Raw genomic sequence first — 44,978 nt, 5'->3', positions numbered from 1 at the left:
GGGAAGATGCGTGATCTGATCCTTCAACTCAGCAAAAGTTCGATTTATTCAACAAAGCCATGCACCTGAAGAAAGTGGGCTTTCAGATGGTATAGAGGTATCGCTTCCCTCATTTTCAATCTTCACACCAAAGCAGGCATGTTCCTTTTGTACAAGGAAGGTTTCTTTTACAGAAACAGAATCCTGCTTTGAATTATCTAATTGTAGAGGTGTTAAATACTCCTTAAACTTTTGATCTAAGACATTCTCTAGCAATACATTAATAGGAGGCTTAGGTTCAGTATCTATAGTATTTCCATCATTCAGAAACCTATTAAGATCTGCAAGTGTTAATCTTTCGTTTAAACCATTTATAAAATTTGCCAAGTCAGGAAATAAATTATTTAATACCAACCCGGTACTAATAGCCGACCTAATTAAATCCAGTTGGTCACCCCTATGACAAAGTTCTGTTTTTTTCAAGAAACTATAAACATAGGGTGCTTTTCTTTCGGATATCCAGAAAGACCGGATCTGAATCCGGTCGTTATCTGCCTTATTTGAGATAGGGTATTTAGCCATGTTCTAGCTCATTATTCTGAATAAATAGTATCAGCAATTGCCAAAGATAATGCGAACTGCGGATTGTCTACCATGATAACTTTAGCCGTTTCAAAATGTTTACGAATAGCTGTTTCGATGAGATATGAACCTCCCCCAACAAGGAAAACATTATGAGGCCTCTCTTCGACTTGTGTAACCGCTCTGATTACTTTACTTTGCAACTTCTGTACCGCAGAGTTTACCGCATCAAAAACACCGTCACGCTTGTCCTCTGCAACCTTCAAAGCTGATTTATCATGACGATTATCAACAAGATGATGAATGTAAGCATTACTCGTATTCAGTTTCTCAGATTCAAGATACCTGCTGATCTCATCGTAAACAATAGAACAACCAATACGGTCAAAACCTTTTACTTTCGAAATCTGTTCTAATTGCCCAGTAATACTTGCAACATCAAGAGTAGTACCACCAAGATCAATTACCAAACTTGATTCAAATGAAGCAATATCCTCAATTTCATCTGCCCGGGTCACAGCTGGTAAAGATTCAGGGAAAACAGTCACAGACAAAACGTTAAAAGAATAGCGTTTACCGTCAAGATAACGCTCTACTGGTTTCATCAGATTATCTTTTTTTCTCTGAATATTTTCAATATTCGTTTCCCCTAAAGCAGTATAGAACTGGCTAAGTGGTAAAGTAACAAAGAGGTGAACATCCTGAGGAACTAAACCAGAAGCATGAAGTGCATGGTGAACATTTAACCGGCTAATTTCATCGTATTGGTGAGATACATCAGTCGATTCCAGTGAGTTACTAGATTCGCTGTGATGCGAAAACCTTTCCAGCCCATCAATAAGATAGTTAAAAGGATTGAGACCCTCATGGCGAACACGGAAATCTGGAACAAAACTATTTTGTGTAAGCAAGGGAACTAATTCGTTTCTTTCATTAAGACAAACCAGTTTTGCAGCTTTACTTCCATCATCGACAACGATTTTTAAAGCTTCAGTGATATCCTGCACTGATGGTGAAACAGGACTTTCAGATTTTAATAGTTCAGCCATAAAAACTCTCTTTTATTAATAGGACCATATTAGATATTAACTTTATACATTAATGGTGACCTATTATCAACATTAACACTATTAAAAAAATACGTAAGTCTATGTTATTTCAGCATCCTTCCATTTTAAATACCTTACCGTTAAATTTCCTGTATTCATGTATTAACCATGTTTATAAAGGAGCCAATTATAATCAGAAAGTTACTTTGCATCCTAAGTATGAACTGTTTGAGAGCCAGGACTGGGGCCTTTACCTGTAAGTAACAAAGGTCCTTAGGCTTAGAATCCAAAATGACGCCTTTTTGTAAAAAAATCATAGTTCGAAATACCGTATCATCGATGTAAACATACGTAGAGGAATTTATGGCAGCTGAGCACGTCCAAACTATAGACCTTACAAACTTCTCCGGAAGGATTTTCTTTCTGGCAGATCCTCATGGACATTACTCTGCGCTGTGCAACTTGATCCAATCAGTTACAAAGCCAGAAGAAGAGATAGTAATTTTCTCTACTGGAAATTTGTTTGACTATGGGCCGGAACCCATAGAATTGATGAAGGCGATAAACAGTGGCTTTTTCGATGGACGTTTTGTGAGGCATTTCTCAGCTGCCGGAGCCGGAGAAGAAATGTTAAAAAAATTGTTACCATTAAACAAAGACCGGAGAACATTTTACCCCAGCACATACCTCAATGAGAGATGGTGTGTAATGGGCGGAAAGTGGCATAAAGCTGTGAATCGTTACTATTTAGAGGAAGAGGTAAAAAAACTTCTTAATACCCAGCTTGGTACGATGATGCAGATTTTACTAAAAGGCGATATAAAAATTGGGGTTTGCCCTTCTGATTACGCCCCTATCCGCACATCATTCACTGATACTTATAATGCGCTTCAAGCATTCAACTATGCCAATGTGAATATTTTTCAGAGCCAGTTTCTATTCGGTATGGACCATGCCGTAATACCAATGATGATAAATGACGTCAACCTTATGGTCCTAGGTAGGAATCCTGTAAACAGCATTCGAAAAGCCCATGGTCGTACTCAAAACAATCTTCCAGTACTGATCGGTAATTGTTTGCATATAAATACTGGATCACTCTATATGTCAAAATTAGAAGACCAGGTAATAGTTGCTCCGGGTATACCGCAAACTGACTCACCAGCACTTACATTAGTAGAAATAATCATGAAGAACAATCCAGTTTTATTGTGTCATCAGCTAATACAAACAACAAACAAGTTTTATTCACTTAAAACCTATCCTTTAGAACTCGATTCGATTGAAAACAACATTGAGGTAACAAGATGAAGATAAATTGGAAGATTATCTCAATTTCAACATTACTTTTGCATCTTCACGCAGCAGCTGCACCACATCAAGAGAAAGAGCATAGAAAAGATGCTTTTTCTTCTGCCGCACAGAAAAGTGATTCACTTATATCTGCTAAAGCGGAGCTTATAAACGGAAGGTGGTTTATAAATGGTAAATATAGGCCTGTTCTAAAGACCAGCATGACCAAAACCAATTTCTTAGAAATCATGAATGTTTCAAATAAAGAATCACTTTTTATTGTGATACCAAAACTTGAGTATAATATCATTGCCAAAAATAAAATCTTACTAAATGAAAAAATTGCATTAAGCGAAGGCACATCCGGAAAAAGCATTGTTTGGGTCGAGCCAAAATCAAGTCTAACTATATCGTTTATAAATGACCTTGCTAATACGCCCCTTCAGGCTATCGTTTCGATCACAAGAAACAACAAAGATATAATTGCCATCTTTGGACCGGATCAGGGTAAAGGGTTTACTCTTCCCGGAAATACGTCTAATGATCAAGTGTCCGTTCCTGACTATTCTGACCTAAATATAAAAAAACTTAACATACCTCAAAGTGTTGGTAATCCAGTAACCATCAATCCTAAAGAGAAGAATTACCTCTTAGTTGGACAAGGAAAATATGAAATCTTATCTCTTCCTAAATATCAACATTTAGTATTTTCTGAACCCGTTTATATTGAGAAAAGAAAAAATATCCTCGGTGGTTATGGTTATTGGACGAAAGAAACAATTCTCTACCCCGGTGAATCATTATCTTTTATAACGAGCGCCAAAAACAATCTAAGGAAGCGGGATGATTAAAGTTATCACACTTTTATTGTTTGCATTACTGACTGGTTGTCAGTCAGTAGAAAGTAAAATCGAAGAACTCCCGACAGTTGGTTTTGACCCTATTCTATACAATAAAAGTGAGGCCTTTACTGACGGAAAAGTTACTTTACGTGTCGAAAGTTCAGGAACTGATGTTTGGCTTGTCGCCAAGAATGGAACCAGAAGTTTTATTGAGCTTTCAGGCCTAACGCTAGGTGGTAGTCGTTGTGCTTACAATGCCCGTAGTAAGCAACTTTTGCCCCCAGGCAGCGTAAGCACATTCGTAGTTCCTACGGTTGGAATGCTTGGACTTTGCTTCAACAATGAAGATCAACTTATGTTTATTAACCGTGCTTTTAGCAGAATCTCTCCCAAAGCAAAAGGAAAAGATTCGCTTTCGCTTTTATTTTCTGTTAGTTACGATTTTCCCGGAAAAGCGGACCTAATTACTAACCACGATTTTCAAGAGTTATATCTTTTATTTTTGAATGAGGATAATCTATGAAACAAACATTAATTGTTATTTTAATATGTTTTTGTCACACGGCTTTAGCATATCCATACCGTATCTATACTGTCCCGGAAGGGGCATTAGTAAAAAACATACTAACTAATGAATATCTAGGAAAAACCCCTGTGGTTGTGGACGTGAGCAATACCGAAGCTGGTTCTACTTTTGGGATTTCATTATTTAGACATGAAAATGTTGCTATAAAGATTTTTACAGTAATGCCTTCAGCAGAAAATAATTTTGCTGTTTCTGGACCTGACGTTGCAACTATGTCATTGCCGGGAAAAGCACCTTTAAACGTAGTAAATGATGGGAATGGCGCTTCTGTTCATATAGAACTAAGACCTTATATGTCTGAACCTGCGCACACCCCATATTAATATAACAAGAAATTAAAAATATAAATCATATGAACTGCATCATAAAGATGCAGTTCAATATTTATTCTGATACTTTTAATTTTTCTTTTATGAACTCCTCTAGTTCCTTAATAAAACCCGCATTTATCCTATTGAATTCAAAGCGAATTTTTCTACCAGTATTGTTTTTACTGATTCTTGCATACTTATCTTTGTTATCAAAAGTAATAAGATCACTTGTTTCCCATTTTGTGGAATAAGTTTTTTCACAAACACTTTCCACAGATTGTGTGATTTTTTCCATTACAACTTTTTGAGCAACCTGGAGATCTCCAATGTCTAAATCTTTTGTTTCCTCTTTAACATTATCTATTACTTCATCTAAAGGAAATAGATTTTTTTGCACATATTTCTGTAAACGAGACAAGCGACTATAATAGGAGTTCGGGATTCCTTCATAATCCGGGAATAAAGAGATCAATGTTTCGTCAATACGGGCCGCCTGGATTCTTTTGGCTACCGATACATGACTAATCCCAAGATATGCTGCGAGTTCTTCATTAGTAGAAAATCCTTTTTCTTCCATTTTTTTGATAAATTGAAACCCAACTTCTCTATATGAAAATTTTCGAGATGTTTGTGCTGCGGATATAATTGAATTTATATCATCTTCGGTTAGTTCATCCGGAAGAACCCACAGGGGGAGATCCTTTTCTGCCTTTATACAGCAGAAACGTCTGCGACTTCCTTCTATTAATAAATAAACCCCATCTCTTTTTACAGCGATCCCTTCGGTATCGACCCCTCTTTCTTCAATCTGCTTAAGAATATCTCTAACAGAATAATCTGTAAGGGCTTCTTGATTTCGTGGGTTCGCTGGATGGACTAAGGTCTCCTTCTCCACTCTCTGGGCTGGAACAATCACATGTTCCGCTTCTAGTCTCCGGCCCTTATGAAGAGTGAATAACTTTTTTATGCGAGGTGCTGTTTTCAAACCCGCAAGACCTGAACGGTGACCGACTTCTGTCCGCTTTGGTGCGTTTAAATATCGAGATTTATCATTCCCGATATGTTGCTCATCGCTCATGCGTTAACTCCTTGCTTAGCTGAAAAACTTTTTATTTCATTTATAAATTGCTGATATACCTGTAATACAGATTCTTCTGCGACATCAAGCTGCTTTGCGGAACAAAGTTCCTCTGATTTTTTGATATCAAGCACTGTACGCCCTTTGGAAGCAGCTGCCTTAAATGCTTCAGAATTTTTTATGTTAGCGGACATCAAAAGGTCCTGAACAGTTCTGATTAATTTATCCAAAACTATTCTTTCATATGGACTTTTGTCATCTACATTGACAGCAAGAACTTTGAACCATTTTAAATTGTCGCCCTTACTTGGTGATTGTTTAAACCTTTCACTTATTGTAAGCATGAAGTCTGTAGTAGAGGCGTAATCATATTCACGTGGTGACACTGCGACAAGAATCCCATCGGCCGCTTCGTCAGCAGCCCAGATCAAAGGTGAATCTTCAGGTGGAGTGTCTATAATAATCAAATCATAGTTCTGCTTCAGTACCGGTAAGATAACTTCCTTGAAACGTAGTAACAAAGACGTACGTTCTTCTCTAGAACATTGCCAGTATTTATCTTTAAAACGAGCATCTGTCGGAAAAGCCGTTATTACGTCCAAGTTTGGCAGATGCGTTGAAAAAGGCATATTAGTGATGATTTCTTCTTCAGAGAATCCTGAATCTAAATATTTTTTATACTCAGAATTTTCTTCATAAATTCCAAGGATTGCATCAATTGCTGTAAGGAAGACATCATCTTCTGAGACACTTTGAATCATGCTGCTTCCAATCGAACCTTGTGGGTCCCATTCGATCATTAATACACGTGCATTGAGTTGTAGATCTAAAGCAGCTGCTACTGCTAAAGCTACAGATGTAGTGCTTTTCCCTGTACCGCCTTTATGATTCTGAGTAACAATAGCTCTGCTAAAGTAATGATCGCGGTACTTGGGATAACCCAGGGCATCCATTATTTTTTGAACATCCCAGCGGGTGTAAAGATGATTTTTGTTTTGATAAATAGGTGCACCAACAAGTTCTTTTTCTTCTAAGTCCGAAAGTATTTTATTGAACGTTACTCGTGACTTCCCAAAAAAATCAGAGAGATTTTTTTTATTCAAACAGTGGTTATAGATCAGTCTATCAACACCATCAACACTATCATCAGAAACAGATACTCTTGATGAAGCCATCAGAGATTCCTTTAGAGAAATCTGCTCGCTTTTCATGCGCTGACCAACGAGGGCGATCTTTTCAAGTAAATTCATGGTTATGACCTTTTTGCACTGAAAACCGACTTTTACGCATATATGTAAACTTTACGTATAATGCGTCCATTTCCTTGTTATGCGTACAATTCTATCCTTAGTTTCAATCTTAAGCTAATGTTTGTTTACTTTTTTATGATTTTTTGTGAGCTTAACTTGCAGATGTGAGCTCAGACTCTCTAGTCCATACCTAATGCACAACCTGTTTAAACCACGATTCTTGTCTCCTTCTCTACGCTTTGAAGTTAAGAGCTCCATTAATGAATCTTCACGCCTACCCTATTTCTTGCTTAGACCCTAAAATCTATCTCACCGGTGTGCTGATATACGTTTCCTAACTGTGAACCGTTGTCGTCAGTCCAGTCTAAAGATATGAGGTGTTAATCTCTTGAGGAGGCACACTACGAATTATGGGAGCAGAGTTAGCAACCTCACCCCGAAATGAAACCCAACTTAAGGAGGCAACCCCAGTGTGGAGATTAAGGGGGTTAAATCTGCCAGCGGCTGACAGTGTCCCAGCTGCTGCTCAGTCACACCACGCCCTGATTTAATCCCCTGCCCGGTATTGTAATGACCGAAAAAAACCCGTGCACTGGTGTCGGCAGACCGGCATGCATGAATATGACGTTAATCTGTATCAGCAGGCACTTTTCGCATAATGGGAGCAAGTGATAGCAACGCCGCCCAGAACGGAATGCCAACATCAGGACTGAACCCAAGTTTGGCGATTAAGGGGGTTAAATTTGCAAGCGGATGACAGTGCCCCCAGCTGCTGCTCAGTCACACCACGCTTGATTAAATCTCTCGCCAGGTCTTGTTTTGACCGAAAATAGCCCAAGCACTGATGTCGGCAGACCGGCATATAGGAATATGACGTTAATCTGTATCAGCAGGTACATTTCGCATTATGTGAGCAAGTGATAGCAACCCAGCCCGGAACTGAAGGCCAGCATGAGGACAGAACCCCAGTTTGGCGATTAAGGGGGTTAAATCTCACAGCGGCTGACAGTGCCTTCAGATGCTGCTCAGGCATACTACTCTCCCTGATATAATCTCCCATATGTTCTTGAGATCGTCGGAAATCGCCCATGCACCGGTGTCGGCAGACCGGTATGCAGTAATGTGAATTTAATCTGCATCATCAAGCACATTTCGTATTATGGAAGTAAGTGTTAGTAAACCAAAGCCCGCCCAGAACGGAAGGTCAACATCAGAACAGAATCCCAGTTTGGCGATTAAGGGTGTTAAATCTGCAAGCTGCTGACAGTGCCCCAGTTGCTGCTCAGTCACACCACGCCCTGATAGAATCTCCTGCCCGGAAATGTGATGACCGAAAAAAGCCCGTGCACTGGTGTCGGCAGACCGGCACGCAGGAATATGACGTTAATCTGTATCAGGAGGCACATTTCGCATTATGGGAGCAAGCGATAGCAACCCAAGCCCAGAACTGAAGGCCAGCATCAGGACAGAACCCCAGTATGGCGATTAAGGGGGTTAAATCCGCCAGTGGCAATAAGATCCCGAGCGGTGTTTAAGAAATATTTCCCGAAGGACAATCTTCCGCTCGTACGATGAATATAGTGTTCAACCCGGGAGAGGGATCACTTAACCTGCTTAGCCTAAATCTTACGTCATTCTCTAAACGGAGTTTAAGCTTAATGGTCCTGAGAAAGTTAAAAGGACTACCCATAATGACGGTTTGAGATGGCGAATAAGGGTTTTTCTGCCAGCGGCTGACATTGCCCCAGCTTCTGCTCAGTCACACCACGCCTGATTAAATCTTCCGCCAGGTCTTGTTATGACCGAAAATTGTCCGTGCACTAGAGTCGTAAGACCTGCATACAGGAATGAGGCGTAAATCTTTATCAGGTGGCAAGGTTCGCATCATGGGAGCAAGGGTCTTGAACTGGAGGTTAACATCATAAAATCCCAGATTGGCGATTAAGGGTGTTAAATCTGACAGCGACTGAAAGTGCCTTCAGATGCTGCTCAGGTATATTACACCCTGAAAAAATCAAGCATCTGTGCTTGCGAATATCGGAAAAGGCCATGCACCGGTGTCGGCAGACCGGCATGGGCAATGAGACGTTAATCTGTATCAGCTGGCGCATTTCGTATCATGGGAACAAGTGTTAGCAACCCTCTCCAGGACGGAAGGACACTATCAGGACTGATCCCAGTTTGGCGATTAAGGGGGTTAAATCTGCCAGCGGCTGACAGTGCCTTCTGATGCTGCTCAGACATACTATGCACAGATATAATCACCCGTCCGTCCTTGTGATTATCGGAAAAGGCCATGCACCGGAGTCGGCAAACCGGTATGCAGTGATGTGACTTTAATCTTTATCAGCAGGCGCATTTCGTATTAAGGGAGCCAGTGTTAGCAACCCTGCCCAGGACGGAAGGACACTATCAGGACTGAACGCCAGTTTGGCGATTAAGGGGGTTAAATCTGCCAGTGGCTGACAGTGCCTTCTGATGCTGCTCAGACATACTATGCACAGATATAATCACCCGTCCGTCCTTGTGATTATCGGAAAAGGCCATGCACCGGAGTCGGCAAACCGGTATGCAGTGATGTGACTTTAATCTTTATCAGCAGGCGCATTTCGTATTAAGGGAGCCAGTGTTAGCAACCCTGCCCAGGACGGAAGGACACTATCAGGACTGAACGCCAGTTTGGCGATTAAGGGGGTTAAATCTGCAAGCGGATGACAGTGCCCCAGCTGCTGCTCAGTCACACCACGTCCTGATAAAATCTCCTGCCCGGTAATGTGATGACCGAAAAAAGCCCGTGCACTGGTGTCGGCAGACCGGCACGCAGGAATATGACGTTAATCTGTATCAGCAGGTACATCTCGCATTAGGGAGCAAGTGATAGCAACCCCGCCCAGAACTGAAGGCCAGCATGAGGACAGAACCCCAGTTTGGCGATTAAGGGGGTTAAATCCGGCAGCGTGAGTAAGTGCCCGTGCTGTGTTAAAGAAATATTCCCTAAGGACAATCTTCCGCTCGGCCTTTTGTATAAAGTTGTCACCCCGGGAGCGGGGATCACTTTACCTGCTTAGCCTAAATCTTACGTCAATCGCTATCCGGAATTTTAGCTTAATGGTCCTGAGCAAGTTAAAAGGGCTACCCATAATGACGTCCCCAGATGGTGATAAAGGAGTTAATTCCGCCTTCGGCTTACAGTGCCGCAGCTGCTGCTCAGCAACACCACGCCCTGATTAAATCTCCCGCCTGTCCTTGTGATGACCAAAAATAGTCCGTGCACTGGCGTCGTAAGACCGGCATACAGGAATGAGGCGTTAATCTTTATTAGGTGGCAGGATTCGCATCATGGGAGCAAGGGCCCTAGAACTGTAGACTAACATTAGAAAATCACAGTTTGGCGATAAAGGGGGTTAAATAAGTTAAAAGTCTTCGGTGAGCAAATTGGATAAATTTTCAGAAACCAAACCGTTAATAATAAACTTTTAGAAGAATGATTAAAGGATATTAAGTTTTGTATGCAAAATGACACCAGTGATCTGTTTTCACTAATAATGCCGCGCTACTTTGATTACCTTTGGTAAACAAAAATGTAATTTACGTGATTTTCATCTTATAATGTCAGTATTGAAGTTATAAATTTTGTTTACTTAATGCGTACACAACCTAACTGCGATTTGTATTTATGTCACTGTTTTTACACCACATTAATTATAAAACCAAAATTTGCAGCACAGTGATGAACTCATTAAGTCACAACCTCATTTGTTTACTTAAGGCATACAATAAAAAACCAGATTCTTATGAGACATCTGGTTTAATTATTTTTGCTTGAAGATATTTACTCTACGCGGCCAAACCCGCTGCTACTTCTTGAGCATAGAGAATTTCTATTGCCTCGCCATAGCTACAATTCTCGCGGCTTTGAATTTCCCATAATTTACTCCTGTCAGCACTATCCGTAGTAAAACAAAGCTCCATTTTCCGGTCTACGTATAACCGACAGATCTCTTGGAAGTTTTCGAACCTGACTAACATCTCTGAAAACACCTTTTTGACTGTACGAATATTTTTCATACGTTCATATTCTGCATCTGAAGTAGAAAAATATTTATTAGCCTTCATTGCTTCAATGCTTTCTTTTTCTTGTTTCATGATTATCTTCCAAGGCGAGTTAGCAGTCAGGGCCCGGCCAACAGAAGAAGTAAAATAATCTTCAAACGACTGTGTGATACAGATGCCAGCGCAGTTTGTTTTCCTGAACCTACGCCATGCCGCTTCGAGGAAGGAAGAGAAGAATTGGTTTGATTGATTTCCGGCACCTGATGAATTATCAGGACGAATGTACTCCCATGCTTCATCAAGGATGAACAAGCGACGACGCCCATCTTTTTTGATGAACATTGCATGCTGAGCAGCCTGAATGATAGACATTAATACAACTGTCTGAAGGTGGGGGGTGCCTTTTAGCTCCTCCAGTTCCAAAACAATAAATCTGCTGTCGAAGTTGATTGGAGGCAACGTATCGGTAAACCGGTGCCCATAAATTCCACCTTCGCACCATGCTCCGAGTTGCTCCCCAATATCCTTTATACGTTTGTCTTCATGCTTCTTGCAACGCAGAGCAAAGCCGGTTATTGAACCGGTCCGACCTGATTTTCTGGATTCTTGGTACTCTTCTGCAATAAGCTGAAGCATCACTGATTGTTGATAATCATCGATAAGGCCTTTCTCTGAAGCCATAATTTTTAGCTGATTCAAAACCATTATGGTCTGAGCAACTTTGTCTTTTTCTGCATCGTTTGAAGTTGATTCACCGGTAAATTCAGGTGCTTCGTTAAATACATCGTCGTTAACAGTGATGTCAGTTAGGAAGGCAAAGGGATTTAGGGTGAAGTCAGGGGTTTTACCGAAATCAATAAATTGACTGTTTGTATATTGTTCCGCAATCCCCTGGTAAGAACGGCCCACGTCCACAACAAATACTTGAGCACCGTCAGGATCATCATCTGGGTATTCGTTTTCTAAAAAATGCTTAAATGTTGAGCGATAATGAACGAGGTTATTAGATCGCGGTCCAGCTCCAAGATAGTTATTGATTAGATATGCTGTCCAGAATGACTTCCCTGCACCTGACGTTGCACCAATAACCATGTTATAGCTTGCAGAAGTCTTGAAAATATCAAGTCCCATGAGTTGACCTTCACGAGAAACTAAACTCAGTACTGGTCTATCTGTATTACCTTTCCAGGGCCCAAAGATCGGTGTCATATGAGCCGCTCCGGTGTTGCTCACTACTTCGGAACGGTCAAGGTCGAAAATTGTCTTTGGGTCATTGCACATTGGCAGACATGACATAAATGACGGGAAAACGATAAAGGAATCATCTGCTACTTTGACCCGGCTTTCGAGGTAAAAGGATTTGAGATCGTTAGCTGCTGTCTGCACAGAATTGGCATTACTACCCATAACAGTGAAAGTAAGATACCCTCTTAAAAGCTTTGCGCCATCCTCAAGCTCGCGAGTTACGGCCATGTAGTCATTATCCATATCCCGCAGGCGAGGGCAGAATGTGACAACTGAAGGTATACTTGCCTGTTTATTAGTGATTGCTTTGTAGCGGACGTTTTCTTTTGACAACTTGAGCGGATCGGCAAACTGAACAGTCTGAGTGATCATAAATGGGCTGAAAATTGTCTTACGTCCATGCATCCAGTTAACTACTAACTCATACATACAACCGAAATTGACGTATTCAGGAAACTTTACAACGGAAAGTTGTTTGAAGTAACGATGCTCAGATTCGTCGTCACTTTGTGTGACTGATGAGAAATGATTTTCTGTGACTGTATACTTACGGCCGGGAACGTTAACTTGTTCATTAAGCCTTTTCATAGTGTTAACGTCTATGAAACCTTCAGCCCACCGGGAGTTCTTTCCGGGGTTTACGACCTTATCTATACAATAGAGCCAGTTTTCTGCATCGACCTTAAACGGATGCAATCCAATCGTAATTAACTTACTTACAAGTTCAGAGTAAAGTGAATCGATACGCGAATGTTCCAGCTCGGTAGGAAGGGCAGACTGTAAAGGAATCGATAGCGAGATCCATACCTGAAAATCCCTCAACATAAGGTTATCATGATCAGGTTTTAAAGGCTTATGCATACTTCTGTCGTAGTAGTCCAACTGATAACCATTAAGCAGATCTGCTTTAAGCTTATCGTTCCCAGTCATACGCCCACCTCGCACAGCTGACCAAGCACTAAGCTGTAAAGTCAGGTCTGGCAATGCAGTCAGAGATATTTGACAGACAGTATCTGTAGGGAAATCCATTTTGAACATTTCAGCAAGAACATCTTGCTGATTATCAAAAACTCCAGGGGATGGATTACAGATAAACATAAACCCTAATCTGTTGCCATCAATCAAAAAATAGTGAGTCCCTGCTAATTGATCGTAAACAGGGATAAACCCACCTAATTGATGGCGATTTAAACCGCTATTGTAATTATTGATAGCTTCCATATTTGACCTTACAGTTGTCTAACAATGCCGTTCGAAGAGACAGCTTTAGTTGCTTTTTGTTGCTGCTGCATATTTTCCCGGGCCGCATCCTGTACTTCTAAAGGAACTATGCGAGCTGGGTTTGAGGTCGAATTCTTGCCAGCAATCCATGTTTGCGGTTTTACGTTGACATAAACGTAGCCGGGAAGATTAAGCGCATCGTTATCATCGGTATAAGGTGCAAAAGTAATTCTCATTACTTTCCCCTGTTGCAGAACAGCAAGTGGTTCAGGAGCCACTACAGCTTGTTTATAACCTTGCGAACGGTATTGCTGGATCTGCCCAGGGTTGAGAGTCGGGTTAACGGGCTGGCCATTGTAAAGAGAGTACATATCCTTACCAGGGCTGATATCAGAATTAGGTGCAACGTAGCGTGGGGCATTTCCAGCAGAAACCGGATAGCTTGTTTGTTTAACGACTTCCGCAGCCGGATGAACGAAAGGGTTACCAGTTGAAGAGGCAGTGCTATAACTGCTAGTCATCCTTACGTTTGAATTAACCGGTACACCAGAAATAGGCCGTGGTCCAATGGATGAAGTAGGGGCACCCATTTTTAAAGTTTTATCGTACATGACAGGTAACTGACCAACTGGCTTAATTTCGGTTTTTGAATAAGCCACAGGCTGATTTTTAAGGGTAGTAGACTGTGGATATTTGACTTCCCCTGGAGGGCTAATTTCAGTTGGATAACGGCTGTCATTGACAGCCGATTTCTCCTTTCCCGATTCCGACTCTTCCCCCGCCAGTGCAGACAGATCATCTCGATTATTAGTTAACTCCATAACTTCGCGAGGACCTTTACAGATAACGCCCTTTTCAATGCCTGGACATTCGGATTCGGAACTACCGATGGAGCACCCCGTAAGATATGAGGATGTACCTACAACCAGAGCACTGAGTACCAATCTTTTGATGTTCATAAACTAGCCTTAATTTGTCTCAAATGGATTTTTTAAGAGAGGTTCAACGCTTTGGTTCAACCAGTAGTCGAAATCTTTTGGAATGCCATTACCAGCCAAACCATCCTGTCTGACAACTGAAGGTACACCCTGCAATTTATAAATTCCTGCGAGCATCAATGACGCTACCAAAGGTTCCGCCGGACATTCTTCTGCTTCTTTTTGAGAGAGCAATCTTTTTTCAATGTCGGATTTGCTTCCCATTAGCCAACGAAGAATATCGAGGTTGTTTATTTTTCCTTTTTCTTTACTACACCAGAGCCTTCTAAGCTCTTCTTTTGGCTCACCGGGTGAGGGAACTAAAACAATATCTATCCGATACTTGTCCCGATCTGCATAGAATTTCTTAACAAGTTCCATGCAACCGTCACAATCAAGTGTTATGAAAATGGCTGCTTGTCTTTTAAGCTTTGAATTTCCCAGAGGAATGGACGCTACAGTTTCCAGAGGGAAGGGGGCCTCATCAAGACTAATAAAATAGGAATTCCTGATTTCTTCTACAGTCAGAACAGGTTTACGTTTAATTACATCAACAAGGCTTCCCCCAGTAAGGGAGTATCGGCCATCGGTCGTTACTGCCATTAGCTGCGAACGTTCGTCCTGAAAGAGGTATAGCCCACCAGAAGGAATGTATATGGCATCCTTAGGTTTATATCCTTTCATTTTTGATAACACACCCGAGATCTGACTGGGTGAAACGCCACCTTCCTTTGCCTTTGCCATTAACGCAGCAGCATCACTATTAGTTAGGACCTGCTCTGAAGCATAAGTGACCGTATTCGCCATAATGGCGAAAGCCGCCATTAAAGGGAAAAGTAACTTTTTCACTATTGGGTGCCCTCTACTTCTTTGCATTATAAGAACTTGATTGTACCGCTTCAGAGCTATCTTCAAGTTCCATATAAGTGACGATTTCAACACTATCCGGTACAGTAACGGCAAGCGTTGCATCAATAATTAAATAGCCACGGTCACGGTAGATCTTCATTAATGTTCTGAAATATTCTTCGAATTGAGATCTATCATTGTCAGCAGTACGGCCTCCGTGATGCTTGAAAAATTCCTTACGTAATTCAGGCATGTCAAGCACTGCAATCTTGTACGAAGGCTGGGATTGTTTATTGAAGTAATCGTAAACATTCATAAAGCCTTTATAACCATAAATAATGACCAATACGGCAAAGGCGAAGAAAAATAAATACTTCAATATTTTTTCAATATCAATTTCGAAGGTAATTTTTTTTGTTGTCCTTTCTCGCACCATTTTTTTAGTGATTTCAGGTCCAGCTGATTCAGGCGATTCTTTTTTTTCTAAACTATCCATTTAAACCTCAGCGACTGGTCAGATTCGTTGGAATTGTAGTTCCGGTCTGAACGACAAATGTAATAGCTCGGCCAGGGCTAATTTCTACGATTGGCCACTGTTGTTCTGCAATTGCGGTGTAGTAATCGACGAGTCGATTAAGACCACCTTGAGCTGCACCAGCCCCGGCTAATGCCCCAAGTGCACCAAAATTAGGGGACTGATACTGAGCCTGTGAATTAGGGTCGATGTTAAGTGAAGATACCTTACTGGGACTTAAGCTACCGGCAAGTGAAGAAAGTCCACCGGCAAATGCAGCTCCTGCAATTGCGTTACCATTTCGGCTGATAAGCGTGCCTCGGATCCCATTTTTTCCGTCATTTTCACTTACAGCATATGCTTCCAGTTTTACGTCAAAAGCTTTCCCTTTTGAATTAACACAAGAGATAGAAGTGGCACGTATGTAAGCACGCTGTGACGCCAGATCACCAACAGCTGAACCCAGAAGGTTACAGTCACGCAAATCCATGGTGAAATTATTGGGCATGATGACATCTTTTTTAATACGCATCGTTACTGGCATTGGTTCTGATTTGGAAGAAAGGCTTGTAGGCGCTTCAAGCCCGGTAATCAGAACACCAGTGATAATAGATGTTGCCGGAAGAAACATTTCATCTTTTCGGGCAGCATGCCGCGCTTTGCTATCAACTGGCGCAGTACCATCACCTCGTACAGTCCGAGTTGGCGCTTTATCTCCTGCAATGACCTCTCTGCCTTCCTTGATTCTGTTTTCAGACACGGGCATAACCTGAATGACACCATCGGTACCATTAGTCTTAATGGAACTTTGTGTGATTGTTCTCATTGGGCTATTACGCGTAGGTGTGATAGAAGCGTAATTAGGGTTTACGCCATTAATCGGCGCATTAGCATTAAGCTGATAAGGAGCTGCCGGTGCCTGCTCATTAATCGTTTTACGCGAACTACCAGCATCCAAGTTACGATTGCCGTTTCGATTTGTCTGCATATCATTAATTTGCTGAGACAGCTGCTGAAGTTGAGAAGTTAAACTTGCAACTTGGGCTTTAGTTTCCTGTTGGGCTTTTTCTGCTTTTTCGCGGTCCTCTTTCGCCGCATTTTGGTCAAGTCGGTTTTGCTTAACCATTTCTTTATATACTTTCTGGCTTTCTTCATTACTCAATTTGTTCATTTGCGAATCATCTAACAACAAATTGGTCTGCATGTCTTTTTTCTGTGTTTTCTTTTCTTTCTTAACTGGTGTGGAAAAAATAGACTGGCTAATAATATAAACAATCACTACCAGCAGAGCGCCAATAACAGAAAGTCTGACGGTCTTATTTTCCCAGGCCTTTTTAATGTCCATGATTAGCTCCACTTGTAGGTTTCTGGAATCGTTTAATTTTTAGATTTCGTTCGCTGTCAGACATCTGAGGAACGATATAGGGTTCACCTGCTCTGGCCCAGTTTTCACGAACAGATGGATGATTCATTTCAGCTTTATCTATCTGGCTCGTTCTAGATATTTCATGTTTGTAATTAGGTTCCAAAACGTTACTTTTGTGATAGTCAAAAGCATTCTCCTCATTAATATTGCCCTCTCCTACAAATTTATCAATAAGAGTTGGATCGTTCATTATTACTGTCTGAACGGGAAAAGCGTTACTGCCATCTTCGATACTAATGGGTGCGTCCGGAACGATTAATACACTCCTTTTTGGTATATATTCTGACCTGTAGTAAAAGCTGGTTAAAGCAAATACGACAAAACCAATCACGGTGGCCCCAAGCAGAGCAGGCAAAGTAACTTTTCCCATATTATTTTCTGATTAGACTTGGTCTGGTTGTAACCCGGGCCTCGCGTTCCTTGAACAATTTATCCCGGACTATGTAAAGCTCTGTTTCTTCTCCCGGTTGCAGGTATGCTTTATCAAATAAAGCACTTGCAATAACGCCTTCTGCCATACACTGCTGATCAGCAACGATTTGACCGTATGGTTTATCGTTTTTCACAAGAATTACATCAATAAGTTCACGTGAGCCAACCAGTCTCTGACCGAGCTTTGCATACATATTAAAGTTACATGGTGACTGCTCTGGCGCAGGAATACGAGAAAGTCGGTCCTGTTGTAAACTGAATCCTGAAGGGACCTCACCAAGAGCCACAGGAGTCAATAAATCAATGATTCTTTGTTTATGATCGTCTTGTTTTGGATCCGTTGGAGCCAGTTCTTCTGACTGGGAGCGGGCCAACATTTCCTCATAGTTTTGCTTATCCAATGAGGTTTCACGTTTGGCTTGCATAGATGGGCTTAAAGATGTAGTAACTGAAATCATCGCACCGGGAACATCAAGCGGTACCAGGGTCAGGTTATAGGTCGATTCAGGTACCTGATCTTCAGACAACATAATCCCGATTGGTTTATCGGTATTAGTTGAAATAAAGACATCGCCACCATTAACAAATATGCTTGCCTCTTCAGCAGGGGTAGAAGTACTGACAGAAGCATTCTTGAAGCTGGTCGATATTCTGTTTTGAAGTCCTCGTGAAACTGGCAGTACCACATTCCCACCAGGCGGCACATTTACACGCTGAACTTCTTTATATCGGTTACGAGCTTCGACATAAAGTTCATCGGCTTTTGACGTGGCGGTCGCATTGGTTGCATTCTGCTGGGAAGAGGTACCTGTTGGTCTCCCATAGCTATCAATTGCACCAGATCGGGTCTGTGCGTCAAATCCGGGGAGACTAGGATTATTTGATAATGCTCCAGTAATAGCGCTTACCGCAGGCGAAGCATTGCTGGCTGGGGAAAGTTGCACGGTAGGGAGATCAGTTGTAGGTTTTTGTCCCTGCGCATTACCGGCTTCACTAAGGTTTGTTTGTGCACCTGACTGTTCAGAACCAGCTTGACCCGGAATAATGGCTTTTGCAGCTCCATTCTGAAATCCGTCAGCACCAACTGGCATTACAACCGGGTTATTAATTGTTGCTGGCAATTGGTATTCTTCAGCGATTACGCAGTTCGAAGTCGTGAGCATGATCAATGCTGTAATTGCGTTGAAGCCTAAGCCCTTTTTTTTAATCATCACTTGTTACCTGTAGACGGTGGCGGATTATCCAGCGTTGCCAGTTGCTCTTTGCCGTTTATCGTAATTTTTTTAATATTCGGTGTTCCGGAATATTGATTTACATATGCAATTCTTGGGCGACCATTTTTCATCCCGAGAACCCATTCATAAGTCCATTTCGATGATTCAGTTTTGTCCGGAACATTTACAAGTCGAGTCGTTTTGGTACCCCAGACATAGACCATGTCATTTTTTGGATCAAAGTAAATATCATTAGGCTTAAAGGTCTGCTCAACACCACGAGCCTGCATGATATTTATCTGCTCCTGTAAAGACTCACTCGTTTTAGCCTGTAGTTCAGGTGAAAGGGCATCGAGGACATAGGCCGTCACAAAGGAAATATTAGTTGGATTAATATTCCCTAAAAGGGTACTAAAAAAGAGAGCCCATTGTGTTTTATAAGATTCCGATGCTTTGTTACCAACAACCGTGATCTCTTCATTCATGTTTGGAGGGGTAACAATCGTCACTGGGTCAGTGAAAAAAAGAATATTTGCAACCAATAACCCAATGACGGCTATTGAAACAGTATTAATGCGGATAAGTTTTGTATCACGATTAATCAGGGCGCTGTATGTAATTCCAGCACCTGACGCTTCAGCTTGTGGGCTAAATCGTTTTTTAATGTCCAAAAAACGTCCCTTAGCACTTTCATCTTTCTTTACGTATGACTGTTCAAGATCACCGTTTTCATCCTTTTTAGATTTTTTGAAAAAAGGGATGTTAATGCCACTTAGCATTTTCATTCATAGCTCCATCAAGAATACAAATCTCTGATAAATGGATCGTTGAAATAACGGCTACTAAAAACTGCTTTACCTGGCAAAAAACCGAGCCACCAGAGTTTGTGTTTTAGCAATCCTCTTATTCCTGACTCAGCTGCTTTGTTATACGCAATCCAATACACAACCGCTGCTACAACAGAAAACCCGAAGCATTCGAAGATATTCCCAAATGCAACCAGAATGAATGCAAGCCCTAATTTTTTGGCATCCCAAAACAAAATCAGTAGAGGCATGTTGATCCTGAAAGGGAATCTATAGGTATGCTGAGGAACGTCGTTCTGCTTACTCATTAAAAATCCAGAGAGGGGGATGAACCCCCTCATGCATGATTAACAATAAATTACAGCGGTACGCCAGCATCCATAAAGGTGCTGATAATTTTCTCGCCGTTGGCCATTACCAGCATCATGAATAATGAAACCAGTGCCAGGCCCGGGTTAGGCTTAAGGACAGAGAAATATACGCTTGAGATCAACATCGCGGCTGCCAGAATTTTGCCCGGAGCTCCAGTCATACTTTCACTCATGTATGACCAAATATCTCCCAGTGCCCCATCATCTGAACCCGCATATGCCAGACCGCAAAAAAGCACGGTCAGCAGAACAAACAAAATCACTTTTGCGCTTTTTGTTTTAAAAAGTGCAGCCGTGTTAGATTTCTTTTCACTAAGGCCAATATTTAAAGAAAGTTCCATAATTACTCCGTGTAGATTTGAGTTCACGTAAACGCGAATGAATAATACTTTTTTATTCCGATCCTTCCGTTCGCATAAACCCCCTTTTTTTAACGTTTAGCGATTGGTGAATTTTTAAGCAAAGGGCCTAAAGCATAATCTTTGAAAGGTACCAGTGAACGCTTAGTAAAAGTTTGAAAGAGGGGAGGGGGTAAGATTACGTTAAGCTCAATCCTGAAGCTGATGAGACTCCTCAAGCATAAAAGTCACTTTTGATGGTTTGAAAAGCTCTAACTAGATATCGGGCAGGTAACTAAGCTTCATATCTAATCTTTTTTGTTCCCTTATTATCTATCTCTTGATTCTGAGAAGGCCGCATATCACTGTGCTCCCTGGTTCGGCAACTATCAGTTGGAGAAACTACATACAATCCTCGGGCCGGTGCGTCATTCATCTAAATGCCTTTTACACCTCTGGGCGTGAGTGGGACTTTGTCTTGTCCATACGAACATCATTCATTCGAATGCTTTTGGCCAATGCTATTTAAGCAAATGCTTTCTGGCTGAGTCCTTTTGCGAATGAGTCTTTGATATAACTGCATGAATTTTGGGTTGTTTGGTGTACTAACAAAACAAAGGCATTTCTTTGAATGCCATTGGAGTTGTGATGCTTCTGATATTTTTTTGATCTCATATCAAGCACATAGTCCTTCTGATGCCCAATGTCATAGATGTCTTGGACCATTCTCGCTCTTAACAAAGCTGAACTGTGTGTCATTCGACCTAATGCCATTCACCAAAATGCCTTTTTATACCACTGCATAGCTATGCTCGGGATACAGTGGCAAACAAAAGCATTTCAATGAATGAATTTTTGGGATACCGACATCAAAAGCATTTGTATGAATGTAAGAGGCGTAATCCACAAAAGGCATTCACGTGAATAGAGTGCGCACGAAACCATCTTGCTCAACGGCATTTAATGAATGGGCTAGCATGTACGCTTGAGTCAGAAAGGCATACAGATGAATAGTCAGGAGTTCGTTTGAAAAGTTACTTTTTTGCACATTAAGCCGAGATGTAAGACCAGTAGTAAAAGAAGCACTAAGCATAGCACTGATAAATAACTTATTTTTCAGCAGGTTATAACCAGTGCATACCAGATAGCTTTCAACCTTGTTTGGCAAGGGCCAGCTTAGGGCTTCTTTTGAAGATCTGAAATTGTATGTCGCGACCTTTCTTAACTTCTTGATAATCGAGATATCCGATAGATTCAAGTTCCCGCATTGCTTTACGAATTATCTGGTTTTGCGTACGAATAGGGGTTGTAAGAAGCAACCTTTCCCTCAACCGTTTCATATTAACGAACAACGTACCAGCTGGCATTGCTTCAAAATAAATATAGAGAGATTGCGCAGCTTCTTTTTTAGCCAAAATGTATAGAACCTGAAGGCTTAACAATGTCTTATGGTCGTAACGATACAGTTCCCACATAGAAGGATCCCCAACCAGCTCAACAGTATCGCTTTTTGGATCAATCATAGCCTTCTGCACCAGATGCGTTACTGTGAACCGACCACTACGAGAGTCTGAGAAGGCAAGCACTACCGATGCAAGGTTCATTAATGACTCTTTAAAGCGCGCACGAGTTCGTTTGTTGATGTTTGTTGAACTGATACCACACATCTTCGCAAACTCGTTAAAAGTCAGGCTAATCTTCTCGGAAGTAAAACCATATTTACTGAAAGCCATGATGATCCCGAGCCAGCACTTAAAGTCGGTAGACATAGATAGTTTGACACCAGTTATCTTGATGTCGTCATAACCCTCCGATCTTGCAATTTCCATACACGAAAGCTCATCAGAGGCATCAACTTCAAAGTTTCGGTCGCGGTTTTCTTTTGTGCCGACAGGGGTAAATACACTCAATCTCAGCAGGGCCACGGGCTGAACCGACTTGGACGAGTTAGGCGTCAGTTGATAAGTCTTACCTGATTCATTACTGGTTACGTCAAAAGGATGGATTAACTCGTTGTTTTTAATCATTAACTTAACTCGTCGGTGATAAGATTTTCATTTGGCAAACTGTTTATAACATATTCTTGCAAATGCTTTTTACGCATTTACCTAAATGCCATAAGCATTCCAGTAAATGCCTTCCTTATTCATTCAAATGCTTTTCGCATGCATCCGAATGCCGGATCCTTTCATAAAGTTACTATAATCAATGAGTTAAAGATGCCGTGATCTTTACTTGAACTCTATTGATCTTTAGTGATCTAAAGAATTGATCTAACCTGTTGAAAACAATGATAAGTCCATATAAAACAAGGAATAGCGCTCCTTTATCAATATCTACAGATCGCAAACGGAAATGAAAGTGGGTTTACTATCATTGTTTTATTCAAGACAGTTTTTATTTTAATTTTATTAAGCAAATTTTTTGAGTTTACCTTTTAGATGTATCAGCCCTATTTGGCAAATTTGAGGTTCATGTATCATGTAGTAAACAGGAGGAAGATATGAACAACAGCAAACATACAGTCATTGAAGTGGATACTAATCTAGTTGAAATTGAAAAGGGATTTAATCCCCGAGAGGCGGTAATCGGAGATTTGTGTTACGAACAAGAACCTGTCAAATCGATGATTGTGTCAATCAAACAAGCCTTTAAGGAAGGAAGGCAGGTTGATATGATCAAGGTCGTAAAAAGAAAAGGTAAATATTTAGTTCGTCAAGGTCATACTCGTTTTCATGGCTTAAAATTAGCAATTTCTGAAGGTGCTAATATTCCAAAATTATCTGTTATCTTAATCGATTATAAAAACGAAATTGAAGAATACCTTGAGAACCTCGATGGTAACAGAAGCAATGGGCTAAATCCGGTTGGGCAAGCTCATGCATTAGCTCATGCTGTTAGTCTCGGGTATTCGGTTGAAGAACTAGCAATGCGATATCAACGATCAACTACCGCAATTCGTAATATGCTAAAAATCCTTGATATGCCATTAGAGCTTCAACGTTTGATTAGCCTAAATCTAATCAAAAAAACGCTCGCCATTGAAATAATGTTAAAATATTCCAACGATCACAAAATGGTTTTAAAACATATAGAAGGTTTCTTACCTGGCGTTAAGAATATTGAGACTACAACGAGCAAAATTGTAGGCATACCTGAACACAATGCAGCTGGAGCAGGACCAGACACCTTAAATAAAGGCGGACCAGAAAAGAAAAATTCGGCAGTCACACGTAAGACTTTGGGTATTAAGCGCCTCTCGCATAAGAAAACAGAACGGCTAAAATCTGAATTTCTTGAGCTTGTGGAAAGTACACATACGGAATCTATAACGAATACTCAAACAGAACTAAAATTTGGTAGAGATAGTGCACACTTGTTCAAAAATGTTGATAGTAAAAATGTAATATTTTCTGATGATGGTGTTCAAATAATCTTGAATGATGAAAAGCTAAATATTTTATTGTCTTTACTTAACGACGAAAATACAGCAATCATTCTTTCTAAACCAAAATTAGAAGAGCTTCTGGAAATTCGAGATCTCCTTAAGGAATAAAAACCCGAGGATTAGTTGAGTGATTAAACCTATAAAGCTGACTCTTATCGATAATTATAATGATTTGCTTCTAACTCATGAAGTCCTTAAACGCAACATGGAAGAGTTAGAACACGGTAAACGTTTTGACCAATTTCCTGAAGGGCATGACCACTATGAAAAAACTGTGAAAGAAGCTGTAGCAATCGTAGAGGCACGTTTGGAGGTGTTTCGAAAATGAAATCTCTTTTCTTTACTCTTGATGGTCATATGGTACCAGCCTCAGTGAATGTATCCCTTAACGGAGATGGAAATTATTATGCACCTATCGAAAGAGAATGTAACGAATGTGCGGGCACAGGCCACAAAGGGGCTGATGTATGTGAAAAGTGTCATGGGGTGCAAACAGTTGGACCCATTATTGAAAAATTAGTGGTACTAGAGCCAATTACCTTTCTCGATAACATTCCGGAACTGCGTGTTAACCCAACACTCGAAGCATGGAAATCCAGAAACCACGTACTTATTGAGAAAGCAAAAAAGGCTAACACTAAGTTTTCTAATAGTATATTGGCGCAACTAGACAATAACCGTTTTTTGACAGAACGCCAGCTGGATTGTTTCTTTACAACCTTTGATGTGATGTTGTCTGAAACTCCGGAAAATGAACAAGAAATTTTAAAACATAGCTACAATATCGGCCAGGTCATAAGCATTGAACTAACATTTACTGAAGTCAGGGCCGCGTACGCAAAAAGTAAAGGGAGTTATTTTTTTACATTTACTGGTAAAGTTAGAAATGACGGGATCGCTTTAACGGCCGATAAACAGGATCACATTTTATTGGGTGAACGTTATCATTTGACTGGAAAAGTCAGAAAATTCTATGATTTTGATTCGAAAAATTATGCTGCAATAACAGTTTTTAAGTTAAGTAAACTCCAAGACAGTTAAATGTTTTACTGCTTAAATATAGAGCCAAGACTTAAACTGTCGTTAGGACTCACTCACGTAATATTGTTGCTTACGCAATGGGTTTTATCCCTCATAAAGATCTGCGAGTATAAATCTTTTACATTTAAATTCCCCTCTATCACAACCTTTTCAATAGTAAAAAAATGATAATCTTATTAATTATAATTTTTAATTTTTTGTATACCAATACCATACAGTTAAGGCTAAAAGGTGATGATGGAGATGGACTTTAAAATGCACAATGATCTGGGTCTCGGTTTCATTTGTAAAAATGCAAGAACATCGTCAAAGCCAACGTTAAGAAAAGTTACTTTTCCGGTAAGCGCATATGAAACGTCTAAGCTTTCTTTAACCGGTTTTCAATGCCCCACAGCCTGCCGATTTCCTTTTTTTGTGCTATGCATGATAATCCATAACCATCTTTCGTCTGCATGCCCTATCAACCAAAATGAATGTTCAAATCATATATCGCAATTTTCTATCGACATTAAAGTACAAGATTGGCTTAGCCGTTCAAGAGTAGCGTTTATTGATTTCCATAATCTAAGAAATACAGATAAAACCACATTAATAACAGTGGAACATCTTGAAGCTTTACTTACTGTTATGTCAACTACTCTTGTCGCTTACGCTCCATATTCAAAAAAGAGACTTAACTTTAGCTTTCTAAATTCATTTACTTTGTCTAAAACTTCTCAAAGTTACACATTAACTTTCCCGGTAGTTCTCAGTCCGCTTTTAGATGCTCTTGGCGGTTTCATTCAGGAATGCATAACCGAAAAATTGTTAAAACGACGAAATTCGAATTTCATGGTTTACGAGTATCTTAAACGTTCAGGCCAGAGCTCTCATAAAGTGGAGGACATTAATAACGACTTACAGCTTAAAACTCTAAATATAAGACTTATGAGCGTCCTTACTGGGCTTTCTCAGCAAGGACTCATTTCATTTATTTGCGAAGGAAAGAGGGGCGACCGGAGAATAGAAGAGCTTCAGTTTATACCTTATGTTCAACGAACTCACCCTGAGGTATTAACTTTTCAGGAATGGATTAGCCCCGTTGATTAGAATTAACTCTATTTCAGCACGGCCAGTATTTCTGTTTCCGTTTTCCGTGTATTTGGCTTACTTCCTACGGATCGGTAAGCGCTGAGTCTGTGTATGACGAATCCACGCTCTTCATAGAGGCCCAAAGTGAATGGTGTCAGGCTATTTGATATCGCAACAGCAGCGCCTTTTCTGTGAGCGTCAACGAGCATATTTGCTAACAGCACGTGGTCGCTTTGGCTGAACGGTTTACCATCGTAACTGACAAAACTAGTTTTGCTTGTTTTGTCATATGGCGGATCACAATAAATCTGATCTCCTTCGCCGGTTGCGGCCAGAGTCTCCTCAAAACCAGCGGTGATCAGTTCAATACCTGAAAGACGAAATGAAAGGTAGTCTATTTTATTGAAGTCAAGCTTCAGTTCTGTATGTTTCCCCCAGGGCACTGAATAGATTCTTTCTGAGTTATAGCGGCACATACCGTTATAGCCCAGGCGATTCAGGGAGTAAAACAAAGCCGCTCTTTGAAGCGGTTGACCAGAAATACAGGTTTTGTTGAAACGGTCCCTCATCTCATAGTAGTCCTTTTCGACAAAGGTTTTATCCGCTAGGTTTTGGACCTGATTTATAAAGTTAGTTTTCTGTCTTTGAATAGTCCTGTATAGGTTGATCAAGTCTGGATTGCTATCTGCAAGCAATGCATTTTGTGCAAACATGTTCAGAAAAACGGCACCACCGCCTATAAAGGGTTCTACCCACCGGCAACTATGATCGTGTGGGTAGTGATGGCTGATGAAAGGCATCAGTTTCGTTTTTCCACCAGCCCATTTGATTATCGGCATGTGTCTGAGATGTCGAGTCAAAGTGTCTATACCTGAGAGAGAAATTTAGGTGCTGGTATCGTACCTAACCACGGGCTTTAACTAATAACTTAGGGAGCAAAAAAAAGTTGTTTAAGACGCACAGTTTTGACTTTCAGCATTGCGGATTTATAAGATTTTTCCTCACTGATACCTGAACTTTATGTTTTGGATTTATGTCTTTGTTTATGAAGCGATTTTGATGCCATCACAAGAAATGGGGAGCCCTCTTTTTTTGTGAAAAATCAGAATAGGCTCAAAAAGTACCTTTTTTGCGAAAAATTATGGATTTTTTTTTCGGTAGTATCCCCGCTACGCAGAAAGTAAGCAGAAAAATGTAACGGAGCCCCTATGAGTGTTTTACTGACAGAACCTACACAGCAAGCTAATGACAAGGTCTTTAAAACGGCCCATGTTGCCTTTTCAGTAGTTACTGGCACAGGTCGTTACGTCACTGGGCTTAAACAGTTCCGTGATGCAAACCCTGAACTTTGTACTGAAGTAAGTGACCAGAAAGCATGGGCTATCCACCCTTCAGTAATTCAGGTCACGCCAGGCTTCAACTCCCGCGAAATGGGAATGGGTGACGATTACTATAAGCTCCCTGAGGTTGAAGAACACATCTACAACATCAAGAATGCCTACATTCGAGGTGACTATGTAGACCCTATCCGAGTACGTGTCATTGATGGGGTACCTTTTGTTCGCCAGGGGCACTGCCGTTTAAAAGCCGCAATGATGGCATGTGATGAAGATCATGACATCACAATCCTTTGCGTTGAGATTAAAGAAGATGAAATTGGCTGTGAGCTCGCGACCATTGATGGTAACCGTGGTCTTGCGCTTTCTCCTGTTGCGCTTGGCGAGTCCTATCGTCGCCTACATTCTCTTGCTGGCTGGTCACTCGAACGAATTGCTCAACGTGAAAATAAAAGCCCGACGACCATCAGTTCTCTTATCCGCCTGACAACCTGTTCTGTTGTTATCAAGAAATGGATTCATGCTGACGCTATTTCGTATGTTAACGTGCTTTCACTGATCGATGAGCTCGGTGAAACAGAAGCAATTTCACGTATCAAGAAGATGATCGCGGAACTTGAGCAGGCCGATGCGAATGGCATCACGGTGAAAAAAACCCAACATGGTCAGGTACGAGTCAGACCTTCAGACTTCAAGCCAGCACGGATTCCGCCGGTTATTGCCACAAAAGCCGTAGAAGGCGTCAAACTCATCACCACCAGCTTATTACAGAAACTGGGGGATATTGAATTGCCGGAGATGACAGATTCAAGTGCTGACGAAGAAATCAACATTACGTTGAACCGCAGTACTCTGGAGATGCTGAGAAATCTTTCAAAAGAGATCACAGAATCAGAGAACAAGCAGCTTCGCCGTGCGGAGAATCGTCAGGCAAAACTTAATGGTGAGAAGCCAAAATACCCACGTAAAAAAAATGCTAAGAAGGCAGGGGAAGAGACCGATCAGGATACTGACCCACAGCCGGACGCAGAATAATTTACTTTTGGCAAAGTGTTGGTTTTGTCAGAGTCATTAAGGATTCAGGCTTTTTGCCCGCCTTTTTTAAACCTCCATGTATCGTTCTTGCCCCGTTTATGCGGGGCTTTTTTTTTGCTTCTTTCTATGAGTTGACATCTTTAAGTTTTATTCAGAGACATAAAAAACTTTTTCGTGTCACTGAACCTATTAGGTTACAGAGCGACGTTGCTATCCTGGTAAAAGTTTTTTCTAAAGGACCGGTAAAATGTCATCTCTTGATTCTGAAGCTAAACCCGATAATGCAGGTCACAGCGTACTGGCTTTAACAACCTCTCATAGCCTGGTGGTTAGCTCTTCTGAAACATTTCTTCCAGATATGCGCAAAGAGCTCGGCATTATCGCGGATCTTGTTGAGTCCTATAATGATGAACTCTGCTTGTTGAAACACATGGCTGTCCAGTTCAAAACCCACAATCACCAGAAACTTTATTCTTATCTCTCAGGCTACAACCACAGTATCTCTGAAGCGGATGCCTTGTTCGCGGAAAACGCTCTGAGATCTGAATACTGGAAACGCGTTATGGCACTCACTGATGTTTTGCCTATCATGTCGGATGCCAAACGTAACGAATGGGATAAGCAGTTTACGGCCGACCGCTATATTATGCCGCCTCAGGTGATCCCTGATTTCACAGCTGACGCTGTAGTAGGCACAGTCGTTGCTTTGCTTAATGACCGCAATCAATTTATTAAAGAAAGGGTTTACGACGTCTTCCAGTCTCTGAGCCGCAGTCATAAGACAAACAAAGCTTTTGGGTTCTCCACCCGCATGATCACTACCGGAGTTTGCGAGCCGTCTAAATACCCCTGGCAGAAATTAAGGGTGGATTTTAAAGAGTCTGGCATTTCACCACTGAGCGAGCTCCGCGTTATATGCGCATTCTTCCGTGGCGAACAGGTGAAGGCGATCCATAACACCAAATCATTGGTTGAGGCGTTGGTCGAACATGAGGGGTTCAGAAAATGGATCTGCATCGATGGCAACAGTATTCGTTTCAGGGTTTACAAAAATGGATCAATGCATATTGACGTCCACCCTGATATCGCCGAGCGGCTTAACAATATTTTATCAGCTATCGTACCGCTGGCATTACCTGCCGACCGCATGGCTCATAGCAAGAAATCTTTGGAGGCATTCCCTGTACTTAAGCAGTGCATCGACTTTGATACCCGGATGCAGCTTTCTGAACTAATGTTTAAAAATGACGGGGACAATAAATGGAGTTGCTGGACATCTTTAGGGTCTCTCGCCGAACGCAAATCTTCGAGTGTTGCCGCTGACACCCTTCGGTTCTTAGGGGCAACAGTAACAAAATACGATGTGACATTTTCCTATGATCCGTGTGAGGTTATTCGTTACATCGGCCAGATAGGGGAGATGCCTGATATTGTATCGCATCAGTTTTACCCTTCATCTTGCCGAATCAGCGAATATGTATATTCCCTGCTCGGTGCAGGGGAAGGGGATACCCTCCTGGAGCCTAATATTGGCCATGCGGATTTGCTTAAATCATTCCCTGCCGGTGTGATCGTTACTGGCATCGAGCTTGATACTTTGAATTGCCTTATCTCCCGGGCTAAGGGATACGATACGACAGAAGCTGACTTCCTCACATGGTCTAAGTCTAATCAACAGAAGAAGTTTGATTATGTCGTGATGAACCCACCTTTTGCCGATAACCGGGCCAGGCTGCATCTCCAGGCAGCTGCATCTCATCTCGCAGCCGGGGGATCTCTAGCAGCCGTTCTTCCATTATCTCTTCAGGGGCTCGATAACCTTCTGGGGGAAGAATTCCGGACGGAATGGATGGACGTTTTTGAGAACGAGTTTGAAAACACGACCGTTTCGGTTCGCATCCTGTACGCCGAACGTATTCAACAAGAGGAAGTCCTATGAGCAACCAACCCACCAGCCTGCCAGAAGAAGATATTGAGTTTGTTATGGATACCTTTCAGAGGAGCATGGGTAAATCCAAACCTGTCAGGGATACTCAAATAGAGGGCGAGAAACCGCAAAGTAAAGAGTCCGCAAACTCAACTGAAAACCCCGGTTATGAAGAATTCTTTTAATTACGCTCATGATATCCTGGTGCAGTTATTTAGAATGATATTTGAGGGATGGGGGACATTGTGATTAAAAGGCGTAACATTCGACGATCAGTTTATGGATTGCTTATTGTTCTTATCGCCGGAAATGTGTGGTTAGGCCTTAGAGCTGATAAAATTCATAAAGTGCGTTATCAGGATTTCTGGTCACCGGCAACTGTGATTAAAGTAACTGTAATGCCTTCAACGAATGAAATCCAGCTCAGTGGTAAAATCCCTAAATCGGTAAGAGTTTCAAACAATTATGTTGAGTACTCGTTACCGGGCACACTCTCGGACAAGACCATTTACCGAAGCGTGTTAGAAGATGAGATGCTCACTTTGCTTAATGCTGGAGGTCAACTTGAAGTTAAATACACTCTGGACAAGCAGACAAATCGAACTAAGGTATGCACTAAGTGCTTACGGGTGATTAAAGATATTAACCATCAATATTCAGCCACTGAGGTAAAGCATGGGCAGTCCTAAATTTGAAATTGCTGAGCAAATTAAAATGTGGATCGTTGTTTATCTAGTTTGCTTTTTAGCACTTTACTGTGTGTTAAGCGCTCTACATGCGCTTTATGATCCGCTAAATTTACCTGCCCTGACGTGGCCTATCAGCTGGTTCGTGGTGCCTGAAATGACAAGTTTTGGCAGTGCATTATTAGCTTTTGTCCTAACGCCAGGCCTTTGCTCTATAATTGCTGTTTTATTCGGTAAGTCTACCTTTAAAAAAGCTAAAACAAAAATATAGAGTTAATTAGATTGGTGGCTCAGGTTTATAAAACCTCTCACTAGAGAGGTTTATTTATTATTTTTGACTGAGATTAACAGCGTTTTCCATAAATGTATCAATAACAACCGTAAGAGACTGGCTGGTACCATGGCTATACTCAGGCCAAGGTAAAAAAGGATATGAAGAATACGCCATCAACATGATACTGGTTGGGCAACGCCAGTCCGTTGGAACACCTTTACTGTAATGGACAATCATAGCCGGGCGACTACAATCAATATCTCCAGCGTTTTTATCGAGTACGAAAGTAGCCAGAACGCCGGTGTCCTTCTGGGATACGAAAACAAGGCTGTCAGTAAAAATAAAGGCCATTAAGGAAGAGGCCAGGAAAGCGCCAGTAAATAAGGACTTCTTCTCTTTCCAAACGCGTCGAGCATATAACCCCATTAGCGCTACCGCTGAAACCATTCCGGACCACTGAGCACCCAAAGAAAAATCTGTTACTGTTTTAGATGTCATACTTTCATTAATAGTAATCATTGCGACAATGAATGGTGATGCAATTCCAAGTGTTGCTAGGACTATCAGCGATATTTCAGACCGGTTTTCTTTAGCGGATCCTTTACTTATTGCAGACATTGCTCTGAACATAACGAATGTACTGTTGAGCATCAGAAAACAGCATAAGAGCATGTATAACATTGGGTTTCCTCAACCTAGAAGTGATGGTTACCCTGTTATTTTACATAAATTTGACTCAACAGATGCTTTTAAAATCTCGCTTCCTTGAATTTAAAAACATATCAGCACAATTGGCAAACATAAAGGAGCAGCGTCTATCAAAAGTTACTTTTATGATTGGTTGAATACTCATTTTGAAGGCTAAAATCCAAAAAAGTGGGTACAAAAAGTTACTTTTGCGTCATCCAGATGCACTGCCGCCATTTTGCATTCTGTACGTTGGTTGCTTTCTCACTTGATGTCTCTTTTAACAGGCAAATTATCACTTTATCCGACCGGACCTTGTAGGCTGAATCCGTAGAATAAGGCTATAACCTATTCCCGGAGCATCATATGCGTAAAACTCTAATTGGCTGCATGGTTGCAACTGCCCTTGCTACTGTATCTTCGGCACATGCTCAGGTATTTAGCTACTCATTTACAGATACCAATAAGGCTGTTCGGAATATTAAGCCTGCAACACAAACATATCTTAATCCCGCTGGTGTTTTGACTCTGAACTTGATATCGGGTCTTGATCGGTACGAGCGAGTGACGGTCACACGAGACAGCGATAAAAAGGTTATGTATTCCTCCGTCTCGACCAAAACGAGCGTTGCAGATCGTATCGTTGCTGCCGATGGAACAGAATACTATGGAAAGGATATGGTTCTACCGGCGCTCGGAGAAGGGACCTTTACTGTAGTCAATGAAACTCTGGATATTCGCCAGACTGTAGTGAGCACATCTACTTATCATTTCATCGTTGATACAACTCCTCCACGCTATAAGAGTATTTATCCGAGTCAAAACGCAGGTTACGACATGGTACTTTCTGGGCCACTTTGGGAGTTGGGCCGAGGCGGTAGTGGCCAGTTTTCTATATTTGCAGACGGTATTGAGGATGCTAGTGGAATTGCCAAGATCCGTCTTGTCATTAAACGAAGTAATGGTTCTGTGGTCTCCGACAATAACCTGAGTTATGACACAGCCAATAAACGTGCGTTCTATCCGTGGATTAAAGATATGAACACCCAGGCTGGCATGCCCTCAAGTGATCTTGATGAAGAATTCACCTTCAATTTCATCGTTACGGACCTGGCAGGAAATACGCTTAACATTCCTCCCCAGCGGTTTTTATATGACGATCAAATGGGAGAATTTACGCCATTTGCAGTTCATGACTCACGTGTAAGCACCAGTGTTGTACCCGGCATTTCTTCGGGATACGTCCCGTTTAAACGAGGCCTTACAGTGCTGGAAAACCCCTACAAGTTGGTTATACGTATCCCAAGAACTAACTGGAAGCCATATCGAAATGGTGGCATGAGCATTACCAATAACTATGGCGGAGTACAGGTCCTTTCCGAAGATGCCACCTATGTCTACGTGGAAGTTAAGCTGCCACAGGGTGCCTTAGATGGAAACTACTATAGACCTGTGAATACATATCAATGGTCTGGAGGAGATCTTGGTCAGTATGCCAGCTGGCTCAACTGGGATCCTGCCTCTGTAAAGAGTCCGGCTTGGGGAAGTTCACCCATAGAACGACAAAAGGCTGATGGAACATGGTTCAACAGCGTAAACTGGAACCTGTTCAAGGCATCTGATATGCCTATAAAACTTACTAATATCCGGTTCAATGTACAGGCTAGGCCATATGATCAAAAAATCACTGGCGGAGCAACATGCAGTATTCCAGCTGGCTCAACAACCTGTACCGTCTCTTTGCCCCAGGATATTATAAATGGCACTACCGGCTATCTTCATAGTGGCTATGAAGTAAGGTCAACCACCGAAGCAACCTTCTTTGCCCCTATATGGGAGAATATAGCCTGGCATACACTGGGTCCCTCCGTCACTGGATTTGATTACATTGAAACCACCAACATTCTCCAGGTTTACGTGAATCAACCTGGAGATGGTTCATATTTCGACCATGTTTATGTAAATCGAGTTTGGTTGTCAGATAAAAACCGTAACAACGCAGAAATAAGCGTAACCGGCAAACAAACAGGTAGAAATATGGCGTCTGGGAACTACACGTATGAGTTCAACATGAAAGAGGTACCAGAAGGCAGTTATAACGTGGTAATTAATGCCCAAGATACATTCAACAATACCGGTAACCTCCCTTATCAAACTGTTGTCGTTGATAATACAGCACCATCTGTAAGTATTAGCTACGAAGGAAAACCGATCAGCAAAAACGTAACAGTATATGGGCTGGAGAACGTCCGTATACAGCTCACCGATGCTCTAACTAAACCATCCTTAAGCCGTATGACTCTTCGCGGTGGCCCTGTTTCTGATGCGGTGGAATTGTCTTGGGTGAATCTGGGAAACAACCTGTATGCACCTAATTATCCCAAGATCTTTCCGTCTCTTAATGAAGGCGAAACATACACTCTCACAGTTCAGGCCAAAGATGAGATGAACAACGTTAAAGAAAGCTCAGTCGAATTTAACTACCTTCCAAACAATCTCGTCAGGCTAGAGAATCTGAAAACCTTAGCTGTCAATGCTTCTCTCAAAACATCTGACAATACTCCTCTGGCTGTTCTGTATGCCAGCCAGCTGCGTAAAAAGGATGGTTCAATCGCTACAGGGCTTCAGGACGCAGTGCTTACTGTCCGTAAGGACGCTGCATTCGGCGTGACTGTAAATGGTGTTTCTGCGATGCCAGGTGAAAGCAAAGAGCTTCAACTGGATTTGGGGCTCGGGGACAGCCGTAGCTTTCCTATTTTCCCTGCTGTATCCGGCCTTACAGGCAGATCTGAGTTCATGATTAACATTGAAGAATTAAAATAAAGCAGGGCTGTTTTGCTGAAGCACAACGGCCGTCTTCTGATGCGCCGTAGCCCATGTTGTTGCAAATCAGTCCGACGTTCATTGCGTAAGTAACGCTTACTGCGGACCATGGTAGTGATTAGACTCACTACCATGGTCATTTCACCACATATCTTCTCTGCATTGCTCTTGTTGGGCAGACTAGTAACTCGTCACTAAATTGCAGCTTTTGTCTTGCTAAGTCGCTGGTATAACTGCACTACGAAATCGTCAAAAGATTTTATCCCTCATGTAGATCCAATAAATGATCCCAAAGGTGCCAGAGAGTACAAAGAAGATCCCGGTACGCTGTAGGCCGCATGGTTACTGGGCTGGAGCATTGTCACTGACAACAGTAGCGACATAAGTGACAACGGGAGTGACTTAAAAGACAATGGTAGAGACTATTTCGACGTTGGTAATGATTTTAAGTGACAATGGTAGTGAGGTTAGACTTAAACTTCCACTGTAAGGTAAGGTGACTCGCATTATTTAAATAAATTATTACTTTCAATTACTTGCGACACGAGTCTGCATGTATGCTTCTATTTCTCAAAAATTTATCCACCGAAAATGCCTGTGGCTGTGATTTAGCTTTGACGACAGTTTTTATCAGGGAGGCAAGTTGAGACCTGTATAAGAACTAAGCATTTATTTATCCCCATTTTCCACAAGGTAGTTCCAATAATTAGTACCTTAGTGTTCCTGATAGATCAAAAGAGATCCCCGCTGCCTCCAGGCCAGACGGCACAAGGCCTGAGACGTGATCAGTGACAACAGTAGTGATTATTTTGACATTGGTAGTGATTATTATAACGTTGGTAATGAGTTTTTTGACATCAGTAGTGATCAGAGCGACAATAGTAGTGACTTTTCATTAGATCTTTTTAACTTGATCTGATCCGTTGTTGATAAGAGTTGCAGGTCATTGTATGCAAAGAGTTTTTGCCAAGTTTTAATGAGTGGAGTCGTTTTTTTAGGTAGAACTTATGCACAGATATGGATCATCACAATGATCCATCCAGTGACATAGAGTTCGCTGGGGCTTACTATTCACCAATCTGTTTACACATTCAGTGATAACTTATTATGACTAAAGAGAAAGATACTGAGCAGCAGGACCTGGTCACCAGGGCTTTCTCTGTTAGAGAGAAAGAATCAGGTAAAGACATCATTTTGCGTCCTAACAGCAACCGTACGGTGCAGTCTATTGCTTTGATGCGGCTCGGGCTGTTCGTCCCATCACCAAAGAGTGTGGGGCGTCAAAATCGGGAATATAAAACGGTTGGCTTTGACGCAACGAAAGAGTTACAGACGCTCTCTTTAATGGAGAGCGAGGGGTTCACCAATATTTCAATTGTCGGTGAGCGTCTTGATATGTCAGTAGATTTTAAGACGTGGATGGGCATCATTCGAACCTATGCCAATCATCCGATTAACAATGACACGATAAGCTTAAAATTCACTGAATTCCTCAAGCTATGTACGCCTGAAAATTATCGCTCATCTACAGCGTCCAGAAAACGTATAGACGCCTCCTTACGCAGGTTAGCATCCGTTACCTTGTCGTTCACCAGTAATAACTCGTCCAAAGTCTATACAACGCATCTGGTACAGTCTGCCCTGTTAGACCCGGAATCAGATCAGGTTGTCCTTCAGGTTGATCCTAAGATTTTCGAGCTCTATCAATACGATCATAAGGTTTTGATGCAGCTGAAGGCAATTAAGGAGTTGGCCAAGAAGGAAAGCGCCCAGGCTCTCTATACGTTCATAGAGTCATTACCGCCAAATCCTATACCGATATCCCTTACTCGGCTGAAAAATCGTCTGAACCTCAAAACACGAGCAAATAGTCAGAATGCTACCGTGAGAAAGGCTCTTGAAGAGTTGGCATCGATAGGATACCTCCAGTACACCGAAATTAAGAAAGACGGAAAAGTATACTTCCAGATTCATAAGCGGGATCCCGATCTGAATTTGAACAATACTCAGCCTCCTTTAGAAGTGGTTGAAGATGAAGAAGAGAACTCAGGGTCTTCTGTTTTAGAAGGTGAGTTATGCCCACCAGCTGACCCGATAGACGGCGATGATGTTCTTACCGTCCATGATTTAACCGCTGAAGAACTGCGCTATATTCGTAGTCTTCGAAGCCAGAAAAAGAACAGCAACGCCAGCTAAAGTTAACCCGGCGGTTCAGGCTCCGGGTGCTAAATTACTTCTTCGATTTTCGTTAGTCCCAGCCCGCTCTTTCACGTCAACGGTAATGAGTCAAAAGTCATTACCGTTGTCATTGTTCTCTACCACCCTATGTAGATCGAGATTGCGAATTCAACGCTTTCTCCTGAGTCACCTGTTAACACCCGGTTTCTACGCTTTACTTCATTGGCCAGTACATCCAACGGAAAATATCGTAACGGGGTGACAATGGCAGTGAGTTGACCCACTCACTACCATCGACATTCAAATCCCGGCTTCTCTGGTAGCTATAGTGACAATGGTAATGATGTGTACCTTACTGGCATTGTCATTGTCCTCCGAGTGTGCGTTCAGCTTTGGGAGGACACCGGAACTTAATGCGGCGAGTCACGGCCATTGTGAATCTCGATTGGATTGGCGAATACGGCTTCCGGTTGGGCCAGATGTCAATGGTTATGCTTCATCCAGCTCATTACTGTAGTCATTGCCGTTCAGCTGAGCTGATGCTCCTCTCATTCTATGTGGCGACAACGGTAGTGAGCCCAGAAAGTGACTACCGTTGTCATGGCCGTCCAGTAGAGCGGGTCAACCTCTTAAATCACAGGGTGACAACGGTATTGAGCCCAGAAAGTCACTACCGTTGTCATGGACGTCTGGTTAAGCGGATCTACCTCTCAATTCACAGGGTGACAATGGTAGTGAGCCCAGCAAGTCACTACCGTTGTCATAGTCGTCCCGTTGAGCAGATCAACCTCTTAACTTACAGGATGACAACGGTAGTGAGCCTATTAAGTCATTACCGTTGTCATTGCCATCCAGAAGAGCGGATGATCCTCTCAATTCATACGGCGACAATGGCACTGAGCCCAGCAAGTCACTTCCGTTGTCATAGCCTTCCAGAAGAGCAGATGAGCCTCTTAATTAACAGGGTGACAACGGTAGTGAGCTCATTAAGTCATTACTATTGTCATGGCCGTACAGCTGAGCTGATCATCCTCTCAATTCACACGCCGACAATGGTAGTGAGCTATTAAAGTCACTACCATTGTCATAGACGTCCAGTTAAGTGGACCATCCTCTCAATACACACGGTGACAACGGTAGTGAGCCATTAGAATCACTACCGTTGTCATTGCTTTTCAGGTGCACTGATAAGGCTCTCAATAGACACGACGACAATGGCAGTGAGCAATTAGAGTCACTTCCGTTGTCATTGCTTTCAGCTGAGCTGATAAGGTACGTCATTTACACGATGACAATGGCAGTGAGCCAATCGAGTCACTACCGTTGTTAATGCCGACCAACCGAGGGAAGGGTCCGCTCAAAGAACTGAGTGACAACAGTAGTGAGATCATCCAATCACTACCATTGTCAGCTTAAACCTGTAGGACGAAGAGGCTTGTCCGATAAAATGACGACAATGGAAATGAGCCTATCCATCACTACCACTGTCATTAAAGTCCAGCGGTTCAACGTTAATCAGTAGCTCCGGATGACAATGGTTGTGAGTCAGGCAATTCCCAAGCATTAAGTGACAGCAGCGTAACACCTCTAAGCTCACTCCTGTTGTCAGGGGTTAGGGTATTGAGTCTCTACCGTCGTCAGTGTTTCTGAGACACCAGTATTGCAGATCACTACAATTGTCACTTAAGTATCGACGGGGGAATAGATGCAAGTGACTGGCTAACCAGTACCAGTTTAGATTCAAAACGATCCCATCTTTGTGGATGCACTTGAGTAAGCTCGTATGACGATATGTCAGAGAAGTGACAACGGGAGTGAGTTGCCGGACTCACTACCGTTGTCATCCCCGGTTGAAGGAAGAGGATCCCCGGGGCTGTATATTTACCGGGTATCCTTACTCAAGGGTTTCGACACTCACTCCCATTGTCGTAATCAACGAGTGTGCATTGTCTTTTAAAAGCATCGCTGGAAACGTACGATTAAAGTAACTTTTCTTTCGGTTCTTCCTTGCGAATCTCTGAAGACGTACTGGCTGATCGGAGTCAAGGAGGGCAGTAAAATTGAAGCCGTCAGTTTTACTGTCGGCTCCGGGTAGTTACTTCAACTCGTCGATCTGAATCATGAATTCTGAGGTGCCAACTTTCCCATTTTCGGAAGGATAAACGGGTAACAGAAGATTATCCCCCTGGCCCATATCTATTTGCACCTCAACTGACTCACCTGGAGCCGCCTGTGCCCCGTTAAATTTAATACCGAAGGCTGCATCCTTCCGCACAGTCAGCGTTGCGTTCTGGACCCCTTTAGCAATTTCTCCATTTGTCTTACGCAGAACGTTAGTGGACAGGTACGCAAGGGGTACGCCATCTGTCGTTTTGAGAGGCGAACTGACCGATAATGTGCGTAGATTATGTAACTGCACAAGGTTATTCGGTAGATAACTGAACTTCTGAGTATAGGTTTTGGTATTCGACTGACTATCGGCAACTGTTACGCTAATTGAATAATTTTCAGATGGTTCGAAATTTGGGAACAGCCTCGGATACTCAGGCATGTATGTATCTTTGCCTGCCGGTGACCACGTAAGCTCAACGTTATCAGCTGTGGGGCCACCTACGAGCTGAAGACGGGTTATCCTCGGGGTTGTCAGATTATCTGCCAGAGCGATCCTGAGGTTCTCCAGGCCGTACACTACCGTATCGTCTTTTACCGGCTTTCCGTCGAATGTTATGGCCACTGTCGGAGGAGTGTTATCCAGAGCAATTTCTCCGAAAGTTTTATTGGTCTGGTTCTGGAAGAAGTCCCTGATGTTGACCTCAACGTTGTATTTTCCTTCAGACTGACGGGATAAATCATAAGCAATCGTGTAGTTACCTGAGATACGAGATTTGATTACGCCTGTGGGTGACATCCGGGTACCGGTGTTCTTATCGGAAAGATAAAATTCCCTCAATGAGACCGAGTCGAACCAGTTACCATCGCCTTCAAGTGACGCCAGTACATCCAGCTGCTTGTTAGTCTCGTCATATGATATCGAGTTTATTACCGGCAGTTGTTTATTGTTCCAGCGTGTCATAATCCATTGCTCAGACCGCAAAATGGGATTGCTGATGCTGCGAACGAAGTAAAGGATCCTATTGTAGCCCTGGGTACCCAAGGCCATATCAAACGTCTCAGGCGCTTCACACGAGGTTTTTCCTGCCGGAATGGTGCAGGTCGCCTTACCGCCGATCTCTTGTGCAAAGGGCCGGGCTTCAACGTTAAAACGAAGTCGGGAAATTTTAATTGGCAGTCGTGATGAAGCCACACTCTCAAAATCCTTCCACTTAACCCAGTTCCCCTTATCATCGAGGAAATCTACCCAGGTACCCGCAAATGCAGGCGTTTGGTTTGCAGATGGGTTTAGAACGAGGCTGTATGACGGATAATACCCTCCCCACTGGCCAAAGTTCGCCATACGAGCCATATCCCCATTAATTGAGCCATAGGGAAGAGTCATTTCAACATAAGCATAAGTGCTGTCTACAGCTATCTCTTTGGGGGCGGAATATTGATTGATGAACTGAAGCCCACCTTCTGAATAAGCACGGTAGTTAGATTTTGGGATCCGGTAGACTAATCGAATAGGGTTTTCGTTAACGACCATACCGGCTTTGTAAGCCGGATAATTAGAAACCCCGGGTACGACGCTGGAAGACGTATTTGGATCATGAACGGCCCACAGTGTCATCTCACCCAGCGTGTTGTCGTAGCGAAATTTTTGAGTTGGCAGCGTTCGGCTATTACCTGCGTTATCGAAGATAACAACTTTTGCAGTAAAGTCTTCATCCAGGTTGCTGTCTGGTATTCCGGTTCCCTTAACTGAATTCTTAGAGTAAGTGTGGTACATCTTTTGGCCGGATACGTCATACTGCATCTGTGTAGTGCTGTAGAGGCTACCGTCCTGCCTGTAAATATATATTAGGCCCTTATCAATACCATTTGCATCACTTACGCCCGAAGAGGTGAAGTCATACTGCCCCGTTGCCTCTAATCCAAGCTTCCACACGTCACCAGCGGTAGAGCCAGAACCAGTATTAGCGGTAAGAGCATTTGCCGCTGGAGGGGTGACATCAATTAGCCAGTTATAGTTATAGGTCGCTACAGGCTTCTGATTGAGATCTAACACGTTTATCTGAACGACAAATTTGCCTTCACCCAAAGCAGGCAAAGTTACTTTTTTGCCGTAGAACTCACTACCGTCAGCAGCTGTTAGTCGGTCTGATACACCCGTCCGTGTAGTCGTAGTATTAAGAATGACAGTTCCAGTGTCTTTCGTGACTTTGACATTAACGAAACGATCAAGACCTGAAATAAGTGTCAAAGTTACCGGTGATGCCGGATTAAGCATAAGACGAGAAGACGGGGCGTGGATCTCAATACCGTTCGTGTCTTTAAAGGCCGATTCATATATCTGAGCTGGGGCCTGAACAGACATACCGAGTCCGGCTACAGCAGTAATAAAAGCGAGATGTTTCATTCTTATTCCCCTTTAGGTTTGGTGTTATTTTAAGCTTTTCCTAAAGGTCACTATGTTCGTAAAAGTATAAAAAACTTCTCCATATGGTGCTCGAAATTACAAATCTATAATTTGCCTTTCGACAAACCTTATTGTGCGTTCAGGACGGAAATCTTTCTTTTTGGAATTACATCTGACATTTCTGTGGTGTCCAAACTGGCAACGATTGCAAAACTTATAACATTAGCCTGAAACTATCGGCATCCACATATCGCATTAAGTGATGCTTTTACTTTGTGTAAAAAAGAATCAGGATAAATTAGGTATGTCAGATATAAATGCGTTAACGGACGGCATATATGAATCAAAACCTGGCGGCATTACGCCACCAGTCGAGAGGGGAGTGAACCTCAGTCAGTACGTCTACCTTCGTTCCGCAAGGCGCTTCTTGTTGTGAATTACAAACTGCCCTGGCGAGAACTGCATCATTTCACCCCTAGCAACACACGTGCCTCTTCAACGGTTTGCCAAGAAGGCATTGCTACGCCAGATTGAGTGCCGTTGCCCCTGCGCTCACCTGTGTCACATTCTACATAAAGACGCATCAGCATCGCTTCTGTTTCAGCGGCCCGGCTATTATCCATTACCAGTTCTGCTGCGCGTCGTAGCTGTTCTGGAATGTCATTCCACATTCCCGCACCACTTCTGTCTTTGTTAGTGAGCAAGTCTTCAATAGCAGATGAAGCCATGTTAAGCAGGTCAGCCGAAACTAAAGGCATCGGCGGGGCGGTATAGAGGATTCGACGTCTTCCGCGTCTGTCTGGATCGTATTTATCATAAAAAGCTTTGTTCACATCTTCCCAGTGCCACTGAAGTTGCCCGGTTGCGTCATGGTGGCAAAACTCGCACTGATAAACAGGCGCAATCGACATAACTGCCTTTCCAATACGTGCCAGTACAGCAACTTCGTCAGCTCTGAGACTCATTGCTTCGCTTGGGTTACTACCCTCGGCAAATTCCAAAATTTGTTCAATACGTTCTGGTGTGAAAGTGGTCATAGGCTTTGAAAACATATTTTTCCAGTTGTGCTTACCATATCATCAGGCATTAGGAGCGTTAGCGAATAATTAACAGGTCAGGACCAAAACTAAATCCTTCCCCCATACGGTCTTCATGACGGGAGACATATGCCTTACCGTATTTCTCCAGATCCTGTAAGCGATCTTTTGCCAGATTCCACGAGTATTCCTGGCCCCACACGGGTCCGTCACGCCCGTCAAAGCGGTCAGGTTTACAATTTGCTTTCAGAAGAGCGTAGACATGCTCCACCGTGGGTAGCTGCAAAGCACTATTAGCCTGAGAAACGGCAGTATGCGTCATTTCTGTTCACTCTTTATTGATTTAGTCAGTTAAGCCGGTCAGGTAACTTTAACCGGCTACTCGTATTAAGATTTCTTTCCGGTTGCTTGTCAGTTAGCGGCGAAGATCAATTTCAAGGCGGGCTGTTTTGACCTTTGTTCCGGACTCCCTAAATGTATCATCCGGAAGAGGCGAAATTTGTCCGCCAAGTTGTTTGACTCGCTCCCTGAGCGCTTTTGTCAGTGTGTCTTCCCGGAACAATACCCCAGCTGACAGAATGGCCTGTAAGCGACCTCGCTTAGCGAGCATTGCGATGGCATGCATGACTTGTTTAACGTCAGAGCGTTTAAGGAATGGTGGATTCATAACGATAACATCAAAAGTTTCATCGGGCTGGTACCCAAGAAAGTCGGTATGCACCAGCTCGACTCCTGTGCTAAGGACACTATCGTTCTTCACTGCAAGGAATCGCTCATCGTTCAATTCGATCCCGGTAATCAATGCATCCGGAGCCGCCAGTTTTAAGGCTTTCAGAATGCGGCCATCACCAAACTCTGGCTCCAGTACACGCTCCCCGGCAGCTGGTTCAGCGCGTAGAACCATATCTGTGACTAAATTCTCAGGTGTAGGGAAGAAATTGAACAGATCTCGTGGGATGTCAACCGAACCTGTCAGAATGATTTGCTCGATACGCTCAGCTGCATCCGCCGTAAAAATATGTGCCTGCTCTTTTCGGTTCCATTTGCCACCGGCGGCTTCGAGCACTTTGTTTGTCTTAACATAAATGCTGCGGTCGAGCTGGTCGGCCAGGAAAAGAAAGTTCCCTTCAGCACGGCAGCGAGATAAGACGTTCAGAACTTCAGTTGAGATTTGCATTAAAACTCCATTAAGAGGATTTACCCGCCTGGCGGCAGCGGGTTGGTTACTTAAACGGGACAATTCAGATTTGGCCTTGGTTAGTCGGCAGACAACAGCAGGGATGGGCTGTTATAAGAGAAGCGGTCAACGGGAGCCTTATCAAATCGCTGACCGCTTGCATCAGGGGTCAGAACGAGTCCGTTATGGGCGCAATGAATGTGGAGCAACATATCCCCGCCGGTGTTGATGTGTAAGGCAGGCACACCCTGATCGATTTCGAACATGACACCAAAACAGGGGTTACCTTCCTTGTTAACAACTTCACAGTGGATGTTATGTTGGCCGGTAACGCTGACCTGATAGGCCTGACTGTCCTCTTCTGGCAGTGTTTCCTCCTCCAGGCGCCAGTCCTGAAGTGTGAGGCTAATTTCAGGGGTGTCATGCTCTTTCTGAAGAGCCTGGATACCTTTACGGAACAGCTGCATCATTTCAGGAGTAAGGCAGTCTTCCTCAGCTCCAAAATGTTCTTTCCAGCCTTCAGGATCTGCATACATCCAGACGTTTTTAGCGAGCGAAGGTAAGGAAGCATCAGGCTCTACAAGGAGGTGAGGGATGTTCTCTTTGATTCCGAGATAACGTACCGGCTGGCCATTAAGCGGTAACCCATCCGACACTGTAACTTCTGTTCCTGGCAAGACGACGCTGTTTACCAGACCTCCACAATGTTCGGCCACCACGCGGCCTAAATCTGCCATAAACATCCGATGCTTTTCTGGTGAGTCCAGCTCACCAAGGAGTTCAGGTTTAAGCAGTAAACCGGTAATAATCTCAGTCAGTTCACGAGGAGATACTAATTTATACATTTTGTTTTCCTTTTCTGTGTTGGCTTTATATTACCAATCCAGATGCACGAGCTAATAACCTCCAGACAACTTTTTCAAAAATTATTTACTTAAAGCAGGGTGCTAATATGCGCAAGAAATGAATTTAGGAAGGACGGCTTCAAATTTAACTTTTTGGTTTTTTATTTTAGACGGACTTTAAAATAGCATCGTTGATAAAATAATAAACATGGTTTGTTTTTTTGTTTGTATTGACAATCAAATGGGTATAAATTAATTTACTTACATGGCGTATATTTAACGCCACCGCCCCGGCGGCACCGGGCATAAAAGGAAAACCATTTTGAAACCGATGCTCAAAAAAGATTTTTTTTCAGCTATTGAAAACCTTCTCAAAGCTGGCTTTCAACCTCGCTTTTACACTGTTAACAGTGGCCGAATCGGTAATGACTCCAACTTATTGATAGTGTTTTATGTTCAGATAATGCCCGATGACTTTGT

The 44,978-nt window shown here is 42.5% G+C and carries 38 protein-coding genes; 15 read left to right on the top strand and 23 right to left on the bottom strand.

Translation table 11 applies throughout. The features are described from left to right. Window positions 1-48: 48 nt before the first annotated feature. Together ACOTYN_RS20675 and parM are read right to left on the bottom strand one after the other, a co-directional pair. Entirely contained in the window at window positions 49-561 is a 513-nt protein-coding gene (locus ACOTYN_RS20675; protein ID WP_001151875.1) for a hypothetical protein, read from the bottom strand. A gap of 11 nt (window positions 562-572) precedes the next feature. Beyond that, window positions 573-1,610 carry a plasmid segregation protein ParM domain-containing protein gene (gene parM / locus ACOTYN_RS20670; RefSeq protein WP_000818954.1) on the bottom strand — a complete coding sequence of 346 codons (1,038 nt, stop codon included), beginning with the start codon at window positions 1,608-1,610 and terminating at the stop codon, window positions 573-575. A gap of 363 nt (window positions 1,611-1,973) precedes the next feature. Here parM and ACOTYN_RS20665 point away from each other — a divergent pair, with 363 nt between their 5' ends. From ACOTYN_RS20665 to ACOTYN_RS20650, 4 genes are read left to right on the top strand one after another with little or no spacing between them, the layout of a single operon-like run. Beyond that, a complete protein-coding gene (locus tag ACOTYN_RS20665) occupies window positions 1,974-2,921 on the top strand; it encodes a metallophosphoesterase (RefSeq protein WP_000718595.1) in 948 nt (315 codons plus the stop codon). Continuing rightward, window positions 2,918-3,754 (top strand): hypothetical protein, encoded by an 837-nt coding sequence (locus ACOTYN_RS20660; RefSeq protein WP_000700976.1) that lies wholly within the window; start codon window positions 2,918-2,920, stop codon window positions 3,752-3,754. The genes ACOTYN_RS20665 and ACOTYN_RS20660 overlap by 4 nt, the downstream gene beginning before the upstream one ends. After that, window positions 3,747-4,268, top strand: coding sequence for a hypothetical protein (locus tag ACOTYN_RS20655; protein WP_000598517.1), 522 nt, complete (start codon window positions 3,747-3,749; stop codon window positions 4,266-4,268). The genes ACOTYN_RS20660 and ACOTYN_RS20655 overlap by 8 nt, the downstream gene beginning before the upstream one ends. Further along, window positions 4,265-4,654 (top strand): hypothetical protein, encoded by a 390-nt coding sequence (locus tag ACOTYN_RS20650; RefSeq protein WP_000815011.1) that lies wholly within the window; start codon window positions 4,265-4,267, stop codon window positions 4,652-4,654. Before ACOTYN_RS20655 ends, ACOTYN_RS20650 begins: the two co-directional genes overlap by 4 nt. Before the next feature lie 61 nt (window positions 4,655-4,715). Here ACOTYN_RS20650 and ACOTYN_RS20645 read toward each other — a convergent pair whose 3' ends face one another. The 14 genes from ACOTYN_RS20645 to ACOTYN_RS20580 all read right to left on the bottom strand — a co-directional run bounded on the left by ACOTYN_RS20645 (window position 4,716) and on the right by ACOTYN_RS20580 (window position 22,443). Continuing rightward, window positions 4,716-5,720 (bottom strand): ParB family protein, encoded by a 1,005-nt coding sequence (locus ACOTYN_RS20645; protein ID WP_001278838.1) that lies wholly within the window; start codon window positions 5,718-5,720, stop codon window positions 4,716-4,718. Beyond that, window positions 5,717-6,970: a ParA family protein gene (locus tag ACOTYN_RS20640; RefSeq protein WP_001050364.1), complete on the bottom strand. Its 1,254-nt coding sequence runs from the start codon at window positions 6,968-6,970 to the stop codon at window positions 5,717-5,719. Before ACOTYN_RS20640 ends, ACOTYN_RS20645 begins: the two co-directional genes overlap by 4 nt. Before the next feature lie 1,128 nt (window positions 6,971-8,098). Beyond that, window positions 8,099-8,260 carry a hypothetical protein gene (locus ACOTYN_RS20635; protein ID WP_001371949.1) on the bottom strand — a complete coding sequence of 54 codons (162 nt, stop codon included), beginning with the start codon at window positions 8,258-8,260 and terminating at the stop codon, window positions 8,099-8,101. A 2,547-nt stretch (window positions 8,261-10,807) separates the two neighbouring features. Beyond that, on the bottom strand, window positions 10,808-13,489 hold the full coding sequence (locus ACOTYN_RS20630) for a TraC family protein (RefSeq protein WP_000387412.1): 2,682 nt from the start codon (window positions 13,487-13,489) through the stop codon (window positions 10,808-10,810). 8 nt (window positions 13,490-13,497) lie between these two features. After that, on the bottom strand, window positions 13,498-14,448 hold the full coding sequence (gene trhV / locus ACOTYN_RS20625; protein ID WP_001022588.1) for an IncHI-type conjugal transfer lipoprotein TrhV: 951 nt from the start codon (window positions 14,446-14,448) through the stop codon (window positions 13,498-13,500). Between the two features lie 9 nt (window positions 14,449-14,457). Next, a complete protein-coding gene (gene htdT / locus ACOTYN_RS20620; RefSeq protein ID WP_182911723.1) occupies window positions 14,458-15,210 on the bottom strand; it encodes a protein-disulfide isomerase HtdT in 753 nt (250 codons plus the stop codon). Between the two features lie 118 nt (window positions 15,211-15,328). Further along, window positions 15,329-15,811 (bottom strand): hypothetical protein, encoded by a 483-nt coding sequence (locus tag ACOTYN_RS20615; protein WP_000377632.1) that lies wholly within the window; start codon window positions 15,809-15,811, stop codon window positions 15,329-15,331. A gap of 7 nt (window positions 15,812-15,818) precedes the next feature. Next, on the bottom strand, window positions 15,819-17,174 hold the full coding sequence (trhB, locus tag ACOTYN_RS20610; protein ID WP_000351841.1) for an IncHI-type conjugal transfer protein TrhB: 1,356 nt from the start codon (window positions 17,172-17,174) through the stop codon (window positions 15,819-15,821). Continuing rightward, window positions 17,164-17,625, bottom strand: a complete 462-nt coding sequence (gene htdO, locus ACOTYN_RS20605) for a plasmid transfer protein HtdO (protein WP_000521242.1) — start codon at window positions 17,623-17,625, stop codon at window positions 17,164-17,166. The genes trhB and htdO overlap by 11 nt, the downstream gene beginning before the upstream one ends. Window position 17,626: 1 nt before the next feature. Then, entirely contained in the window at window positions 17,627-18,898 is a 1,272-nt protein-coding gene (locus ACOTYN_RS20600; RefSeq protein WP_000592092.1) for a TraK domain-containing protein, read from the bottom strand. After that, window positions 18,898-19,686: a TraE/TraK family type IV conjugative transfer system protein gene (locus tag ACOTYN_RS20595; protein WP_332958782.1), complete on the bottom strand. Its 789-nt coding sequence runs from the start codon at window positions 19,684-19,686 to the stop codon at window positions 18,898-18,900. Before ACOTYN_RS20595 ends, ACOTYN_RS20600 begins: the two co-directional genes overlap by 1 nt. Before the next feature lie 11 nt (window positions 19,687-19,697). Then, complete coding sequence (locus ACOTYN_RS20590) at window positions 19,698-20,048, bottom strand: type IV conjugative transfer system protein TraL (protein ID WP_001447770.1); 351 nt, start codon at window positions 20,046-20,048, stop codon at window positions 19,698-19,700. Between the two features lie 17 nt (window positions 20,049-20,065). Further along, the gene (locus tag ACOTYN_RS20585; RefSeq protein WP_000423602.1) at window positions 20,066-20,419 is read right to left on the bottom strand and encodes a hypothetical protein; all 354 of its coding nucleotides are present in this window, start codon (window positions 20,417-20,419) and stop codon (window positions 20,066-20,068) included. A gap of 1,148 nt (window positions 20,420-21,567) precedes the next feature. Next, window positions 21,568-22,443 (bottom strand): RepB family plasmid replication initiator protein, encoded by an 876-nt coding sequence (locus tag ACOTYN_RS20580; protein ID WP_000594611.1) that lies wholly within the window; start codon window positions 22,441-22,443, stop codon window positions 21,568-21,570. Window positions 22,444-22,919: 476 nt separating this feature from the next. On the opposite strand from ACOTYN_RS20580, the gene ACOTYN_RS20575 reads away from it, so the two are divergent. The 4 genes from ACOTYN_RS20575 to ACOTYN_RS20560 all read left to right on the top strand — a co-directional run bounded on the left by ACOTYN_RS20575 (window position 22,920) and on the right by ACOTYN_RS20560 (window position 25,994). Continuing rightward, entirely contained in the window at window positions 22,920-23,972 is a 1,053-nt protein-coding gene (locus ACOTYN_RS20575) for a hypothetical protein (RefSeq protein ID WP_001065778.1), read from the top strand. A gap of 19 nt (window positions 23,973-23,991) precedes the next feature. Further along, window positions 23,992-24,192, top strand: a complete 201-nt coding sequence (locus ACOTYN_RS20570) for a hypothetical protein (protein WP_000594930.1) — start codon at window positions 23,992-23,994, stop codon at window positions 24,190-24,192. Then, a complete protein-coding gene (locus ACOTYN_RS20565) occupies window positions 24,189-24,905 on the top strand; it encodes a zinc finger-like domain-containing protein (RefSeq protein WP_000838219.1) in 717 nt (238 codons plus the stop codon). The genes ACOTYN_RS20570 and ACOTYN_RS20565 overlap by 4 nt, the downstream gene beginning before the upstream one ends. A 255-nt stretch (window positions 24,906-25,160) precedes the next feature. Further along, window positions 25,161-25,994, top strand: a complete 834-nt coding sequence (locus ACOTYN_RS20560) for a hypothetical protein (protein ID WP_001805246.1) — start codon at window positions 25,161-25,163, stop codon at window positions 25,992-25,994. Window positions 25,995-26,002: 8 nt separating this feature from the next. Here ACOTYN_RS20560 and ACOTYN_RS20555 read toward each other — a convergent pair whose 3' ends face one another. After that, window positions 26,003-26,815, bottom strand: a complete 813-nt coding sequence (locus tag ACOTYN_RS20555) for a DNA adenine methylase (RefSeq protein WP_001121574.1) — start codon at window positions 26,813-26,815, stop codon at window positions 26,003-26,005. A 369-nt stretch (window positions 26,816-27,184) separates the two neighbouring features. Here ACOTYN_RS20555 and ACOTYN_RS20550 point away from each other — a divergent pair, with 369 nt between their 5' ends. The 5 genes from ACOTYN_RS20550 to ACOTYN_RS20530 all read left to right on the top strand — a co-directional run bounded on the left by ACOTYN_RS20550 (window position 27,185) and on the right by ACOTYN_RS20530 (window position 31,232). Next, a complete protein-coding gene (locus ACOTYN_RS20550) occupies window positions 27,185-28,348 on the top strand; it encodes a hypothetical protein (RefSeq protein ID WP_000114860.1) in 1,164 nt (387 codons plus the stop codon). A 247-nt stretch (window positions 28,349-28,595) separates the two neighbouring features. Then, entirely contained in the window at window positions 28,596-30,287 is a 1,692-nt protein-coding gene (locus ACOTYN_RS20545) for a DUF4942 domain-containing protein (RefSeq protein ID WP_000096325.1), read from the top strand. After that, on the top strand, window positions 30,284-30,460 hold the full coding sequence (locus tag ACOTYN_RS20540; protein WP_000070862.1) for a hypothetical protein: 177 nt from the start codon (window positions 30,284-30,286) through the stop codon (window positions 30,458-30,460). The genes ACOTYN_RS20545 and ACOTYN_RS20540 overlap by 4 nt, the downstream gene beginning before the upstream one ends. A 60-nt stretch (window positions 30,461-30,520) precedes the next feature. Beyond that, window positions 30,521-30,964: a hypothetical protein gene (locus ACOTYN_RS20535; RefSeq protein ID WP_001805248.1), complete on the top strand. Its 444-nt coding sequence runs from the start codon at window positions 30,521-30,523 to the stop codon at window positions 30,962-30,964. Next, on the top strand, window positions 30,951-31,232 hold the full coding sequence (locus tag ACOTYN_RS20530; protein ID WP_000535423.1) for a hypothetical protein: 282 nt from the start codon (window positions 30,951-30,953) through the stop codon (window positions 31,230-31,232). Before ACOTYN_RS20535 ends, ACOTYN_RS20530 begins: the two co-directional genes overlap by 14 nt. A gap of 57 nt (window positions 31,233-31,289) precedes the next feature. On the opposite strand, the gene ACOTYN_RS20525 is transcribed toward ACOTYN_RS20530, so the two are convergent. Beyond that, complete coding sequence (locus ACOTYN_RS20525) at window positions 31,290-31,916, bottom strand: hypothetical protein (protein ID WP_000966518.1); 627 nt, start codon at window positions 31,914-31,916, stop codon at window positions 31,290-31,292. A gap of 372 nt (window positions 31,917-32,288) precedes the next feature. Here ACOTYN_RS20525 and ACOTYN_RS20520 point away from each other — a divergent pair, with 372 nt between their 5' ends. Together ACOTYN_RS20520 and repHI2 are read left to right on the top strand one after the other, a co-directional pair. Then, complete coding sequence (locus ACOTYN_RS20520; RefSeq protein ID WP_001232713.1) at window positions 32,289-34,745, top strand: Ig-like domain-containing protein; 2,457 nt, start codon at window positions 32,289-32,291, stop codon at window positions 34,743-34,745. Window positions 34,746-35,852: 1,107 nt separating this feature from the next. Next, window positions 35,853-36,941: an IncHI-type plasmid replication initiator protein RepHI2 gene (gene repHI2, locus ACOTYN_RS20515; protein ID WP_000159528.1), complete on the top strand. Its 1,089-nt coding sequence runs from the start codon at window positions 35,853-35,855 to the stop codon at window positions 36,939-36,941. 2,077 nt (window positions 36,942-39,018) lie between these two features. Here repHI2 and ACOTYN_RS20510 read toward each other — a convergent pair. The 5 genes from ACOTYN_RS20510 to ACOTYN_RS20490 form a co-directional block, all read right to left on the bottom strand. Continuing rightward, complete coding sequence (locus ACOTYN_RS20510) at window positions 39,019-41,439, bottom strand: Ig-like domain-containing protein (RefSeq protein WP_000681217.1); 2,421 nt, start codon at window positions 41,437-41,439, stop codon at window positions 39,019-39,021. Window positions 41,440-41,903: 464 nt separating this feature from the next. Further along, window positions 41,904-42,491 carry a hypothetical protein gene (locus ACOTYN_RS20505; RefSeq protein ID WP_000491820.1) on the bottom strand — a complete coding sequence of 196 codons (588 nt, stop codon included), beginning with the start codon at window positions 42,489-42,491 and terminating at the stop codon, window positions 41,904-41,906. A 43-nt stretch (window positions 42,492-42,534) separates the two neighbouring features. Further along, window positions 42,535-42,798: a hypothetical protein gene (locus tag ACOTYN_RS20500; protein ID WP_000149862.1), complete on the bottom strand. Its 264-nt coding sequence runs from the start codon at window positions 42,796-42,798 to the stop codon at window positions 42,535-42,537. A 93-nt stretch (window positions 42,799-42,891) separates the two neighbouring features. Continuing rightward, window positions 42,892-43,653: a methyltransferase gene (locus tag ACOTYN_RS20495; RefSeq protein ID WP_001167418.1), complete on the bottom strand. Its 762-nt coding sequence runs from the start codon at window positions 43,651-43,653 to the stop codon at window positions 42,892-42,894. A gap of 80 nt (window positions 43,654-43,733) precedes the next feature. Beyond that, on the bottom strand, window positions 43,734-44,498 hold the full coding sequence (locus ACOTYN_RS20490) for a hypothetical protein (RefSeq protein ID WP_000277498.1): 765 nt from the start codon (window positions 44,496-44,498) through the stop codon (window positions 43,734-43,736). Window positions 44,499-44,978: the final 480 nt, after the last annotated feature.

The organism is Enterobacter cloacae complex sp. IR5458, assembly GCF_049238025.1.
Lineage (GTDB): Bacteria > Pseudomonadota > Gammaproteobacteria > Enterobacterales > Enterobacteriaceae > Enterobacter > Enterobacter kobei.
The sequence above is the reverse complement of the archived record's forward strand: the minus strand, read 5'-3'. Positions and strand labels throughout refer to the sequence as shown.

Coding starts and splice junctions, on each gene's coding strand:
- ACOTYN_RS20560 (WP_001805246.1), top strand. CDS start 25,161: ATGCACAATGATCTGGGTCTCGGTTTCATTTGTAAAAATGCAAGAACA.
- ACOTYN_RS20595 (WP_332958782.1), bottom strand. CDS start 19,686: ATGAAAATGCTAAGTGGCATTAACATCCCTTTTTTCAAAAAATCTAAA.
- ACOTYN_RS20550 (WP_000114860.1), top strand. CDS start 27,185: ATGAGTGTTTTACTGACAGAACCTACACAGCAAGCTAATGACAAGGTC.
- repHI2 (WP_000159528.1), top strand. CDS start 35,853: ATGACTAAAGAGAAAGATACTGAGCAGCAGGACCTGGTCACCAGGGCT.
- ACOTYN_RS20575 (WP_001065778.1), top strand. CDS start 22,920: ATGAACAACAGCAAACATACAGTCATTGAAGTGGATACTAATCTAGTT.
- ACOTYN_RS20545 (WP_000096325.1), top strand. CDS start 28,596: ATGTCATCTCTTGATTCTGAAGCTAAACCCGATAATGCAGGTCACAGC.
- ACOTYN_RS20585 (WP_000423602.1), bottom strand. CDS start 20,419: ATGGAACTTTCTTTAAATATTGGCCTTAGTGAAAAGAAATCTAACACG.
- trhB (WP_000351841.1), bottom strand. CDS start 17,174: ATGGACATTAAAAAGGCCTGGGAAAATAAGACCGTCAGACTTTCTGTT.
- ACOTYN_RS20540 (WP_000070862.1), top strand. CDS start 30,284: ATGAGCAACCAACCCACCAGCCTGCCAGAAGAAGATATTGAGTTTGTT.
- ACOTYN_RS20615 (WP_000377632.1), bottom strand. CDS start 15,811: ATGGATAGTTTAGAAAAAAAAGAATCGCCTGAATCAGCTGGACCTGAA.
- ACOTYN_RS20675 (WP_001151875.1), bottom strand. CDS start 561: ATGGCTAAATACCCTATCTCAAATAAGGCAGATAACGACCGGATTCAG.
- ACOTYN_RS20650 (WP_000815011.1), top strand. CDS start 4,265: ATGAAACAAACATTAATTGTTATTTTAATATGTTTTTGTCACACGGCT.
- ACOTYN_RS20510 (WP_000681217.1), bottom strand. CDS start 41,439: ATGAAACATCTCGCTTTTATTACTGCTGTAGCCGGACTCGGTATGTCT.
- htdO (WP_000521242.1), bottom strand. CDS start 17,625: ATGGGAAAAGTTACTTTGCCTGCTCTGCTTGGGGCCACCGTGATTGGT.
- ACOTYN_RS20640 (WP_001050364.1), bottom strand. CDS start 6,970: ATGAATTTACTTGAAAAGATCGCCCTCGTTGGTCAGCGCATGAAAAGC.
- ACOTYN_RS20530 (WP_000535423.1), top strand. CDS start 30,951: ATGGGCAGTCCTAAATTTGAAATTGCTGAGCAAATTAAAATGTGGATC.
- htdT (WP_182911723.1), bottom strand. CDS start 15,210: ATGGCAAAGGCAAAGGAAGGTGGCGTTTCACCCAGTCAGATCTCGGGT.
- parM (WP_000818954.1), bottom strand. CDS start 1,610: ATGGCTGAACTATTAAAATCTGAAAGTCCTGTTTCACCATCAGTGCAG.
- ACOTYN_RS20520 (WP_001232713.1), top strand. CDS start 32,289: ATGCGTAAAACTCTAATTGGCTGCATGGTTGCAACTGCCCTTGCTACT.
- ACOTYN_RS20600 (WP_000592092.1), bottom strand. CDS start 18,898: ATGATTAAAAAAAAGGGCTTAGGCTTCAACGCAATTACAGCATTGATC.
- ACOTYN_RS20580 (WP_000594611.1), bottom strand. CDS start 22,443: ATGATTAAAAACAACGAGTTAATCCATCCTTTTGACGTAACCAGTAAT.
- ACOTYN_RS20590 (WP_001447770.1), bottom strand. CDS start 20,048: ATGAGGGGGTTCATCCCCCTCTCTGGATTTTTAATGAGTAAGCAGAAC.
- ACOTYN_RS20490 (WP_000277498.1), bottom strand. CDS start 44,498: ATGTATAAATTAGTATCTCCTCGTGAACTGACTGAGATTATTACCGGT.
- ACOTYN_RS20555 (WP_001121574.1), bottom strand. CDS start 26,815: ATGCCGATAATCAAATGGGCTGGTGGAAAAACGAAACTGATGCCTTTC.
- ACOTYN_RS20505 (WP_000491820.1), bottom strand. CDS start 42,491: ATGTTTTCAAAGCCTATGACCACTTTCACACCAGAACGTATTGAACAA.
- ACOTYN_RS20665 (WP_000718595.1), top strand. CDS start 1,974: ATGGCAGCTGAGCACGTCCAAACTATAGACCTTACAAACTTCTCCGGA.
- trhV (WP_001022588.1), bottom strand. CDS start 14,448: ATGAACATCAAAAGATTGGTACTCAGTGCTCTGGTTGTAGGTACATCC.
- ACOTYN_RS20495 (WP_001167418.1), bottom strand. CDS start 43,653: ATGCAAATCTCAACTGAAGTTCTGAACGTCTTATCTCGCTGCCGTGCT.
- ACOTYN_RS20645 (WP_001278838.1), bottom strand. CDS start 5,720: ATGAGCGATGAGCAACATATCGGGAATGATAAATCTCGATATTTAAAC.
- ACOTYN_RS20660 (WP_000700976.1), top strand. CDS start 2,918: ATGAAGATAAATTGGAAGATTATCTCAATTTCAACATTACTTTTGCAT.
- ACOTYN_RS20565 (WP_000838219.1), top strand. CDS start 24,189: ATGAAATCTCTTTTCTTTACTCTTGATGGTCATATGGTACCAGCCTCA.
- ACOTYN_RS20630 (WP_000387412.1), bottom strand. CDS start 13,489: ATGGAAGCTATCAATAATTACAATAGCGGTTTAAATCGCCATCAATTA.
- ACOTYN_RS20525 (WP_000966518.1), bottom strand. CDS start 31,916: ATGTTATACATGCTCTTATGCTGTTTTCTGATGCTCAACAGTACATTC.
- ACOTYN_RS20655 (WP_000598517.1), top strand. CDS start 3,747: ATGATTAAAGTTATCACACTTTTATTGTTTGCATTACTGACTGGTTGT.
- ACOTYN_RS20500 (WP_000149862.1), bottom strand. CDS start 42,798: ATGACGCATACTGCCGTTTCTCAGGCTAATAGTGCTTTGCAGCTACCC.